At 37.2% G+C, this 40,919-nt stretch carries 37 protein-coding genes and 1 pseudogene; 7 read left to right on the top strand and 31 right to left on the bottom strand.

What is annotated here, in order from left to right; all coding sequences use genetic code 11:
• The first annotated feature begins 211 nt into the window (after positions 1-211).
• Together WS44_RS03760 and dapF are read left to right on the top strand one after the other, a co-directional pair.
• Entirely contained in the window at positions 212-1,567 is a 1,356-nt protein-coding gene (locus WS44_RS03760; protein WP_046433199.1) for an aspartate kinase, read from the top strand.
• An 11-nt stretch (positions 1,568-1,578) separates the two neighbouring features.
• Positions 1,579-2,583: a diaminopimelate epimerase gene (dapF, locus tag WS44_RS03755; RefSeq protein WP_046433196.1), complete on the top strand. Its 1,005-nt coding sequence runs from the start codon at positions 1,579-1,581 to the stop codon at positions 2,581-2,583.
• A 40-nt stretch (positions 2,584-2,623) separates the two neighbouring features.
• Here dapF and yjeM read toward each other — a convergent pair whose 3' ends face one another.
• From yjeM to rpsO, 8 genes are all read right to left on the bottom strand, one after another.
• Positions 2,624-4,135 carry a glutamate/gamma-aminobutyrate family transporter YjeM gene (yjeM, locus tag WS44_RS03750; protein WP_013437668.1) on the bottom strand — a complete coding sequence of 504 codons (1,512 nt, stop codon included), beginning with the start codon at positions 4,133-4,135 and terminating at the stop codon, positions 2,624-2,626.
• A 119-nt stretch (positions 4,136-4,254) separates the two neighbouring features.
• A complete protein-coding gene (gene yihA, locus WS44_RS03745) occupies positions 4,255-4,845 on the bottom strand; it encodes a ribosome biogenesis GTP-binding protein YihA/YsxC (RefSeq protein WP_013437667.1) in 591 nt (196 codons plus the stop codon).
• The gene (gene clpX, locus WS44_RS03740) at positions 4,835-6,106 is read right to left on the bottom strand and encodes an ATP-dependent Clp protease ATP-binding subunit ClpX (RefSeq protein ID WP_046433194.1); all 1,272 of its coding nucleotides are present in this window, start codon (positions 6,104-6,106) and stop codon (positions 4,835-4,837) included. Before clpX ends, yihA begins: the two co-directional genes overlap by 11 nt.
• 130 nt (positions 6,107-6,236) lie before the next feature.
• Positions 6,237-7,568, bottom strand: a complete 1,332-nt coding sequence (tig, locus tag WS44_RS03735; protein WP_014565741.1) for a trigger factor — start codon at positions 7,566-7,568, stop codon at positions 6,237-6,239.
• Positions 7,569-7,715: 147 nt separating this feature from the next.
• A complete protein-coding gene (gene tuf / locus WS44_RS03730; RefSeq protein WP_014565740.1) occupies positions 7,716-8,906 on the bottom strand; it encodes an elongation factor Tu in 1,191 nt (396 codons plus the stop codon).
• Between the two features lie 188 nt (positions 8,907-9,094).
• Entirely contained in the window at positions 9,095-9,928 is an 834-nt protein-coding gene (locus WS44_RS03725; protein WP_046433191.1) for a tetratricopeptide repeat protein, read from the bottom strand.
• A gap of 5 nt (positions 9,929-9,933) precedes the next feature.
• A complete protein-coding gene (locus tag WS44_RS03720) occupies positions 9,934-11,739 on the bottom strand; it encodes a ribonuclease J (RefSeq protein WP_014565738.1) in 1,806 nt (601 codons plus the stop codon).
• Positions 11,740-11,881: 142 nt separating this feature from the next.
• Positions 11,882-12,151, bottom strand: coding sequence for a 30S ribosomal protein S15 (gene rpsO, locus WS44_RS03715; protein WP_013437661.1), 270 nt, complete (start codon positions 12,149-12,151; stop codon positions 11,882-11,884).
• Positions 12,152-12,350: 199 nt separating this feature from the next.
• Between rpsO and rpsT the strand changes: the two genes are divergently transcribed.
• Positions 12,351-12,608 (top strand): 30S ribosomal protein S20, encoded by a 258-nt coding sequence (rpsT, locus tag WS44_RS03710; RefSeq protein ID WP_013437660.1) that lies wholly within the window; start codon positions 12,351-12,353, stop codon positions 12,606-12,608.
• Between the two features lie 68 nt (positions 12,609-12,676).
• Here the strand turns inward: rpsT and holA are convergent, their stop codons facing one another.
• The 9 genes from holA to typA form a co-directional block, all read right to left on the bottom strand.
• Positions 12,677-13,663, bottom strand: a complete 987-nt coding sequence (gene holA / locus WS44_RS03705; protein WP_046433188.1) for a DNA polymerase III subunit delta — start codon at positions 13,661-13,663, stop codon at positions 12,677-12,679.
• Entirely contained in the window at positions 13,660-15,945 is a 2,286-nt protein-coding gene (locus tag WS44_RS03700; protein WP_046433186.1) for a DNA internalization-related competence protein ComEC/Rec2, read from the bottom strand. Before WS44_RS03700 ends, holA begins: the two co-directional genes overlap by 4 nt.
• Positions 15,914-16,597 (bottom strand): helix-hairpin-helix domain-containing protein, encoded by a 684-nt coding sequence (locus WS44_RS03695; RefSeq protein WP_013437656.1) that lies wholly within the window; start codon positions 16,595-16,597, stop codon positions 15,914-15,916. The genes WS44_RS03700 and WS44_RS03695 overlap by 32 nt, the downstream gene beginning before the upstream one ends.
• Positions 16,598-16,670: 73 nt before the next feature.
• Positions 16,671-17,705, bottom strand: a complete 1,035-nt coding sequence (locus tag WS44_RS03690) for a SepM family pheromone-processing serine protease (RefSeq protein ID WP_046433184.1) — start codon at positions 17,703-17,705, stop codon at positions 16,671-16,673.
• On the bottom strand, positions 17,689-18,183 hold the full coding sequence (coaD, locus tag WS44_RS03685) for a pantetheine-phosphate adenylyltransferase (RefSeq protein WP_013641751.1): 495 nt from the start codon (positions 18,181-18,183) through the stop codon (positions 17,689-17,691). The genes WS44_RS03690 and coaD overlap by 17 nt, the downstream gene beginning before the upstream one ends.
• A complete protein-coding gene (gene rsmD, locus WS44_RS03680) occupies positions 18,183-18,734 on the bottom strand; it encodes a 16S rRNA (guanine(966)-N(2))-methyltransferase RsmD (protein WP_013437653.1) in 552 nt (183 codons plus the stop codon). Before rsmD ends, coaD begins: the two co-directional genes overlap by 1 nt.
• Entirely contained in the window at positions 18,731-19,075 is a 345-nt protein-coding gene (locus WS44_RS03675; protein WP_013437652.1) for a YlbG family protein, read from the bottom strand. Before WS44_RS03675 ends, rsmD begins: the two co-directional genes overlap by 4 nt.
• Positions 19,072-20,256: a putative peptidoglycan glycosyltransferase FtsW gene (locus tag WS44_RS03670; protein WP_013641749.1), complete on the bottom strand. Its 1,185-nt coding sequence runs from the start codon at positions 20,254-20,256 to the stop codon at positions 19,072-19,074. Before WS44_RS03670 ends, WS44_RS03675 begins: the two co-directional genes overlap by 4 nt.
• Positions 20,257-20,354: 98 nt before the next feature.
• Positions 20,355-22,199, bottom strand: coding sequence for a translational GTPase TypA (gene typA / locus WS44_RS03665; protein ID WP_013641748.1), 1,845 nt, complete (start codon positions 22,197-22,199; stop codon positions 20,355-20,357).
• A gap of 254 nt (positions 22,200-22,453) precedes the next feature.
• On the opposite strand from typA, the gene def reads away from it, so the two are divergent.
• The 4 genes from def to WS44_RS03645 all read left to right on the top strand — a co-directional run bounded on the left by def (position 22,454) and on the right by WS44_RS03645 (position 26,244).
• Positions 22,454-23,008, top strand: coding sequence for a peptide deformylase (gene def, locus WS44_RS03660; protein WP_022087719.1), 555 nt, complete (start codon positions 22,454-22,456; stop codon positions 23,006-23,008).
• 330 nt (positions 23,009-23,338) lie between these two features.
• Entirely contained in the window at positions 23,339-23,560 is a 222-nt protein-coding gene (locus tag WS44_RS03655) for a DNA-dependent RNA polymerase subunit epsilon (protein ID WP_013437648.1), read from the top strand.
• A gap of 6 nt (positions 23,561-23,566) precedes the next feature.
• The gene (locus WS44_RS03650; protein WP_013437647.1) at positions 23,567-25,249 is read left to right on the top strand and encodes a ribonuclease J; all 1,683 of its coding nucleotides are present in this window, start codon (positions 23,567-23,569) and stop codon (positions 25,247-25,249) included.
• A 47-nt stretch (positions 25,250-25,296) separates the two neighbouring features.
• Entirely contained in the window at positions 25,297-26,244 is a 948-nt protein-coding gene (locus tag WS44_RS03645; RefSeq protein ID WP_014565730.1) for a YegS/Rv2252/BmrU family lipid kinase, read from the top strand.
• Positions 26,245-26,268: 24 nt separating this feature from the next.
• Here the strand turns inward: WS44_RS03645 and WS44_RS03640 are convergent, their stop codons facing one another.
• The 14 genes and pseudogenes from WS44_RS03640 to WS44_RS03575 form a co-directional block, all read right to left on the bottom strand.
• Complete coding sequence (locus tag WS44_RS03640; protein ID WP_288145679.1) at positions 26,269-27,912, bottom strand: nuclease-related domain-containing protein; 1,644 nt, start codon at positions 27,910-27,912, stop codon at positions 26,269-26,271.
• Between the two features lie 110 nt (positions 27,913-28,022).
• Positions 28,023-30,374: an ATP-dependent RecD-like DNA helicase gene (locus tag WS44_RS03635; protein ID WP_014565728.1), complete on the bottom strand. Its 2,352-nt coding sequence runs from the start codon at positions 30,372-30,374 to the stop codon at positions 28,023-28,025.
• Positions 30,374-31,018: a tetratricopeptide repeat protein gene (locus WS44_RS03630; RefSeq protein ID WP_014565727.1), complete on the bottom strand. Its 645-nt coding sequence runs from the start codon at positions 31,016-31,018 to the stop codon at positions 30,374-30,376. Before WS44_RS03630 ends, WS44_RS03635 begins: the two co-directional genes overlap by 1 nt.
• Positions 31,018-31,677, bottom strand: a complete 660-nt coding sequence (locus tag WS44_RS03625; RefSeq protein WP_013641739.1) for a histidine phosphatase family protein — start codon at positions 31,675-31,677, stop codon at positions 31,018-31,020. Before WS44_RS03625 ends, WS44_RS03630 begins: the two co-directional genes overlap by 1 nt.
• 95 nt (positions 31,678-31,772) lie before the next feature.
• Positions 31,773-32,900 carry a tRNA 2-thiouridine(34) synthase MnmA gene (gene mnmA / locus WS44_RS03620; protein WP_013437641.1) on the bottom strand — a complete coding sequence of 376 codons (1,128 nt, stop codon included), beginning with the start codon at positions 32,898-32,900 and terminating at the stop codon, positions 31,773-31,775.
• 7 nt (positions 32,901-32,907) lie between these two features.
• On the bottom strand, positions 32,908-33,249 hold the full coding sequence (locus tag WS44_RS03615; protein WP_013437640.1) for a DUF1831 domain-containing protein: 342 nt from the start codon (positions 33,247-33,249) through the stop codon (positions 32,908-32,910).
• 47 nt (positions 33,250-33,296) lie between these two features.
• Positions 33,297-34,454: a cysteine desulfurase family protein gene (locus WS44_RS03610; RefSeq protein WP_013437639.1), complete on the bottom strand. Its 1,158-nt coding sequence runs from the start codon at positions 34,452-34,454 to the stop codon at positions 33,297-33,299.
• A gap of 3 nt (positions 34,455-34,457) precedes the next feature.
• Positions 34,458-35,153 (bottom strand): 5'-methylthioadenosine/adenosylhomocysteine nucleosidase, encoded by a 696-nt coding sequence (locus WS44_RS03605; RefSeq protein WP_046433174.1) that lies wholly within the window; start codon positions 35,151-35,153, stop codon positions 34,458-34,460.
• A 19-nt stretch (positions 35,154-35,172) separates the two neighbouring features.
• Complete coding sequence (locus tag WS44_RS03600) at positions 35,173-35,487, bottom strand: hypothetical protein (RefSeq protein WP_046433171.1); 315 nt, start codon at positions 35,485-35,487, stop codon at positions 35,173-35,175.
• Positions 35,487-36,056: an NUDIX hydrolase gene (locus WS44_RS03595; protein WP_022087714.1), complete on the bottom strand. Its 570-nt coding sequence runs from the start codon at positions 36,054-36,056 to the stop codon at positions 35,487-35,489. Before WS44_RS03595 ends, WS44_RS03600 begins: the two co-directional genes overlap by 1 nt.
• 18 nt (positions 36,057-36,074) lie before the next feature.
• Complete coding sequence (locus WS44_RS03590; protein ID WP_013437635.1) at positions 36,075-36,278, bottom strand: cold shock domain-containing protein; 204 nt, start codon at positions 36,276-36,278, stop codon at positions 36,075-36,077.
• Positions 36,278-39,061 carry an isoleucine--tRNA ligase gene (ileS, locus tag WS44_RS03585; protein WP_022087713.1) on the bottom strand — a complete coding sequence of 928 codons (2,784 nt, stop codon included), beginning with the start codon at positions 39,059-39,061 and terminating at the stop codon, positions 36,278-36,280. Before ileS ends, WS44_RS03590 begins: the two co-directional genes overlap by 1 nt.
• Positions 39,062-39,286: 225 nt before the next feature.
• On the bottom strand, positions 39,287-40,123 hold the full coding sequence (locus WS44_RS03580; protein WP_013641734.1) for a DivIVA domain-containing protein: 837 nt from the start codon (positions 40,121-40,123) through the stop codon (positions 39,287-39,289).
• Positions 40,099-40,821, bottom strand: a pseudogene (locus tag WS44_RS03575) (YlmH/Sll1252 family protein); the annotation flags it as partial. The gene WS44_RS03580 and the pseudogene WS44_RS03575, both read right to left, overlap by 25 nt.
• Positions 40,822-40,919 lie beyond the last annotated feature (98 nt).

Genomic DNA, 40,919 nt, shown 5'->3' with positions numbered 1-40,919 from the left:
GTTCAAACCAATCATACGAGAAAGGAACTCCTTTTTCTAATGTTTAAAGAAATAAATTTAAGGAATCATTCATCCTTACACAAACTATTTTACAGTCTCCGCTATTTAGTTGCATGATTAAAAAATAATGCTAAAATTCAACTAAAATTTAGTCTAACTTTATTATTTCAAATTAATTATTTCTGAAAATCATTACTAAGGAGTTAATTTTATGAAAGTCGTAAAATTTGGAGGCAGTTCTTTAGCCAGCGGCTCTAGTGTTGAGCAAGCATTAAATATTATTTTAAGTGATCCTCAAAGACAAGTTATCGTAGTTTCCGCACCAGGAAAACGAGAAAGTGGCGATATCAAAGTCACCGATCTTTTAATTAAATATGCAAACGAAGTCTTAAATAAACAAGATACAACTGAAATCGTTAAGCAAATTTTCGCTCGTTATCAAGAAATTGGACATTACTTTGGTCTAAGCGATCAAAAGTTGCAAGTAATTAAAGATATTTTAGTAGCTTTACCTGAGCAAACCTATCCTAATTCCGACTATTTAATGGCTGCATTTAAAGCACACGGTGAACGTCTTAATGCCCGCTTAATCGCGCTAATTTTGCAGCATAAAAATATTAAAAGTAGATTTCTTGATCCAACTGAAGCAGGTTTGATCGTTACTGGTGAACCTAATGATGCTTTGGTTAATCCAGAAAGCTATTTGAATCTTGACCAAGTAAAAATTGCTAAGGATGAGCGCATTATCTTCCCCGGTTTCTTCGGTATTACTCCATCAGGCCATATTGCCACATTTTCTCGTGGTGGTTCTGATATTACAGGAGCAATTTTAGCTCGCGGTTTTCACGCCAATTTATACGAAAACTTTACTGATGTTAACGGAATTTTCGCTGCAAATCCTAATATCGTTGACCAGCCAGAGTCAATTAAAAAGATGACCTACCGTGAAATGCGTGAATTGTCTTACGCTGGCTTCTCCGTCTTCCACGACGAGGCCTTGATTCCTGCAATTCAAGGGCAAATTCCTATCAACGTAAAAAATACACATGAACCAGAAAATCCAGGAACAATGATTGTACCTGAAAAAGACTTTGAACCTGACAACACCATTACTGGTGTAACTAGTCAAAAGCATTTCTCTGCTTTATATTTGCACAAGTATTTGCTTAACAAGGAAGCTGGTTTTACCCTGCGCATTTTGCAAATTTTATACAATCACAACGTTCCTTATGAACACATGCCATCCGGAATTGATGACATTACCATTATTTTCAACAACGACTTTTTAAATGATCAATTAATCGATCAAATTTGCAACGAAATTCAAGCAACGATCAATCCTGATCAACTCGAATGGATTGACGATTATGCTATCATCATGATTGTCGGCGAAGGGATGAAAAAAACGCATGGCGTAAGCCGTCAAATTCTAGACTCTTTAGATGAACAAGGAATTTCTCCACGCATGATCAATCAAGGTGCATCCCAAATCTCAATGATGATCGGTACCAAAAAAGAAAAAGCTGATGAAGCAGTTAAAATTATTTATCAGCAATTTTTTAATTAAGAAGGTGCAACATGGTTAAGTTATTAAAAGTACACGGCTCTCAAAATCATTTCTTTATTCTGGACCAAACCGAATTAGATAAGCCACTAACTGACGAAGAATTAAGAGACTTTACTAAAAAAATCACCAATGCTCAAACTGGTATTTTAAATGGTGCAGACGGCGTCTTAGCTATTAATAAACCCGTCCGTAAAGGCGCTTTAGCACAGATGCGGGTTATCAACGAAGACGGTAGCGAAGCTTCAATGTGTGGTAACGGTCTTAGAACTGTGGCTCGTTATTTGAGTGAAAAATACCAACAAGATCACTTCTTAGTCGATACAATGAATGCTAGCTTGCGTGTTCATAAAGAAAATGACTTTGCTAAAGACGTACCAGCTTATTCAGTTGAAATCTCGCCAGTCAGATTTAACAAAGAGGCTTTGCCCTTCACTAATTTAGGACATGACCGCATAATTGATAATTTTGTACCGGAACTTTATCCTGGTCTGCGCTTTACTTCTATTGCCGTACCTAACCCTCACCTAATTAGTTTTGTTAACCAAGAACAAATTTCTGGCCCAATTTTGGGAATCGTCGGTAAAAGATTAAATAGTGAAAATCCTTATTTCACTGATGGCGTTAATGTTAACTTTGCCCAAATTTTAGACAAAAACAAACTGTTTGTTCGTACCTATGAAAGAGGCGTTGGCTTTACCAATGCATGTGGTACCGGTATGTCGGCTACTTCATTAGCCCTTTGGTTAACTCATCCTGAAATGGTTGATACTGATTCACAAATTGATGTCTTTAACCCTGGCGGCATGGTTAAGACTAAAGTTCATTACGATAATAATGAATACTGGATTGAATTAACTGGCAACGCCACCTTTACTCACCAAATCACCATTTCTGAAAACGATTTGCATCGTAACAATTTAGAGAATGTGCAAATTTCAGAGACTAATGAGCAACAAGCCTACGAACACTTTGTAGACAGTTTGCCGAAATATAATGACATCACCACTTTAGCGTAGAAAAAAGCCTGCAAAAGCAGGCTTTTTATTTTGCTTAAATTTAATCCAAATCTTTTAGTCCATGTCTCTTTTTAGAAACGCGGTAGAAAATGTAAGCTACCAAACCAAAGAAGATTGGACCAAAAGCAGTCCAGAATGCTGTAGCATATCTGTGTTCAAGAACCGGCTGCAAAACAGTAAAGAGAATACCCGTGCAGACAATAAACTCAACAAAGACGACCAAAGCTACAGTCCATTTATAGTTTGTAAATACTCTAAATTTACGTGGATAATCCTTTTTAAGGAAGAATGGGAATGCACCAATTAAGAAAATATATGGTGCTGTGGCTGCGACATTCCCCATATCCGTCAAAATCTGATAGAAACTGGTTGCTGCACTACCACCAAAGGAAACCACTGCGATCAGCAAACATACAAAAATTGTTTGTGCCCACATTGCATTAGCTGGAATACCATGCTTGTTTAATTTGGTAGCAGCTTTAGGCCAGAGTCTTGGGTCTGAACCCATAATAAATGATTTAACTGGTGAGTAAAGCAATACGAAGAAGGCACCCATCATGCCCATTAAACCCGATAAGGCAATAGCTCTAGTGAAGACTTTACCAATCATCAAGCTAGTATGAGGGTCAAGATTCAAAGCATGACCAAACGCTTTACCCAAGGTTCCATAAACCACGTAAGTGATATTACCGGTATTGGCTCCTGTTTCAACGATATCTTTTTGATAGTTGACTGAAAAACCAGTCATAAAGATCATCAAAACATAAGAAATAATCGTAAATAAACTACCAATAATCAAACCCTTTGGGAAGTCCTTTTCTGGATGCTTCATACTATCGATTACACCACCGACAGTCTCCATACCACCATATGCAAAGACGGCATAGACAACAAAGGAAATGATTGTGATCGGAGTTTGGAAGTCCTTGTTAGGTGAGACAATAAAGCTTTGCCAGCCATTGATTGGTTGTGCTAATTGTCCGTGGTTCATAATAATTACTACTAAACTAGAAATAATGAAGACCAAATTCATTCCAATCATGAACCACCCACCAATTGAGGACATGAGCTTAATTCCAGTCATCCCTCTTGAAGAAAGATAAGTAGACAAAATCATGAATAAAATGGCCAAAACACCAATCAGTTGGGTGCCATGTAAGCCAAATAGATCCCAACTTTGAGTGGTATCTTTACCAAAAACAAGCGCAGAAATCGAAATCCATAGTCTAGATGCGCTTGAAACCAACCATAGTACCCAATTAGCAAGCCAAACAAAAGTCCCAATAAAGGCCCATTTTTCGCCAATTGAGCCTGCTAACCAAGAATAAATGCCCCCTTTGGCATCATGAAAGGCAGAACCATATTCCGCCATCATTAATCCAGCCGGGAAAAAGAAACAAATTCCGGCTAAAATAAACCAAATAATTCCGGCATATGTCATTTGCCGGTACGAAACAGAGACATTACCAAAACCATAAACCGTCGTAATGATCATCAAAACGAGGCTCATAGTGGTTAGTGTCTTTTTCGTCTGTGTATTTTCATCATCCAAAACAATAAAACCTCTACTTTCTGTTTACCTCCTTATTTTATCATTGATCTTTTTAACCGCATTCATTCTAATATTTGTCTTATGATACAAAAAAAGCATTGCTCTTTTGAGCAACGCTTTTATTGATTGATCTTGTCTTCAATCCAATCTCCTAATTCAGCTACATGTAATTTAGTGACTGAACTAAAAGTTAAGACTGTTACGTGATCATAATTAAGATCTAAGTTCTTTTTCAAACCTGACATCACTTTATTGGTTTGGCTCTTCTTGATTTTGTCCATTTTCGTGCAGACAACTAGAATTGGGATATTTAGATATTGGGCATATTCATACATCGCAATATCATCCTTAGTCGGTTCATGACGACTATCGATCAAGATGATCAACCCTTTTAGATTAGGTCTTGTCTCCAAATAGTCTTGGATCATTTCGCCAAATTCTTGTCGTCTTTTTTGGGAAACTTTAGCATAGCCATATCCTGGAACATCCACTAAGTAAAATTCATCATTTACTAGATAGAAGTTAAGGGTTTGGGTCTTACCAGGCTGTGAAGATGTTCTAGCCAAGTTTTTACGTTTAAGCAGGGTATTAATCAAGCTAGATTTTCCTACGTTCGAGCGGCCCGCTAACGCGATCTCAGGTAAATTATCCTTAGGATATTGGCTTTCCTTTACAGCACTAACTGCATAACTGCTGCTTTTAATTATCATTGGCACTTACCTGAGAACTTTCGACGTCGTCTGAATTTTTACGAACAACGCGTGGTTTAGCATGTTTAGTTATTACGTCTTTTGTAACTTCAACTGATTCGATATCTTCTTCACTTGGAGTTTCATACATAATGTCCATAATTGAGTTTTCAATAATTGTTCTCAAACCACGAGCACCCATGTTTCTTTGAATAGCCAAATCAGCAATTGCCTTTAAAGCACCATCAGTAAACTTAAGGTCAACGCCATCAAGTGAAAGAAGCTTCTTATATTGCTTTACCAAGGCGTTCTTTGGTTCAGTCAATACTCTTACTAAGTCTTCACTGTTAAGCTTGTCCAAAGTAGTAATGATAGGAATTCTACCGATAAATTCTGGAATCATACCAAACTTAACCAAATCAGCTGTAGTCAAATGGCGAGTCCAATCATCAGCATCTACCTTGTCAGCTTCGTTTTCAGCACCAAAGCCGATTGTCTTCTTGCCAAGACGATTCTTTACGATTTGTTCAATTCCGTCAAAGGCACCACCAACAATAAACAGAATATTAGTAGTATCCATCTTAATCATTTCTTGTTGTGGATGCTTACGACCACCCTGTGGTGGAACAGATGCGATAGTACCTTCCAAAATCTTCAAAAGAGATTGTTGTACACCTTCACCTGATACATCACGAGTGATTGAAACATTTTCTGACTTCTTAGAAATCTTATCAATTTCGTCGATATAAATGATACCGCGTTGAGCACGTTCAATATCGTAATCTGCGTTTTGAAGCAATTTTAGCAAGATGTTTTCTACGTCTTCACCAACATAACCCGCTTCAGTTAAAGTAGTTGCATCGGCAATTGCAAAAGGCACATTCAAAATTCGTGCAAGAGTTTGTGCCAAATAAGTTTTACCTGAACCGGTAGGTCCAATCATTGCAATATTAGACTTTTGTAATTCAGTTGATGAATCGACATCCATTTGACTGATTCGCTTGTAGTGATTATATACAGCAACTGACAACACTTTTTTAGCACGATCTTGACCAATTACATATTGATCAAGTTGCTTCTTAATTTCAACTGGTTTAGGTAATTCACGAGCTGCCTTAAGAGAATCTGCTCGTAATTCATCGTCAATAATTTTTTTAGCCAAGTCAACACATTCGTTACAAATATAAACGCCGTTACCGGCAATCATTTTCTTGACTTGGTCTTGAGTTTTACCACAAAAAGCGCATTTAATCTCTTCTTGTTCTGTAAACTGATTTGCCATTAACTTTTCCTCCTATATCTACCAAAAATTAGATTATCATACTTTAACTAAGATTGATAAATATTAGGCTTAAAAATCAAAAAAAGCGGCCTAAAGCCGCCTTTTTTTGAGGAATCAGCAATAAATTTTATTACTTGTCTTCCTTATTATCATCTAAGTCCTTTGCTTCAAGCTTTGCCTTAGCAACTTGCTTAGCATTATCAGTAATAAGATCCATAGCCTTACGTACAGTGATATCGTGACTTAACATATCATCAGTTAAGGTGTTACGTACAGTCTTTTCATCCATGTTGTATTCAGAAGAAAGGTCCTTGATTTCCTTATCAATTTCGTCCTTAGTTGCCTTAAGGTCTTCTGCATCAACAATAGCTTCAAGAACTAAGTTAGTCTTAACTCTTTCAGCAGCGTTCTTAGCAAATTGTGAACGTAATTGTTGTTCGTTGGTGTTAGTCAACTTGTAGTAAGTTTGAGGATCGATACCTTGACGTTGCATGTTGCCCAAGTATTGGTTCAATTGAGTATCAACATCTTCTTGGATCATTGCGTCAGGAATTTCATCAACAGTAGCGTTCTTTACAGCACCTTCGATAGCAGCTTCTTGGATTGCGTCCTTAGCAGCTTCTTCCTTTTGTGCCTTCAAGTCTTTCTTGATCTTGTCCTTTAATTCGTCAAGAGTATCTACAGAGTCATCAACGTCCTTAGCAAATTCATCGTCTAACTTAGGAAGTTGCTTTGACTTAACTTCGTGGATCTTAGTTGCGAAGTGAGCTTCCTTACCTGCTAAGTCCTTTGCGCCGTAATCCTTAGGGAAGGTTACAACAACATCAACGTCGTCACCTGCTTCGTGACCAATAAGTTGATCTTCAAAGCCTGGAATAAATGCACCTGAACCTAATTCAAGTGAGTAGTTTTCAGCTGAGCCGCCTTCAAATTCCTTACCGTCAATAGTACCCTTGTAGTCGATAGTTACAGTATCGCCTTTTTCTGACTTACCCTTCTTAAGAACAAGTTCAGCGTTTTGTTCACGACGCTTGTCAAGTTCAGCATCAACGTCCTTTTGGTAAATACGAGTATTTTGCTTAGGAACTTCAATACCCTTGTAGTCGCCTAACTTAACTTCTGGTTCTACAGTAACAGTAGCCTTCATAGTCCAGTCCTTACCCTTGTCCATTGATACAGGAGTAATTTGTGGTTGACCAACTGCAGCAATACCTGCTTCCTTAACAGCAGCAGAATATGCATTTGGTAATACGATGTTTAAAGCATCTTCATATAATGCTTCTTCACCGTAGTATTGATCAAAAATTACACGAGAAACGTGGCCCTTTCTAAAGCCAGGAACACGCAAGTTTTTCTTTACTCTTCTAAATGCTTGGTCTAAACCTAATTTAATTTCATCTTGTGAAATATCAAAAGTAAGTTCACCGGTTGTCTTACCGGTTTTTTCCCATTTTACAGACATTAATAAAATACCTCCAATGTCAAGTTTGAGTTTGCTTCTTGCATACTAAGTTATCTTACCTTAAACTAGCACAAAAAACAAATATCTAAAAGAAAAAAGATGCGCTCCAGTGAAGAAGTGCATCTTTTTTTACTATATCGTTAGAAATTAGTCAAGGATTTCAGTAACCTGACCGGCACCAACGGTACGACCACCTTCACGGATGGTGAACTTAGTACCCTTTTCGATGGCAGCTGGCTTAATTAAGGTAACAGTGAATTCAGTGTTATCACCAGGCATAACCATTTCAGTACCTTCTGGCAATTCGATTTCACCAGTAATATCAGTGGTGTGGAAGTAGAATTGTGGACGGTAGTCTGAGAAGAATGGGGTGTGACGACCACCTTCGTCCTTCTTCAAAACATAAACTTGACCCTTAAACTTCTTGTGGGTTTGGATTGAGCCTGGAGCAGCCAACACTTGACCACGAACAACTTGGTCACGGTCGATACCACGAAGCAATACACCAACGTTATCGCCGGCTTCACCTAAGTCCAAAGTCTTGTGGAACATTTCCAAACCAGTAACAACTGACTTAAGAACCTTGTCTACCAAACCAACGATTTCAACTTCGTCACCGATCTTAACAGTACCACGGTCGATACGACCTGAAGCAACAGTACCACGACCAGTGATAGTGAATACGTCTTCAACTGGCATTAAGAATGGCTTGTCAGTTTGACGTTCTGGAGTTGGGATGTATTCATCAACGATGTCCATCAACTTCAAGATTTGTTCTTGAGCTTCCTTGTCGCCTTGCAAAGCCTTCAAAGCTGAACCACGAACAACTGGAATATCGTCGCCAGGGTAATCGTATTCAGTTAACAAGTCACGAACTTCCATTTCAACTAAGTCGATCAATTCTGGGTCGTCAACCAAATCGCACTTGTTCAAAAATACTACGATGTAGTTAACACCAACTTGACGAGCAAGTAAAATGTGTTCACGAGTTTGTGGCATAGGACCATCAGTTGCAGCAACAACTAAGATAGCACCATCCATTTGTGCAGCACCGGTAATCATGTTCTTGATGTAGTCGGCGTGGCCTGGAGCGTCCATGTGAGCGTAGTGACGATTTTCAGTTTCGTATTCTACGTGGGCGGTGTTAATAGTGATACCACGTTCCTTTTCTTCTGGTGCAGCATCGATTTGTGAGTAATCTTCAGCCTTAGCCAAACCCTTTTCAGCTAAAACAGTAGTAATAGCCGCAGTTAAAGTGGTCTTACCGTGGTCAACGTGACCGATAGTACCAATGTTTACGTGTGGCTTAGTTCTAACGTAATGTTCTTTTTCTGCCATTAAAATGACCCTCCTGTAAATTTGCAAGAAGTCCGTTGAGATAAGTTAACGGATAATTCTCTGTTGAATATTGTACTACTTTCTTCGGCAAATGCCTAGTAAAAAAGCTTAAGCTAACTTGCCTAACGAAAATATCCTTTGCTAATTATACTAAATAGTTCAAAAAAGTAAACCTTTTTTGCTTATTTTTATTTAGGTAAGTGCTGATAAATCTTATTAAACAATTTTTGGTGACTGCGGCCCTCTTTAGTTTGCAAAAAAGATACCAAATCACTAGCAAAGCTATCTGGTTCATCGACATATTTCTTCACTTTAGGATATAAACTACCAACAACCAAATTAGTTTCTCCAATCATTAATGGTAATTGACTTGGATTATGCGCAAAGCGCGAACCGACTGCAGTAATTATTTCTCGATATGCTGGTTCCTTCTCTAATAAAAGCGTCTCTGCAGGAACAAATTCTTCTAAATTATCAACAATCCAAATTTTAAATGAATCCTTTAAACCCAATCGTACTAAATCTTCACACAGTGCCAATCGTACGGCAAAATCTGGTGTTGGATCTAAAAGTATGCTTTGAGTAAAGGCCTTAAAATTAATTAGATTTAATTTATGCAAACTTTCAAAATCAGCCTGATTAACCTGCTTTTTCTGTTTAAATTTTTGCATAATCTGTTGCTGATCTTCTTCAGAAACCGGCTCTACCTTAACCGGCAAATCCAATCCCGTAATATGTTTCAGCTGCAAAGCTTCTATTAAAAAATGATTTTTTTGCAGAATTTTGCAATAGGTTTGATAAACTCGCTGATCTGAAAAAAGATCAGGCTCTTCTTTAATTAAAGCGTATGCCTGATCTTCTTGTTTATTAGCGCAATATAGCTCACAAAGTTGAAGAATTACATCTAGAGAATGTTCTCCTCGCAATGCTTCTTCTAAATTCTGAATAGTCGCTTCAATATCGCCTTTGCGCTTATTTTCTTCAGCAAGCTTCAATAAGTTTTTTTGACTAATTGACGTCATAGATCTTATTTTTCCTTGCTCTTAGTATTTTCTTTCTTTTTATTATTTGTTTGACGTTTAGAGTTTGACTTCTTGGCAGTATTATTGGTCTTGTTGTCATTTTGCGTCTTTTCATTGCGTTTTTGCATAGCACGATGACGGTTTTGGTTTACTTCCATGACAACTGGCAAAATTACTGGACGACGGTTAGTTCTCTTGTATAAAAACTTCTCCAAATCGCCACGAATGTCTTGCTTTAACTCTGTCCAATCAAACTTCTTATGTTCAAAGTTATTGTTGATTGCCTTCTTGATTACTTCAATTGAGTCGTTCATCAATTGACGGTTAGCCTTGATATAAACAAAGCCACGGCTAGTAACCTTAGGTTCCGCAATAATCTTTTTCTTCTTACGATCGATAGTTACAACCGCAATAAAGATACCATCGTCTGACAAAACTTCACGGTCACGCAAAACGATGTTACCAACATCACCAACGCCTGAACCGTCAATCATAGTGTCTTCGCCTGGAACTGGATCAGAAAGATAGAAATGCTTCTTCTTAAAGTCGTAGTCCAAGCAATCACCATTCTTGGTAATGTAAATATCCTTTGGATTCATGCCAGCCTTAACAGCTAAATCACGCACGATTTCAAGCAAACGATATTCACCAATTACTGGGATCAAGAATTTTGGCTTCAAAGTATCAATCAACAATTGAATATCACGACCAGTAGCGTGACCACTGGTATGAATGTTGCGGCCAAGTTGAATAACGGTACCACCAGCCTTATAAACCAAGTCACTGGTTTCGGCTACCATCGTTTCAACAGAGTGAGATGGTGTAGTTGCAATGAAGACTAAGTCGCCCTTATGAATAGTGATCATACTGTGACACTTTTTAGCCATCTTTTGCAAAGAATTCAATGGTTCACCCATTCGACCAGTTTCCAAAATTACAGTCTTATTATTAGGAACGGTCTTTAAATCCTTAACACGCATCAAGAGGCCATCTGGTACGTCCAAATAGCCTAATTTCATTGAAGTTCTTACGATCTTAGCTAGGTCACGACCAGTAAGCAATACTCGCTTGCCTGTTGCCTTAGCCGCATTTAAAACCTCTTGTACACGATTCAAGTTTGAAGCCTTGGCAGCAACGATAATTCTGCCCTTAGCGTTTCTAAATACGTTAGTAACAAAATTACCGATATCTTGTTCAGAAGCATTAGGGAATGATGCTTCTGCATTAGAAGAATCACTTAAAAGTGCGAGTACGCCTCTGTGTTCAATCTCTGCCAAGCGATCCATATCAGTATGATAATTCTTAGCTGCTGTTGGATCGAACTTAAAGTCACCAGTATAAACGATTTCGCCTTCTGGAGTATGTACATCAATACCAAGTGAATCTGGAATTGAGTGTGTAGTATGGAAGAAAGAGATACTTGCATTCTTAAAATCAATTTCAGTATCAGCATCGATCACATGGAACAAACTATTCTTGCGGTGCTTGTTCTCACGTTGAACTTCAATCTTGGCAAGTTCGATACTTAATTGTGAACCAAACACTGGAATATCATACTTTCTCAAGATGTAAGGCAAAGCACCAATTGAGTCAGCATGTCCGTGTGTAATAAAAATACCTGCTACTCGATCTCCATATTGTTCAAAGAAATCCATATCAGGAATTACGACATCGATACCAAATAAAGAACTATCAGGGTACTTTAATCCGGCATCAAGGACAAAAATTTCATCATTAACTTGAACGGCAAACATGTCTTTCCCCTGTTCACGCACACCGCTCAAGATCATAATCTTAAGTTGATTAGCCATTATATTTCCTTTTCTATTTAAATATTCAATTTTCTTATGGATCAATTGATCACAACGTAAAAATAATCTGTTTCAATTTTAGCATAAACAAGGAAACAAAAAAAGCCAGCCAAGTGGCTGACTTCTTCTTTTATCGTTAGAATTAACGACGAAGACCTAACTTCTTGATCAATTCACGGTAACGGTTAATGTCGTTATCTTCTAAGTAACGAAGTAAGTTACGACGGTGACCAATCTTCTTAAGCAAACCAACGTATGAGTGGTGGTCGTGCTTGTGGTTCTTCATGTGTTCAGTCAAGTTGTTGATGTCTGCAGTTAAGAGAGCAACTTGTACTTCAACAGAACCAGTATCACCTTCGTGAGTTGCGTATTCTTTAATAATGTTGTCTTTTTCAGTCTTTGAAATTGCCATAAAAAATTTCACCTTTCATATAAATAATTGCCACTAACAACGTTTATCGTCGGCGTGAGCAAATAAACAGCGTTAATGGTTCACGAAAATTATGATACACATTATTTTTTCAAAAAGCAAGCATAAATTACCTTGCATCAAAGATGCTTCTTAAGTATAATGTATGAAGTAAATTTCTAAATCATTGGAGGTGAATTTCATGCCACAAATCAAATCAGCTATTAAACGTGTTAAGACGCAAAACGCTGCTAAAGAACGTAACGCTTCTGAATTAAGCAAGTTAAGAACTGCTGTTAAGAAATTCAAGAACGCTGTTGAAACTGATAGTAAAGAAGACGTCTCCAAGTTGCATTTAGAAGCTGTTCGCGCTTTGGACAAGGCTGCTTCAAAAGGCTTAATCCACAAGAACAAGGCTGCTCGTGACAAGAGTCGTTTAAACAAATTAGCAAACAAGTAATTAATACTTATTACTAATCAAAAAAGAGAAAAGATCATAAATTATGATCTTTTCTCTTTTTTTGTTTTCTACACGTTTAAAACGAATAGTTTCAAGAAATTATCTTCGTGATAAGTACCATTCTTATAATTGAATTCCAAATCAATGGCATCCCGCAACAATTTTTCTAATTTACTAATCTTCACCCTATTTTTCAAAGCCAACTTAACTCGATATGGGTGAACGCCTAAATCTTTAACTATTTGTGGCTCACTGCGACCTCTTTGAGCTAAAATTTTAACTACTAACAACAGTTCAAGCTGATTTTCAAAGACAGCCAGTAATTGAATTGGAGACGTTCCTTCTCGTAATTGATTCTCCAATCGATCAACTGCTTCTTGATAATTTCGATTAAGAGCTGATTCCAAAATTGCAAAAATATTTTGTGCCAGTGACAAATCAACATTTTGCATGACGGACTTTTCAGTAATCTTGTTATCAGTAGCTGTCATCTTCAATTTTTGATAATTGCTCAGCACAGTATCCATCACTTGGTCGCTGCGCTCAATCAGAAGCTGCAAAGCAGATTGCGTAATTGTGTAACCTTCTGCTTTAATCAGTGCTTTAATAATTGCACCTACTTCATAAGAACGGATTTTAGGTTCTACTACGTTGAATTGTTTTAAAACAGTCTTGGTGAGTTTTTTACGTCGATCCAGTTTTTCATATGAAGCTACAATTACGATCGTATCTTCTAAATCTGACAAATTCTCAAAAATCTTTATCAAGTCATTGATTTGCTTTTGATACTTTTTAGGTACTTTGGCTGTCAAAAAGAATGGATTTTTAACCATAATCAGTTTTTGTTCACTAAACAAACTTGATTCAGTCAAACTAGCAATCAGTTCGTCTAGCCCATCCGTTTCGCAGTCGATAATTACGTGTTCGCAGTCTTTAAATTGATCCTCTTTAGCATAAGACTTAGCGAGATAGTCATTGACAAAATCATCTTCACTCCAAATTAAAGTATGCGGATTATTATTATTTGTATTTTTAAATAAGGACAGTAAGGTCATTTTTTACCCCGCTTCAAAAAGCAATTAAATTCTGGTTCTTTCATTCCACCATAATACCAGCTAATCATACCACAGTCTTGAGTTGAAACCCACGGTATTTGTTGGTTGGCCAGTGTCGTCAAGGTTTCCTGATGCGGATGACCAAAACGATTATTGCGCCCGGCTGAGATAAAGACCTTCTTAGGATGAATCGCCTGCAAAAACTCCGGCTTAGAGGATGTCTTACTGCCATGGTGCCCTAACTTGAAATAATCTACATTAAGAGTCATCTTTTGCATTATTTCACTTTCTCCATCTTGACCCAAATCTCCTGTAAAAAGCCAGTTTTTATTAGCTAATCTAAAAAGCAAACTCAATGAATCCTCATTTTTACCTTCACCTGCTTGATAAGGATAAACGACATTGAACGTAATCTGTGGTTCCTTCACCTGCATCCCTGCTAGCAGTTCCACTAATTTAGTATTTTTAATTCTGCCATCAATTCTTTTTTGAAAAGAAGGATTCTTAAGCAAACCTTGTGCCATAAACAATTTCTTTACCTTAATCTGTTCCAATAATGGTCCTAAATCTCCCACGTGATCGGCATCTTGGTGAGATACAAACACGCCATCCAGACTATTAATTCCCTGGCTTTTTAAAAACGGGATCGTAATTCGATTGATCTGCGGTGTTACTTTTTTACCACTAAAATTAAGCTTGCCTCCTGTATCAATTATGTAGGCTCTGCGTGGAAAAGGTGTAGTAATCAAAATACTGTCACCCTGCCCTACGTCAATGAAGGTTACCTGCCCGCGCAATGGAAAATGAATCATGCTGAAGAAAACTGCATAAAAAACAGTTAAAGTTAGGCCGATCTTTTTACAATTAAAACGCCACTCTGGCTTTTCTCTTAAAGCGATAATTAAGGCAATTGACACTATCAGCAAAAGCAAACATTGCCACCAATTAATTTGACCAAAATCAAGCAAGCCCAATTTAGTTTGCGAAAGTCGTTCAATGAGTTGCTCGCCTAATTCCAATATCTTTTCAAAAAATGGTGCTAGCCGTTTAGTGAAACCAAAAGTTAAGACGTTAATGAATGCTAACGGCATAACAACCCAGTTGAAATATGGCACAACCAGCATATTGAATAAAACGGTCAAAAAGTTGATCTGATAAAATAATAAAAGCAAAAGCGGCGTCAATAATAAGTTAAGCAAAATCGATTGCTTCAGCCCGTTAAATGAATCAGTCAATTGCAACCCCAACGCCAAAATATAACTTAACAGCGCACCGGCAGCCATAAATAATCGCGGTACAAATAGCAGATGAATAATACAAGTTAGGCCTAATAAATCAACTTGTGTGATGTGCAATCCTTTGTACTTGCTAACTCTACCTAAAAAATAAGTTAAGCTTGCACGGACAAAACCAGCTTGACCACTACTTAAAAAGATTCCCAATAATAGAATTATTACGCAAAACAAAAATGTTTCTTCATCGATCATCTTTAAACTGTAACAAATCGTACTGATGATCAAGACATAGATACCAACATGCAAACCCGAGATACTTAACAAGTGAATAACGCCTAAATCGCGATAATTATTCAAAATTTCTTGATTCTCTTGCGCATTGTTTTCACCCAAAACCAATTCACTGGCAAAAAAGCCGAGCAACTGCGGCATCGTTTTAAAATATTTCTGCAGACGATAGCGCAATTGATGTAGTTTTCCTATTAAGTCAGGACGAAGAACATTCATTTGCATGCTAGTAAATTTAACTCTTTGAAAAATCTTTTTCGCTGCATAATAATTCTGATAATTAAACTCGCCAATATTCGTAGCCGGCTCAATCGGTTCACACTTACCTTCAATCTGACTCATTAAAATTGGTTGTCCGGTTTTTAATAGTCTTTTTTGTTCATCGTTAATTTTGCCAGCAATTAAAATATCTCCACCTTTAAAATGACCAGTACCTGACAGAAAATCATCCTTAACGCGAAGCTGATCAGGATAAATTGTTAGCTGACTTTGGCTATTCAAATTAAAATTTGTAGTTTTTTTATTCAAGAATGCAATCAAGCTAAAAGACAATAGAATCAGAACTATGATCTGCATATTAGCACTATATTTTTTGATTAATAAAAATAGAAAATATAGGCTAAACAAAAGACAAACCATTTTTTGAACTAATGAATCACTGGCAAATAGCCAAAAAGAGATTGTTACTAAAAGCAAGGCCAAAATCAGATAAAAGCCTGCATCATTTCTAAACAGCCAATTGGTCTTTGAGACTTGCAAAAGTCTTTTCTCCTATTCCAGATACCTGCATTAAATCTTCGATCTTTTTAAAAGAACCCTTTTGTTCACGATAGGCAATAATTTGTTCTGCCTTCTTTTCACCAATTCCCGTTAATTTTTGCAGATCGGCCGCATTAGCTGTATTTAAATTAACTTTTTCACCACTTCCTTGCTGTGATGAGCTTGAATCACCACTAGTAGCACTTGCTTGACTCTCAGTACCAGCCGTAGCCGCATTTTCTACTTTCTCACCTTTATAAGGGATATGAATTTTATCCTGGTCTTTTAACAAGACAGCGCGATTGATTGCCTTTAATTGGGCTCTACTAGTCGTCCCGCCCGCAGCTTCAATTAGCTCCTGCAATCTGGCACCATTTTTTAATGTATAGACCCCTTCATGTTTTACTGCTCCTGAAATATCGCAAGTTACAGTTTTTGATTCACTAGCAGAAGAATTGCTTGCCATATTCGCTACATCAGTACTAGATGAAGAACTGCTATTTTTCTGCATCAATTGTGTATTATCTGTTTCAGTATTTTTATCAGTACTATCCCCTTTTCTAAAATAAAAAAAGCCCACTAAAATAATTCCTACTGCAATCAAATACACCTTCTTTTCGATTGCAAATTCCTTTATTTTTTCAAAATTCATATAATTCACCTCTACTATTTATTACGCAAAAAAAGCCCAGAATTTTTTCTGGACTTTTATTTTTTATTTTTTTCTAATAATGTTTTTTTAAATAGTTGAGTGCATCATCAAAATTAGCGACAGGAACAATTTTCATTTTAGTATGAATTTTCTTGGCAGTTCGTTTGGCTACCGCATAATTCGTCTGACTCTTCTTAACATCAGTTGAGTCTGTTGGAGCAAAGAAGACTTCTGCACCTTCTCGACTAGCGGCAACGACTTTCTTGTCAACGCCGCCAATGATACCAACCTTACCATTTGGTGCAATTGTACCTGTTCCGGCAATCTTGTGACCATGACTTAAATTCTGCTTGGTAAAGACTTCATAACTTTCTAGTGTGAACATTAAGCCAGCAGATGGACCACCTATCTCACCAGCATTGATTGATAGTTTAGGCTTAGTTTTAACTTCTACGTGTTCTACCAATTGAATACCGATGCCAGGTTTATTAGTCCCTTTAACTTTGACAATCTTACCGGTAAACTGCTTTTTCTTTTTACCTCTTAGAACAGAGATTGTTACAGGGCTACCTATCTTTTGTTTACGTAAATACGTCATCATTTCTTCAGTTGAATGGAAACGATGACCATTGGCACCTAAAACCGTATCGCCAATTTGGAGTTTGTTCTTAAAGCTAGAACCCTTTTGTACCTCCATTACATAAACGCCAAGATATTTTAAGCTATGCTTTTTACCAGCTTTTTTAGCCGCATAATATATTGCATTTTGTTGGCTAGTTTCCATATACCAATTTTGCAATTCATTATATTGAGCACTTGTCTGACCGCCTAACAGCTCTTTGCTAGGCACACGATCATTATGCGGTCTAGTATAACTCCACAAATATTGCAAAATCGAAGCCGGCCGGCTAGTAACGCTTACCGTTACCAGATAAAAGTTATTGGGTTTCTTATTGGATGATTTAATAAATTGTCCTACAGGAACCGCCTCACCCGGTGACTCAATATAATAATCAGTTGGCCAAAAGGCCAAAAACGCAACGGCTATGATTGCAATAATTGTAATTAGCCAATTGCGTAATCGATGAGATTTATTTTGATTGTTCATGATTTAATTTCTTCCTTAGTGCTTTAGCAGCCTTCTCCGGCAAAAACTGATGCACGTCTTCGTCAAAACGAGCCAATTCCTTAATCATGCTTGAAGCTACAAAAGAATTTTCTGGACTGCTAAACAGCAAAACTGTATTAATATCAGGAGCTAGTCTTTTATTAATGCCAGCAATTTCTTGCTCATAACGAAAATCAGCACTATTGCGGACGCCGCGAACGATGGCCCTAGCATGTAATTCATGTGCCAAATTAACGGTTAACATATCTGGTTTATCTAGCACCTCAATATTAGGAATATCCTTTAGTGCATCCCTAATAAAATCAGCCCGTTCTTTTGCCGTAAATAAATAATGTTTAGACGTATTGGTCATCGCTACAACGTATACCTTGTCGAAGATCTGAGCGGCCTTCTTAGCGGTTTCTACATGACCATTGGTAATTGGATCAAAGCTTCCTGGAAAAAGTGCGACAGTCATTATTTATCCTTTCGATAAATTCTTACAATTGTTTTGCCTAAATGATGCTCCTTAACTAAAGAGAAGCCCTCAATTGGTCCTAATTCGGTGTGATCATCAGTTTCAGCAACGACAATTGCATCATCATTTAGCAAGCCTAATTTATTCATCTGCAACATATCCTTAGCAATTTTTTCTTTTGCATAAGGAGGATCCAAAAATACTAAATCAAATTTTAGTTCTTTTTCCGCAAACAGCTTTAGGGCTGCTGAACTACGCATATTGTAAATATCAAAGCGATTTTCTTCCTTAGTTAATGCAACGTTCTTTTTAATGATTGAACATGCTGCATGGTTAATATCTACTAAGCTAGCGTGATCACAACCTCTTGATACAGCTTCAATTCCTAAAGCACCACTACCAGCGTATAAATCAAGTACATTGCCGCCATTGAAAAATTGTCCCAATGAATTAAACAAGGATTCTTTTACTTTATCGCTAGTTGGTCGCGTACGATTACTCTTTAAAGTAAATAAATTTCTCTTAGCATATTTTCCTGAAATAATTCTCATTGCATCTGATCCTCATTTTTTTCTTGTTCTAACTGCAGTTTTTCCTCAGCTGCTTTAGCCATCTCGGTTATCTGCTTTTCAATGTGTTCGCTATTCAGATTAACTTCATCTTCAGCTGATATTTCTACATAAGTAACAAAATCAAGACTAGCAATTTGTCTTTGCATTTCTTTAGCTTCTCTACGGTTAACATAAAGCATGCAATATTTCATTTTTTTAGAGAAATAAACAATGTCACCATAGCGCCGTAATTTGTATTGATCACTTACTGATTTTAAATAAATAATCAGTGCAACGCGTTTAATTAAATGCGTACCTTCAATTTCTTTATTTATACTCATGCGACCGTTTCATCCTTTTCTTGTAACATTTTTTCGTTTGCGGAGACATTCAGGACTAAACCAACTGCAGCTGTCAAAACGATCATTGATGAACCACCATATGAAATAAACGGCAGCGTTACCCCAGTAATTGGCAATAAGCCCAATACCGCACCAATATTGAATAAGGCTTCTGTGAATAGAATTGTGGCAACACCAAAGCAGATCAGAGCGTTAAATTGTGAACTAGCATTGATGCCCACTTCCATGATTTCCCACATTAAGTAGAATAAAAGTCCTACCAAAAGAATCGTGACAACGACACCAAGTTCTTCAGCGGTAATTGACAAAATGAAGTCAGTATAAGGTTCTGGCAAATAGCCGCGTTTTTGCATACTGTTTCCTAGTCCTACGCCAAATAAACCACCATTATGAATTGCATAATATGAGTTAACTAGCTGGGCTCCACCTTTTCTTTCAAGCTGGAAGGGATGCAAAAATGACATTAGTCGTTGGAATTGATAACTTTCTTGCAAGAATTTTGGATTCCAAGTAACGACAATAATAAATACTATGCCGACAAAGATTGCAATACCAACTAACCAAGTTAAAGCTAATCTGGTTGGCACACCTGAAACTGAGAACATAACCAAAGTGATCATGAACAAAATAGCTGTACCACCAAAGTCAGGTTCCACAATTACCAAGCACATCAAGAATGCTGACAAAATGGCAGGGTGAGAAAGATTGCCTTTAATTTTTCCTCTTACAAACTTCCCATCTCTTCTGTCCAAAACATAGGCTAAATAGATAACCAATGCCAGTTTTGTTACTTCCAGTGGCTGCAAATTAATAAAACCTAAGTTGATCCAACCCACGGCCCCATTAACTTCCGCTGAGCTAACATGGGCAAACTTCAATATTACCAACCAAAAAAGCATCAGAATACAAAGTATTAGAAAGCCTGCCACAAATTTTGGATTTTTGATGACTTTTAGTTTTACTGCAAAAAACGGTACACCAAAGCCGAAGAATGCAGCTACAGCATAAATTGCCTGTCTTATTCCATAAACATCTGGTTTAAAACCATTAACTAATAAAATATCAGAACTAGCTGAATATACCAAAATTACTCCGATTACTACCAAAATTAAGTAAGGGATAAAAATTCGGTAATTAAGATAATTTAATTTTCGACGCACGAGCGTTGCCCCTTTATGTGAAATTACTTTTTAATTATAAAACAAAAAAGTCATCGCTTCTATTAAGCAATGACTTTTTAGCAATTATGTAAAAGTAATTATTTAGTACGGTTACGCTTCTTGTCAGCCTTTTGACGTTCTGAAGTGTTTAAGATCTTCTTACGTAAACGAATTGATTCTGGAGTTACTTCACAGTATTCGTCATCGTTCAAGAATTCAATGGCTTCTTCAAGAGTCAAAGTCTTTGGAGTCTTGATTGCAGCAGCGTGGTCCTTACCAGCAGCACGGGTGTTAGTCAAGTTCTTACCCTTAGTTACGTTAACGGCAATATCACGTTCACGACTTGATTGACCAACAATCATACCTTCGTAAACTTCAACACCGGCACCGATGAATAATTCACCACGTTGTTCAACTGATTGAAGTGAGTAAGTAGTTGATTGACCTTGGTTGATTGATACCAAAGCACCATTACGACGGCCTGGGTTCCAGTTCTTAACAACTGGCTTGTAAGCTGCGAAGGTGTGGTTCATGATACCGTAACCACCAGTTTGTGACATGAATTCGTTATTGTAACCAATCAAACCACGTGATGGAACTAAGAATTCAAGACGGGTTTGGCCGTTACCAGTTGACTCCATGTTTTGCATTTCACCTTTTCTTTGTGAAAGGGAGTCAATAACTGAACCAACATATTCATCTGGAGTATCAACTTGAACAGATTCGAATGGTTCACACATAGTACCATCAATTTCACGGTAAATAACCTTAGGACGTGAAAGTTGTAATTCGAAACCTTCACGACGAAGTTCTTCAACCAAAATTGAAAGGTGAAGTTCACCACGACCTGAAACAGTCCAAGCATTTAATTGATCAGTAGGTTCAACCTTCAAAGAAACATCAGTACGAGTTTGACGAATTAAACGGTCTTCAAGCTTCTTAGGAGTTACTTGGTCACCTTCACGACCAGCAAATGGTGAGTCGTTGGCAACGAAGTCCATTTGAAGTGTTGGTGGATCGATCTTAAGAAGTGGCAAAGCTTCTGGGTGATCTGCTGAAGCAATAGTTTCACCAACGTAAATATCATTAATACCACTGATGGCAACGATATCGCCGGCCTTAGCTTCTTTAATTTCGTTACGCTTCAAACCGAAGTAACCAAACAACTTAGTAACGCGGAAGTTTTGAGTTGAACCATCACGCTTCATAACAGTGATGTTGTCGCCAACCTTAACCTTACCACGGTAAATTCTACCTACACCAATACGACCAACGTAGTCATCCCAATCAAGCATAGTGATTTGGAATTGAAGTGGTTCATCTGAGTTGTCGATTGGAGCAGGAATGTACTTAAGAATGGTATCAAAGATAGGATCCATAGTTTCCTTTTGAGTACTTGGATCTGGATCATATGATGAGGTACCATTCAAAGCTGATGCGTAAACAACTGGGAAGTCAAGTTGTTCATCGTTAGCACCTAATTCAATGAAGAGTTCAAGTACGTCATCCAAAACTTTCTTAGGACGAGCGCCTGGACGATCAATCTTGTTTAAAACAACAATTGGCTTTACACCAGCTTCCAAAGCCTTCTTCAATACGAAACGAGTTTGTGGCATTGGACCTTCGTAAGCATCAACCAAAAGCAATGCTCCGTCTACCATGTGCATAACACGTTCTACTTCACCACCGAAGTCAGCGTGTCCTGGCGTATCCAAGATATTAATAGTAGTATCCTTGTAACGAACAGCTGTGTTCTTTGACAAAATAGTAATACCACGTTCACGTTCAATGGCGTTTGAGTCCATAGCACGATCTTCCAGATTCATGTGTTCTGGTAAAGTATCGGATTGCTTCAATAATTGGTTAACCAAAGTAGTTTTACCGTGGTCAACATGGGCAATAATAGCGATATTTCTAAGATCGTCTCTTCTTTTTTCTGACAAAAGTATTTCCTCCCCACTCTTCAATAAAAAAACTGTGACTAGGCCACAGTTCCGGTAACGCTTCTGCGCTTTATCGAAGTGCTTCTTTTTTTGATCTGTATAGTTACGTTAGTGAATTTTACCACCTAACTGCACGCCGGTCAACGCTTAACACTCATTTAACTTTTCATTTATTTTATCTTTAATCAAGCAAAATCCTCTGAATTATGGTAAAAATATAGTTAGATCTTATTTTTTTAAAAGGAGTAATTATTTTGATTTTAATGAAAGACATTGTGCGCGACGGCGATCCTGTCTTGCGCAAAGTCGCTAAGCCACTTACTTTTCCACTTAGCGATCACTACAAAAAATTAGCAGACGATATGATGGAATACTTGGTCAACTCACAAGATCCCAAGATTGCTGAAAAGCACCAACTTAGAGCAGGTGTTGGTTTAGCAGCTCCTCAAGTCGGCGAAAGTGTTCAAATGGCTGCACTTTTAGTTCCTGACGACGAAGGTAAAATTATTTTCAAAGAAATTTACGTTAACCCTGAAATTATTTCTGAATCTGTTCGCCAAGCTTGCTTAAGCGAAGGTGAAGGTTGCTTAAGTGTTGATGAAGTAATCAACGGCTACGTTCCTCGTCCAGACAAGTTGACTATTCACTACTACACTGTTGACGGTGAAGAAAAGACTATCCGTTTAAAGGATTACCCAGCTATCGTATCTTCTCACGAAATCGATCACTTAAACGGCCACTTGTTCTACGACAGAATCAACAAGCAAAAACCATACGCCCTTAAAGAAGATACAGTAGTGATTTCTTAATCGTTATTTAAACGCAAAAAGACCTGCAATTGCAGGCCTTTTTTGATACAAAAAACCACTGGGCGACTAAACCAGTGGCTCATACATTGGGAATTAAGAAGATTGAAGAGACTTCTTACAGCGAGCAAATGAGTTTATTAATCATTTACTACACGTTCATGGTACAACCTACGTTATTTTACGTCAATAATATTACTAAAAAATTATCACTCTAAATCGATTCAAACATATTTATATACTTAGTTTTATAAATATGATAGAATTTTTAATAGCTATTGAGTATTTTTTACTCAAAATTGAACGTTTATACATTAATAAGGAGAATCATTTATGATTTACAAAGTTTTGTATCAAAAAGACAAGATTGTCAATCCTCGTAGAGAAACTACTAAGACTCTTTACATGGAGGCTGACAACATGGTCGAAGCAAGAAGCATGGTTGAGGACAACACCCCCTATAACATTGAACTCATCCAAGAATTAACAGGTAATTCTTTAGCTTACGAAAAAGAACACGCTGACTTCAAGTTAACGACGTTCGACAAGAAGTAATAAAGAGTGCGAATTAAAAATAATGAAGTAGCCGTTTATGCAATCGGGGGTTTGCATGAAATTGGCAAGAATATGTATTGTGTGCAGTACCAGGATGAAATTATCATCATGGACTGTGGTATTAAATTCCCCGAAGATGATTTATTAGGTATCAACTACGTAATCTCAGATTACTCCTACCTAGTTAAAAATCGTAAGAAAATCAAGGCGCTAGTAGTTAGTCACGGACACGAAGACCACATTGGTGGTATTCCATTCTTATTGGAAAAGATCCCTGAAATTCCAGTTTATGCAACTCCATTTGCCCTATCCTTAATTAAAGGTAAGTTGGAAGAACACGGAATTTTAAAGACGACCGAACTACATGAAGAGCATGAAGACACTGTTTTGAAGTTCAAGAAGCTTTCCGTTTCATTCTTTAGAACAACTCACTCAATTCCTGATACTTTGGGAATCGCTGTTCATACACCACTTGGTGCTGTTGTCTTTACCGGTGACTTCAAGTTTGACTTGACTCCTGTAATGAATCAGCCAGCTCCAGATTTCCAAAAGATGGCTAAATTAGGAAACGAAGGTGTGCTTGCCCTTCTTTCAGACTCAACTAACGCTGAAGTTACGCAATTTACGAAGTCTGAAAGATTCGTTGCACAATCGCTTCATAATATCATTACTGGTATTCATGGTAGAATCATCTTTGCCACTTTCGCTTCTAACCTTTACCGTGTATCTACTGCGATTCAAGCAGCAATTGATACTGGCAGAAAGGTAGCTATCTTCGGGCGAAGCATGGAAAATGGTGTCGACAATGGTATTGATTTAGGCTACTTGCATGTACCTAAGGATTTAATTGTTGATGCTGATGAAATTAACAAATTGCCACCTGACAAAGTGATGATCTTATGTACTGGTTCACAGGGTGAACCTTTAGCAGCTTTATCTAGAATTGCTAACGGTACTCACAGACAAATCACTTTGCAACCTGGTGATACAGTAATCTTCTCTTCTAACCCAATTCCAGGTAACACATTGAGCGTTAACCACTTAATTAACAAATTAATGGAAGGCGGAGCCAATGTAATTCACGGACGTGTAAACAACGTCCACACTTCTGGACACGGTGGTCAAGAAGAACTTAAGATGATGGTTCGTTTAACCAAACCTAAGTACATGATTCCTGTTCACGGCGAATACAGAATGCAGGTAATTCACACTCAACTTGCTCAAGAAGCTGGTGTTCCTGCAGAAAATACATTCGTTTTGTCTAACGGTGAAGTTGTCTGCTTTGGTCCAAACGGTGCAAGAATTGCTGGTCGCATCCCTGCTGGTGATGTTTATGTTGATACCTCCGGTACAGCAGATGTTGGCAATGTCGTAGTTCACGACCGTCAAATTCTTTCAGAAGAAGGTTTAGTAGTAGCTGTAGCTACAGTTGACTACAAGCATAAACGTGTTCTTGCCGGACCTGATATTTTAAGTCGTGGTTTCGTTTATATGAGAGAATCAACTGAATTAATCAGTCAGGCTCAAAAACATGTCTACCATGTTCTTAGAAACGAAATGGCAAAATCAGATAAACCTAAGGAAAGCGAAATTAAAAAGGCAATTACCGAAAACTTATCTGACTTCCTTTACTCGAAGACTGAAAGACGGCCAATGATTTTACCAATCATCATCGAAAAAAATAGCTAATAAGGCTCCTTCGGGAGCCTTTTATTTTAGAACTATAGAATTTAATTATGAGCAAAAAAATAAAAGTACATTTATTAGTCAATGAAACAGCTGGAAATGGTAATGCAAAGAAAGCTAACGTCGCATTGCAACAAGTGTTAAACGAATTAAATATACCTTTTACCTGGCAAAAAAGTCGTTTTCCCAAGGAATTGACTACTCTAGCTAAAAACTATGTCAATACAAATCCAAGCGAAAATAATATTCTGATTGTAGTAGGCGGGGATGGTTCATTTAATGAAGTATTAAATGGCATTAAAGCATCTAACTATCCTGATACCCCTATTACTTATTTGCCAGCTGGAACAGGTAACGATTTTGCTCGTGGTGCTGGACTAACAGCTGATCCTCGACAATTAGTCCATAATTTGCTCAATGATCTAGCCCCAGAACAAGTAGATTGCGGCTATTTTTCTGCAAACATACCGGGAGAAAATACCGGCTACTTTGTCAATAATTTTGGGATTGGCTTCGATGCTTTTATTGTTTATCAAAGCAACCATGAAAAATTAAAGGATATGCTTAACCGACTCAATTTGGGCAATCTGATCTATGGTCTTAATGTCGTCAAGGCATTGGCGCAACAAGACACATTTACTGTAACTGTAAAAACCAAAGCCAAAACTTGGCGTTACAGCGATGCTTATTTTGTTACCACTACCAATCACCCTTATTTTGGTGGTGGCTTTGCTATTTTGCCTAAAGCTGATGTTTATAGTCACCATTTGGACACTGTTATCGTTGAAAAACCTAGTTTAAGTAAATTCATTTTTCTCTTCAGTAAGCTATTAAAAGATGGTTCACACGTGAATGCGCCGCAATTTCATTATGTGGAAGCCCAAGAAATTCAAGTTGAAACTAGAAAACCTGAATTTGCTCAAATTGATGGTGAAGATGTAAATGCTCAAGGATTTAAAGTTAAATTCAAAATCGATCATTTCAATCTATTAAAATAAGCCAAAGGATTTCTCCTTTGGCTTTTATATTTTGTCTAAAATTTCTTTATCTATCTGATGCTGTTTATAATACGTTTCCGCATCTACAAAGCTACGTACTTGATCATAAAATTTCTTCCAATAGCGGTATTGTTGATACAACTGACGCCATTCACGTGCACCTGATAAATAATCTGCTAATAAATTATTGATATGCTCAATATGTTTAATTACTTGGTTAGCATGGTAAAGCTGCTCATCAACAGCTTTTTCATCCAGTTTCATGTCATCTTCAAATAATAAAATGTTTTCACTAAAAGTCTTTTCCTCTTCTAGTGCCTTATTATTAGTCATTTCTTCCCCTATTGCGGAGACTTCTTCTGGCTGCAATCCAATGCCTGCCGGTGCTTTGACTAATAAAGATTGAATATCATCTAATTGACAAACTTCAATTCCTACTCGCTCGTATCTTTCGATCTTTTCTAGAGTAAATTTTTCTTCAGTACGACTAACTACCACAACTACATTACGAATCAACTGATCTATACTAGGAATTCGTTTTAACAAATTAATGATTGCTGGATTGTTGCTTTTTTCTAGAACATACTTGATGCTTTCTTTATGTTTAGCTACTTGATCAGCTATTTCACTATAATCCTTAAGCATATCGTAAGAATGGTTCTTACTCGTTCTAGCCTTAGTTTCAAAACAAAAAATACCGCTAGATGCAATAACCAAGTGATCAATTTGGTTGTTGCCCAGTTTAGTTTGCTTTTCATACGGATATGGCAAAATCAAATTATGAATTAAAATTTTGCCAAACTGAACTTCTTTAATTCTTTTATTGACTAATTCTTCTGCAGCAGCTCCGGCTAAAAGATTACTAGCATGCCGCAAATCATGATCAGATAAAACATCCATTGGATGAAGATACTTGATTTTTCCTAAATGCAAATCGGTCATTCTTTTTTGAAAATTGGTAACATTCTTGTTGTATGTTTTAAAACCGGAATTAATCGCACTAATTCGCAAAACATTACGCAACTGTAATGCCCGTCTCAGATCACGTTTTTTAGTGAAATCTAGTTTCTCCGCTTTTTCTAACGAATGAATAGCTGCAGTATCCGTAACTTTATCTCGTTTTACCCATTCTTTTTGATAATAAGCGTGGTTTTCGAGTTCGTTAGCATATTGTTTCATGTCATTTTCAAGAGGTAGAACTTCTGCTTTTTTCTCTTGCACCATAGAACGATAATATTGCAGCTTCGTTTTTATTTTAGCGAAATCGGTAATCTGTTGCTTTTGATATTGATAAAATTCGTTTTTCTCATCTTTTTCATTCCAAACGGTCTTTCTAAAATAGTGACCATCTGTAACACCAAATTCGATAAATTCCGCAATCGTTCGATCTAAATTATACTTAATCAAGAATAAGCAGTGACCGTTGCGATCAAATATTCTCCGTTTAATAAATCCGGGACGAATAAATTCAACAATCTGAAAAGTCAATCCCCGCTTATTTGGAAAACGATATGGCAATTGTTTTCCTGCAATCTTTTCTAATTTATTAAATTCTTCTTTATCTGTATCACTGAGTTCCACTTTTTTCACTCTGCTCTTAGCTTTTATTGACCGAAAAAAACAATAGGTGATCAGACCTACTGTCAGCGTAATAATTGTAATCTCCATATTAATTCATTTTTTATTCCTTAGAACATGCGTTTAAGCATCCTAATTATATCATGCTTTTGTATATTCAAAAAGCCTTATGATACCTAGATCATAAGACTCTTTTAGGTTTATAAATGAATATCTTCCATACCGATCATTGGATCAATTTCACCTGAATAAATTTTTTCAGGAGTTAGAATATAATCCTCCGGTTGCTTAGGTTTTGTTTTTTCTTTTGGCTTTGACTCTGGTTCCTGAACATTTTCCGGTTTAACCGTAATGCCTAATTGTTTACGTAATTTGGAAGCTAGACCAGTTTTACGGTCATTGCCTGATGTTTTAAAGGCCGCTTCAAAAGCTCTAGGATCTCCTACTAACACCAAATTCTTTTCAGCACGGGTAATTGCAGTATACAAAAGATTTCGTTTCAGCATCACATAGTTCTGCATCGTTAGGTTGAGAACTACTAATGGAAATTCTGAACCTTGAGATTTATGAATTGTAATCGCATAGGCCCTAGTTAAATCATTTAAATCTTTTCGCCCAAAAGTAACTTCACGATCATCAAACTTGGCAACCATGCATTCTTCGGAGTTCTCTTCATCGATACTGCTAATTTTACCGATTTGGCCATTATAAATGTCCTTTTCAGGATTATTCTGCAATTGCAAAATTCTGTCGCCAATCCGGAAAGTTTCGTTATGAGCTTCCAGTGACTTACTTTTAGCCTTAGGCGGATTCATGATTTCTTGAATAATATCGTTTAAGTTATCTACTCCGCCATTGCCATGATACATTGCACCTAAAACTTGAATATCATCTTTAGCAAAACCACGCTTTAAAGCAAGTTCAACAATTTGACCAACTGCATCCCCCACCAAATCTGGTCGACAGCTGATAAATGAATAGTTCTTTGTCTTCTTAAATAAAGCACCTTCATTCACACCTTCATTGACCGCATGGGCAAGCGAAATAATCGTTGAATCGTCACCTTGTCGATGGATTTCTTTCAAAATCGTTGTTGGAAATGCTTGCGACTTAATCAAATCACTGAAAACATTACCCGCACCAACTGATGGAAGCTGATCCTTATCACCGACAAAGACAATATGGCGAATTTGATTAATACTGGACAAAAGCTGTTTAAACAAGAACATATCAACCATCGACATCTCGTCAATAATTAATATTTCACCGTTTAATTCATTTAGTTCACCAGTGCCTGCATCCCCAATACCTAATCCCAGCATTCTGTGAATCGTTTTAGCACCGATACCAGTAATCTCACTCATTCTCTTAGCCGCACGGCCAGTAGGTGCAGCCAAAAGGAATGGTGGATCTTCACTGTACAAAGCAGAAGCTGGGATTTCAGCCAGCTTTCTCAAAGCTAGTAAAATTCCGTTGATAATCGTAGTTTTACCTGTACCAGGGCCACCAGTCAAAATTGAAATAGGATGATTCAACGCATTTTTGATAGCTAATTTTTGCGTTTCGTCATATTTAATTTTCAATTCTTTTTCTGCATCCTTAATGGCTGTGTTCATCTCTTTCTCGCTATATTGTTCATCTTCTTGATCCTGTCTGGATTCAACCAAATATTTCATCGAGTGAGCAATATCAACTTCCGTTTGGTAGATGTTTTGTAAAGCCGCTACATCATCATTGACTACGATCTTGCCATCTTGTTGCAAACCAAGGACACAATTAGCAATAGGATCAAATTTATCAATTTGCAATAGTTTGCTTGCTTCTGTCAGAAGTTCCTTAAGCGGTACATAAGTATCGCCGCTACCACTTAAAGCGTCAATCAACACCTGATAAATCGCACCGTTGATTCTGCGGGGATCATCATCCTTAATTTCTAACTGTTTACCCAACATATCGGCTGATTTAAAACCAAAACCACTTACATCATTGATCACTGCATAAGGATCTGTTTGCAGTTTCTTTAGACTGTCGCCATGATATAACTGATAAATATTAGCTGCAATTCGACGATTGATCCCGTACTGTGCTAATTTCAAGACAATTTCTGAATAAGAATCCATTGAATTCAGCCCAGAAAGCAAGCTATCTTTTTGTTTTCTAGTTAAAGATAAAGTATCAATCTTAGCAGGCTTTTCTTTTAAAATATCCAAAGCATTTAAGCCTAGCTCATCGATAATCGTATTGGCAGCCTTTTTTCCTATGCCTGGGAATTTATCAGAACTCAAATATTTAGTTAATGAACCTTCTTCATGCGGCAAAACCTGCTTATAGCTAGTAGCTCTAAATTGCAAACCAAACTTTTCATGCATCACAAGTTTGCCTTCAAAACGATAACTAGCTGAAATTTGAATATCGCCAAAATTACCGGTCACTTTTATTTCATCGCGTGAATAGTTTTCTAGTGAGCCAATAATTTCAACATCTAAAATTTTATATAAATCCTTGTCGTTCTCGAAAACGATCCCGTTAACCTTACCGGTAAATTCGACCATTATTTTTTCTTTTCCTTATTATTTAGCATTTTCATAATTGAAACATATTGATTCATTGCATGATGATAATACTTGATATCCATTTGTTTAGCCTGATCAAAATATTTCTCTGCGTGATCACGATCTTTTTCTAATGTCGTTACACCTAGCAAAAAATAGACCTTAGCTGTTCTTTTATCTTCCGGAATAGCTAAATACATTTGCTCGGCTTGTTTAGCTTCACCCATGCTTAACCAAATATCGCCTAGCAATTCTTGCACGCGTTCATCGATCTTTTTAATCGTTAAAGCATAAGCTAAAGCCTTTTGACTTTGACCTAGTTTCAAGTAAGTTAAGGCCTTTTGGTAAAGAGTTAAATCATCATTAGGAATTTGATCTAGTAAATTCAGCGCTTTATCAAAATCACCTTGCATATAGTAGCAAACAGCTAAGTTGTAGCTTAATTCACGTGGTTTCTTAACCAGATGCTGTGCTTGTTCAAGCAGTTTTTGTGCCTGATCGGCACTGCCTTGCTCAATTAAATAAGTTGAAAGCTGTAAATAATTTTCAATATTTTGCGGTTTTTCATCTATTTTTTTGATCAATAAATGAATCGCCTGATCTACTTTGCCTTCGTTATATAGCTTCTCAATTTTATTGTTCATTATAAAGAATCCGTTTTAGATAATTTTCTGCCTAAGTAGCTAGTTTCGTTCCAAACAACAGGCTTAAATGTCTTACCGCCATCTTTGGTTTCCAAAATCGTTAAACTAGTATTACTTAAACCACCATTTTTACGAATATCCTTCAAAGGATAACCCAAAAGGCCACCCATAATTGCGGACAAAGCAGCACCATGACTAACAGCTAAAACTTTGTCGTCATCGTTAGGAAATCTCTTAGCCATTTCTTCAGCAAAAGACTTACCACGAGCAATTACATGAGGATAGTCTTCTCCGTGTAATTCAGTAGGATCATATTGATCTGGGTGATGCCAGAAATTATCCATTTGCTTAGGATATTTCTTTTCCGCATCAGCGAACTTCATACCTTCCATATCACCTAGGTTAAATTCACGCAGGCGCTCATCAATTGTAACTGGTAAATTAGCATTCATTGCATCGTCAATTCCTTGGGCTGTATTAAAAGCACGATCAAGCGGACTAGCAAAAATGCCTCTAAACTTTGTTCCGCGTAAATATTTACCTAATTTTTGAATATCTTTTTTACTTTGTGGAAGCAAGGGTGAATCACCATGTCCACCTTGAAAACGACTGGCTAAATTCCACTCAGTTTTACCATGACGCACAAAATAAATTTGCATATTTTAAATTCCCCCGAAAATCTGTAGTTATTAGTAATAGTTTAGCACAAAACAAAAGGATGTTCGAAAACACGAACATCCTTTTTAGCTTTCTCTTAAACTAATTGAAGTTGCTTATCTTCTTGGTAAGCTGCATCAATGTTGCCGCCACCCAAACATTCTTCACCATTGTATAAAACAAGTGCTTGTCCAGGAGTAACAGCACGTGCTGGTTCATCAAAGTAAACATCTGCAGTATTGTCAGCAGCATGATACTTAACGGTAACACCAATATCACATTGACGATAACGGAACTTGGCACTGCAATGCATTTCGAAATCATGATCTGGCTTGCCAGTAAAGAATGACATATCACTTGCCTTCAAGCGACTAGCATAAAGAAGTGGACTGTCATAACCTTGTTCAACGATCAATTCATTCTTCTTTAAGTCCTTACCAACTACAAACCATGGATCAGTTGATTCCTTGGTTGAACCTAAGCCCAAACCTTGTCTTTGACCAATAGTGTAGTACATTAAGCCAGCGTGTTCACCGACAACTTTACCGTCTGGGGTAACCATTTTACCTGACTTAGCTGGCAAAAATTCGCTCAAGAACTTTCTAAAGTTTCTTTCACCGATAAAGCAAATACCAGTAGAATCCTTCTTCTTAGCTGTAGCTAAACCATTTGCCAAAGCAATCTCTCTTACTTGAGGCTTAGTTAAGTTAGCTAATGGGAAGATGACCTTTTTAATTTGATCTTGATTTAATTGACTCAAGAAGTAGGTCTGATCCTTGTTACCGTCCTTTGGACGCATCATGTGAGTTACGCCATTTGCATCCTTCACGGTCTTTGCGTAATGACCCATTGCAATATAATCTGCATCCAAATCCATTGCGAATTCCAAGAATGACTTGAACTTAATCTGGCTGTTGCACATTACATCTGGGTTAGGAGTTCTGCCCTTCTTGTATTCATTTAAGAAGTACTCGAACACACGATGCCAATATTCCTTTTCAAAATTAATTGAATAATAAGGAATACCGATCTTGTCGGCTACCTTTTTTACATCTTCGTAGTCTTCTGTAGCGGTACAAACACCAGCATCATCGGTGTCATCCCAGTTCTTCATAAATACGCCGACAACGTCGTAGCCTTGTTGCTTGAGTAAAAGTGCTGAAACTGATGAATCAACACCGCCACTCATACCAACAACTACCCTAATCTTACTATTGTCAACCATTATTCAATCAATCCTTTACCTCTAGCAAAATATTACGCTCTTCAAGATCTTTTAAAATGTAGTTTAAAAGTTCAACAGTAGGCGCTAATTGCTTATTCTTAAAAATATTAACTTTTTGCAAACCACTGCGATCAGTAACGACCATAGTTAAATGTGACAAATCCTTATTAATAGTCATCTTCAACTTAGTAGGTGCATTATAAGGTGAATCATTGTAAAGGGGATGTTCATAATTGAAGTTACCCTTTGGTGTCTTTACAAAGCCTGCATCTATTAAAGCATAAAGCTTCAAATCAGAACTTAAAGTAAATTTACGTTTATCACCATTAATCACAACTGTATTTGCCATAATTTTCCTCACTTATTTATAATAAGTTGCTTTCTTTTTAAAAGCAACTATTTATTTTTTGATTGAATTCTTTTAGCAATTTTTACTAGTTCTTGCGCAAAAGATTTAATTTCTTCCTCTGTATTATAACGCCCAAATGAGATTCTAATCGATTCATTTATGCGTGGAGAATCTGTACCAAAACATGCAATTAAAACATGTGAAGGCTCTAATGAGCCCGCGGTACATGCAGAACCACCTGAAACAGCGTAGCCGTTCAAATCAAGATTGGTTTGCATTGAAGTGGTAGAAACTCCCTTAAGCCACAAATTCAATACGTGATGTGAATAGCCGGCTCCATATCCACCATTGATCTCATAGTCAATGTCATTATCGTCCAAGGTCTTTAAAATAATATCTTGAAAATGAGCATATTTTTCTTGCAGGCTCTCATGACCAATTTCTGATAATTCCTTAACAGCTTCACCAAAACCAGCAATTCCAGGTACATTCTCTGTTCCTGCACGACGTTTAGTTTCCTGTTCGCCGCCTAAAACTAAATTAGGAATATTAATATCGGCATTTTCGTACAAGAAACCTAAAAACTTAGGTCCATTAATTTTATGAGCCGATACTGATAATAAATCAATATGCATGGCCTTAACATCGATATCAATTGTGCCCATTCCTTGGACATTATCAACATGGAAGTAAGCATTGCTGTCTTTAACCAATTCGCCAATTTCCTTTAAAGGCATAATCGAACCAACTTCGTTATTAACAGCCATAGTTGAAACTAGAATCGTATCCGGAGTCAATTCCTTTTTTAGTTGATCCAAAGAAATATGACCAGTTTCATCAACATCTAAATAGACAATGTTGTAGCCTTCTTGCTCAAGACGTTTCATCGGATTTAAAACTGATGGGTGTTCGATTTTAGTGGTAATGATTTTTTTACCACTATTTTTACGACTATAAGCTGTTCCAAAAATTGCAGTATTATTGCTTTCGGAACCACCTGAAGTAAAAATAATTTCTCCGTCTTTAGCATTAATGCTTTCCGCAATTTGGTGACGAGCCTTGTCAATCACGTTTCTGGCCTTACGTCCCAATTCATAAGTACTTGATGCATTACCAAAATCATTCTTCATTTCATCAGTAATAACATTAATTACCTTAGGAGACATAGGGGTTGTGGCGGCATTATCTAAATAAATTTCACGCATACTCTAATTCATCTTTTCTACATAATCACTAATTAACTTAGCGGCCTTAGCTCCCACTTTCTTGACGAAAGTATTAAAATCTTCGTTAGCTGATCCATCACCATTATCGGAAATTGCACGCATAGCAACCAATGGCTTATTAAAGGCATGAGCAACTTGTGCAAAGGCCGCACCTTCCATTTCAACACATAAAGCGTCTGGAAAATTCTTTTTAATTTCTTCTTTTTGCTTACTTGATGCAATAAATGAGTCACCAGTTACTACTAAGCCTTCGCGAAAGGCAACATTTTGCTTTTTCAAGTAATTTGCAAATGCTGCACGTTTTGGTGAATCAAGTACAAATTGAGCTGGTTGTTGTGGAATTTGACCTTCTACATAGTTACCAGCTGCGGTATTATGCGCATCATAATATGCAAATGCATTAGGCAAAACAAGATCTTCTTGATGAACATCTTCTTTAAGGGCACCAGCTGAACCAGTCATAAATATTACATCAATATCAACACTAGTTAACAAACTAGAAAGATTCATGGCTGCTTGGACTTTACCAATACCACTCAAACCTAAATATACATCATTGCCATTAACAGAAAAATGTTCGAATTCAGTAGATCCGAACATTTCTTTATTTTCTGAATGGAAATGATTACGATAAAATTCAGCTTCTTCAGCCATTGGGACGATAATCGCAATCTTCATCTTATTCCTCATTTCCAAATTATAAATGAAATAGCGCAAGTAGCACTAAAACTATCAACACGATTACTAACAGAATAGCACGATTCAATCTTTTTTTCAGTTTTAAAGACTTATTTTCACGTACTGTCTCTTTATCAATAGTTTCATCGCGTTGATAAAACTCTTGTCCATCCCCAGCCAAGGGACGACATCGATTTTCAACCTCGTTTTTATCCTTGGTGAAATCGGGATTAACATCAACTTCTTCTGAATCATTATTTGAAAAAGCTGACTTGACTTTATCTATTAAACCTTTTTTCTGCCGTTTACGATAATCAGAACGTTTCTCTGTCATTATTCTTTATTCTCGCTTTGAGCATTACGCAACAACATGTTTTCCCAAACGGTAATTGCATAAATAGTCTTGGCATCAACGATTTTTCCTTCAGATAACAAATTCTTCAATTCGTCTAAGCTGTACCAATCAGCGGTCAAGAATTCATCTTCATCCAATGAACGTTTGTCAGTAAGCTTAGTCAAAGTATCACAGTAGAAAAGATACATCTTTTCATCACAGAAGCCTGGGCTTGAGTAAAATTCACTTACCTTTTCCCAATAATCTGCCTTATAGCCGCCTTCTTCATTTAATTCACGCTTCATTGCATCAAGAGGACTGGCATCTGTAGGATCAATTAAACCTGCTGGAATTTCGAGCGTAATTTGTTTAATTGCTTCACGCCATTGCTTTACCAAAAGCATCTTTTGTTCATCGTTAATTGCGATCACGCCAGATGCTGGACGGTGTTTAATTATTTCTCTTGTTGCAGTTTCGCCATTAGGTAGCTTAATTGTGCGAACTGATAAATCTAAGATTCGTCCTTGAAAAATTTGCTGCGATGAGATTTCTTTTTCTTTTAAATCCACTAAGTCTCGTGTCTCCTTTTAGGCTAAATAAACATTAACGCATTGCAGGCCGTTTTTACCTTGAGCTAATTGATACTTAACTCTATCGCCTACTTTTAAGGTTTTATAGCCTTCTTCTTTAATGGCCTTATAAAAGACAAAGTATGATTTATGATTCTTGTCATCTTCAATAAAGCCGTAGCTGCTGCCATCATCGAATTGTTTAACAGTACCTAAACGCATTAGTCTTCTAATCCTTCTTGAACAGCTTCTGGATAATCAGCTTCTACAATCTTAGCACAACGACCACAAAGTTTTGGTAACTTAGGATCTTCACCAATATCAGTTCTGATCATTCTACAACGAGGACAAACTTCGCCTTCAGCATGTTCAACTACAATACTTGCATTATTCAATTTTTCAGCATCTTCAGGTGCTTCACCATCAGCGATGGTTAACTTAGATATGATCAAGATTTGTCTGAAGTCAGCATCTAAATCATCAAGCATAGCCTTAGTTTCCTTATCTGGATAAATAGTTACAGCTGCTTCGAATGATTTACCAATCAACTTCTTGTTTCTTGCATCTTCTAATGCCTTTAATACATCATTGCGAAGGTTCATGAATTTACCCCAGTTTTCAAGGAGTTCATCATGATTTGCATAACCTTCAACCTTAGGCATGTTAGCAAGTTGTACGTAATCTTCTGGTTCCTTCAAGAAGCCCCAGATTTCTTCCATAGTGTGTGGCAAAATTGGAGTCAAGATCTTGTCCAACTTAACTGCTGCGTCGTAGATTACAGTTTGCATTGAACGACGTGCATGACTGTCTTGGTCTTCGATGTAAAGAACATCCTTAGCAAAATCAAGGTAGAATGCTGAAAGGTCATTTGAAATAAAGTTGAAGACCTTCTTAAATACTGTAGTAAAGTCGAACTTGTCATATGCAGCCAAGCAGTCCTTTACTAAGTCATTCAACTTAACTTCCATGTATTGGTCAACTGAACGAAGATCATCGTAAGAAACACGGTTTTCCTTTGGATCAAAGTCACTGGTGTTAGCAAGCATGTAACGGAAAGTGTTTCTGATCTTTCTGTAGCCTTCTGCTGATTGTTGCAAAATACCCATTGAAACTGCAACGTCAGAAGTAGTATCAGCTTGAGCAACCCAAAGTCTAATAATTTCAGCACCCATACGCTTGATTACGTCATTTGGTGAAATGACATTGCCAAGAGATTTAGACATCTTGTGCCCCTTGTCATCCAATACGAAACCTTGTGACAATACTTCCTTGTATGGTGCCTTACCAGTTACAGCAACTGAAGTAATCAAACTTGAGTTGAACCAACCACGGTATTGGTCACTACCTTCAAGATAAAGGTCTGCTGGGAAGTGCAAGCCATCACGTTTTTCCATTACGCCTGACCATGATGAACCAGAGTCAAACCAAACATCAAGGATATCCTTTTCCTTAGTAAATTCACCATTTGGTGAGTGTTCTGAAGTAAAGCCGTCTGGCAATAATTCCTTAGCAGTGTGAGTGTACCAAGCGTTTGATCCTTCTTTTTCAAAGATCTTGGCAATATGTTCAATAGTTTCTGGAGTAACAATTGGAGTACCATCTTCAGCGTAGAAGATTGGAAGTGGCACACCCCAAGCACGTTGACGTGAAATTACCCAGTCACCACGGTCCTTAATCATGTTGTACAGACGTGTCTTACCCCATGAAGGGATGAATTCAGCCTTATCAATTTGATCAAGAATTTGATCTCTAAATGGAGAAATTGAAGCAAACCATTGTGTAGTTGCTCTAAAGATAACTGGCTTCTTAGTACGCCAATCGTGTGGGTATGAGTGAGTGAAGACCTTAAGTTTAAGAAGTGCACCAGCGTCCTTAAGCTTTTGGATCATCAATTTATCTACGTCTTGGTAGAACATACCCTTAAGTTCAGGTACTTCATCAGTGTAGCAACCATGTGCATCTACTGGGCTGAAGATTGGTAAATTGTACTTTTGACCTACGTTAAAGTCATCTTCACCAAAACCAGGTGCAGTATGAACTAAACCAGTACCATCATCCAAAGTTACGTGGAAACCTTCAATTACAAGACTTTCCTTATCGTAGATTGGGTGCTTAGCCTTCATGTATTCCATGTCGGCACCCTTTACAGTTTGAACAACCTTGTAGTTATCCCAACCGATTTCTTCAGCAACCTTGTCAAGTAAGCCGCTAGCTACAACATATCTCTTGTCGCCTACTTGAACAACTGAATAGTCAAACTTAGGGTTAACACAAATTGCTTCATTGGCTGGAATAGTCCAAGGAGTAGTAGTCCAAATTACAAAGTAAGTATCTTTAGGATCGATAATACCCTTACCGTCAGTTACAGGGAAAGCAACGAAAATTGAGTTTGCTTCAACATCCTTGTATTCAACTTCTGCTTCTGCCAAAGTTGATTCACTTGACCATGACCAGTAAACTGGCTTCTTACCCTTGTAAATGTAGCCCTTCTTGTACATTTCACCGAAGACACGAATTTCTTGTGCTTCAAAATCGTGTTGCAAAGTAATGTATGGGTGATCCCAATCTGCCATTACTCCCAAACGTTTAAAGTCAGTCATTTGCTTCTGAATTTGTTCTTCAGCATATTGACGACAAAGTTCACGATATTTAGCACGATCCATTGTCTTACGATCTACACCTTTTTTAGCCAATTGTTGTTCAACTGGAAGACCGTGAGTATCCCAACCTGGAACGTAAGGTGCATAGTAGCCATTCATGTTCTTGTAACGAACAATGATATCCTTTGAAATCTTGTTCAAAGCGTGACCCATGTGAATGTTACCGTTAGCAAATGGAGGGCCATCATGTAAATCGAAACGAGGGTGACCTTCGTTTAACTTTAATCTTTGTTCATATAAATCATTTTCTTCCCATTCTTTTTGCCATTGAGCTTCACGAACGGGTAAATTACCACGCATCTTAAATTTAGTTTTACCTAAATTAAGCGTATCCTTAATTCTCATTAACATTAATCCTTTCTAAAAAAAGAAAACCTCGTCCCAAATTAGGACGAGGTTAACCGTGGTACCACCTAAATTGAACTCAAAATGAGTTCCACTTAATTTTGCGTAACGTGCAAAATACGTTTAGATCAATAGGCAGCTGATCAACTATCCGGCTCTTATGTTAGTCTCGCACCATCACTAACTCGCTGATTTGCCATCAAGTTTTACTGTCAATCTAATTAGCTATTTTTTATAATCGTCCGGAAATACAATCATTGAACCTAACTTGCTTGCTGCATCGTCGGGCTTAATATTAACTGTCTCATGACTCGGACTGTCCCCTGTCATTGGCTTAGGAGCTGAATCATTGTCATCGTCGTCAGGATCATCTGGCGTTTCTAAACTCAAATCATCAGGGTCTTGAGAAGAGTTTACGTCATTTTCATCGTAGTTGTCAATATCTTCGTCGTCATCATCGTCTAATGCGGCTTCACGAGCAAACTCTTCTTCTTGTGATTCTGGACCAGCTGGAAGAGGTTCAGCACCGCCACCTGGATAGAAACGTTGTGTATGGAAATATTCATCCAATGCATGTTGCCAACGTTCATCACTCAAATTATCAATTTCATCTTGTAACATTGATTGCATCCGATTACGGAATTCACCAATTTGCTCTTTCAAGCGCTTATAATCGCTTGAAATAACTTCTTGTTGTTGCTTTTGATAATTTGTATCAGTCTCAGCTTGCTTTTTAGCATCTTCAACAATGCGTCTAGCTTCTGCCTCTGCTCTTTCTTTCATTTCATCTGCATTTTGTTGAGCAGAAATAAGAGACTTATTGATTGATTTCTTCTTGTCATTGTATTCATCAACTTGAGCTTGCAGATCTTTTATCTTAGAGTTTAAAGATACAACCTCATTCTTTAAATCAACGATTTGATCAAGCGCATCCCCATAATTATCAACGATTTCATCTAAGAAGCTGTCTACTTCGTAGCGATCATAACCATTACGCCCCTTAGACTTAAACTCCTTATTATGAATATCCATTGGAGTCAATTGCGTTTTTTTGTCTGCCAAAGTTTGAGCACCACCTTATACTTACCTTTTCTTGTAGCCGAAACATCCTCAATTAAAATTCGACCAAAATGTCTTAGGCTTAAGACATCATTTTCTTTTACCATTATATTAGAATCTATTACGTCATGCCAATTTAATTTGACTAATTGACTATTAATCATCTTTTGGATTTGGCCGCGGCTTTGTTTGCTGATCCCAGACAAAACAGCATCGATTCTCATAGAAGCAACAATTTCAGTTTTTTCACTAGAATCATCTTCGGGCACTAAAACCTCTTTAAACGTAATTGGTTTTAATTTTACTTGTGCTCTTCCTATTCGATCGATTTGTTCTTCAAAGAAATCAGCTAGTTCTTTTTTAGCAAAAAACTGCCACTTGCCATTTCCATCAGTAATGATATCACCAAAAGTATCAGTATCAATGCCTGAATTAGCTAAAGTACCTAAGACGCCACTGTGATTAATTTGAATAAATTTCTGAGGGTAATCTATTTCATAGGGCTGAATTTGGTAAGCGTCTGGACGAAGATTAACCCATTCCTCGCTTAAAAATACCCTCTTCTTTTCTGCGTCAGAATAACCACCATACTCTTGGATAAAGGCATCATTACCAACAATTGTTTTCAAAATATCTCTTTTAGCTGGATCTAGAAAATCCGTTAAAATTGATTCATGTTTAAAAATCAACTGATTAAAAAGGTTCTATGATAAATCCTGTTGATAGATTTCTATGATATTCTATCAATAGGATTTTTTGCATTAAAAAAGAGGCACAAGCCTCACTGCATAATGTCCTT

It is taken from the genome of Lactobacillus sp. N54.MGS-719 (genome assembly GCF_000980505.1).
Taxonomy (GTDB): Bacteria; Bacillota; Bacilli; order Lactobacillales; family Lactobacillaceae; genus Lactobacillus; species Lactobacillus amylovorus.
Note: the sequence above shows the minus strand (reverse complement) of the source record. Positions and strands in the feature narration are given on the sequence as shown.

Bases quoted from the DNA above. Each gene is read 5' to 3' on its own strand.
- dapF (WP_046433196.1), top strand. From the start codon at position 1,579: ATGGTTAAGTTATTAAAAGTACACGGCTCTCAAAATCATTTCTTTATT.
- yihA (WP_013437667.1), bottom strand. From the start codon at position 4,845: ATGATAATTAAAAGCAGCAGTTATGCAGTTAGTGCTGTAAAGGAAAGC.
- WS44_RS03605 (WP_046433174.1), bottom strand. From the start codon at position 35,153: ATGAAGATTGCGATTATCGTCCCAATGGCTGAAGAAGCTGAATTTTAT.
- WS44_RS03615 (WP_013437640.1), bottom strand. From the start codon at position 33,249: ATGGCAAATACAGTTGTGATTAATGGTGATAAACGTAAATTTACTTTA.
- WS44_RS03600 (WP_046433171.1), bottom strand. From the start codon at position 35,487: ATGACAGAGAAACGTTCTGATTATCGTAAACGGCAGAAAAAAGGTTTA.
- WS44_RS03645 (WP_014565730.1), top strand. From the start codon at position 25,297: ATGAGCAAAAAAATAAAAGTACATTTATTAGTCAATGAAACAGCTGGA.
- WS44_RS03695 (WP_013437656.1), bottom strand. From the start codon at position 16,597: ATGAATTTTGAAAAAATAAAGGAATTTGCAATCGAAAAGAAGGTGTAT.
- tuf (WP_014565740.1), bottom strand. From the start codon at position 8,906: ATGGCAGAAAAAGAACATTACGTTAGAACTAAGCCACACGTAAACATT.
- WS44_RS03655 (WP_013437648.1), top strand. From the start codon at position 23,339: ATGATTTACAAAGTTTTGTATCAAAAAGACAAGATTGTCAATCCTCGT.
- mnmA (WP_013437641.1), bottom strand. From the start codon at position 32,900: ATGGTTGACAATAGTAAGATTAGGGTAGTTGTTGGTATGAGTGGCGGT.
- coaD (WP_013641751.1), bottom strand. From the start codon at position 18,183: ATGACTGTCGCACTTTTTCCAGGAAGCTTTGATCCAATTACCAATGGT.
- clpX (WP_046433194.1), bottom strand. From the start codon at position 6,106: ATGGCAAATCAGTTTACAGAACAAGAAGAGATTAAATGCGCTTTTTGT.
- WS44_RS03690 (WP_046433184.1), bottom strand. From the start codon at position 17,705: ATGAACAATCAAAATAAATCTCATCGATTACGCAATTGGCTAATTACA.
- ileS (WP_022087713.1), bottom strand. From the start codon at position 39,061: ATGAGAATTAAGGATACGCTTAATTTAGGTAAAACTAAATTTAAGATG.
- WS44_RS03630 (WP_014565727.1), bottom strand. From the start codon at position 31,018: ATGAACAATAAAATTGAGAAGCTATATAACGAAGGCAAAGTAGATCAG.
- WS44_RS03610 (WP_013437639.1), bottom strand. From the start codon at position 34,454: ATGCGTGAAATTTATTTAGATAATGCCGCCACAACCCCTATGTCTCCT.
- WS44_RS03625 (WP_013641739.1), bottom strand. From the start codon at position 31,677: ATGCAAATTTATTTTGTGCGTCATGGTAAAACTGAGTGGAATTTAGCC.
- WS44_RS03640 (WP_288145679.1), bottom strand. From the start codon at position 27,912: ATGGAGATTACAATTATTACGCTGACAGTAGGTCTGATCACCTATTGT.
- WS44_RS03590 (WP_013437635.1), bottom strand. From the start codon at position 36,278: ATGCGTTTAGGTACTGTTAAACAATTCGATGATGGCAGCAGCTACGGC.
- rpsT (WP_013437660.1), top strand. From the start codon at position 12,351: ATGCCACAAATCAAATCAGCTATTAAACGTGTTAAGACGCAAAACGCT.
- WS44_RS03635 (WP_014565728.1), bottom strand. From the start codon at position 30,374: ATGGTCGAATTTACCGGTAAGGTTAACGGGATCGTTTTCGAGAACGAC.
- tig (WP_014565741.1), bottom strand. From the start codon at position 7,568: ATGTCTGTAAAATGGGAAAAAACCGGTAAGACAACCGGTGAACTTACT.
- WS44_RS03720 (WP_014565738.1), bottom strand. From the start codon at position 11,739: ATGGCTAATCAACTTAAGATTATGATCTTGAGCGGTGTGCGTGAACAG.
- holA (WP_046433188.1), bottom strand. From the start codon at position 13,663: ATGACCTTACTGTCCTTATTTAAAAATACAAATAATAATAATCCGCAT.
- WS44_RS03760 (WP_046433199.1), top strand. From the start codon at position 212: ATGAAAGTCGTAAAATTTGGAGGCAGTTCTTTAGCCAGCGGCTCTAGT.
- rsmD (WP_013437653.1), bottom strand. From the start codon at position 18,734: ATGAGAATTATTTCAGGAAAATATGCTAAGAGAAATTTATTTACTTTA.
- WS44_RS03725 (WP_046433191.1), bottom strand. From the start codon at position 9,928: ATGACGTCAATTAGTCAAAAAAACTTATTGAAGCTTGCTGAAGAAAAT.
- WS44_RS03675 (WP_013437652.1), bottom strand. From the start codon at position 19,075: ATGAGTATAAATAAAGAAATTGAAGGTACGCATTTAATTAAACGCGTT.
- rpsO (WP_013437661.1), bottom strand. From the start codon at position 12,151: ATGGCAATTTCAAAGACTGAAAAAGACAACATTATTAAAGAATACGCA.